This is a genomic window from Streptomyces hebeiensis (assembly GCF_052983195.1).
On the sequence record NZ_CM129812.1, the window covers coordinates 6,029,642 to 6,087,312 of the forward strand.

The window sequence follows — 57,671 nt, forward strand, 5'->3', positions numbered from 1 at the left end:
GGAGAGAACGAGAGCGGCGGCGGCGGCCGCGCTTGCCTTGCGAAGCTTCATTGCGTGAACTTCCCTCGGGTGAGACGTGAACGGAGAAACAGGTGCCGCCGGCCCCGGACGCACCAGGAACTGGAGTTGTTCGCAGCCGCGGGGGCCGCGTAGCCGTGGAACCGGGGGGTCGTGTAGCCGTCGGAACCGTAAAGCCGTGAAAAGCCGGGCCGACCCGGGCCGCGGGCCCGGTGCGGTGGAGTGCGGGTGACGCGGGATCGGTGGCGTGGGATCAGTGGCGCGGACCTGGTGCGGGCCCTGCGCGGTCGGTGACGCGAGAGCCCGCCGGGGCCGGTGACCCCACCGGGGTCAGTGATGCAGGATCTTCGACAGGAAGTCCTTGGCGCGGTCGCTGCGGGGATTGCTGAAGAACTCGTCGGGCCCGGCCTCTTCGACGATCCGGCCGTCCGCCATGAAGACGACCCGGTTCGCCGCGGAGCGTGCGAAGCCCATCTCGTGCGTGACGACGACCATGGTCATGCCGTCCCGCGCCAACTGCTGCATGACTTCCAGGACTTCGTTGATCATCTCCGGGTCGAGCGCCGAGGTCGGCTCGTCGAAGAGCATGACCTTCGGGCCCATGGCCAGCGCCCGGGCGATGGCGACGCGCTGCTGCTGGCCGCCGGAGAGCTGAGCCGGGTACTTGTCGGCCTGCGTGCCGACGCCCACCCGGTCCAGCAGCGCCCGCGCCTTCTCCTCGGCCGCCGCCTTCTCCGTCTTGCGGACCTTGAGCTGGCCCAGCATGACGTTCTCCAGCACCGTCTTGTGCGCGAAGAGATTGAACGACTGGAAGACCATCCCGACGTCCGAGCGGAGCCGGGCCAGTTCCCTGCCCTCCTCCGGCAGCGGCTTGCCGTCGATCGTGATCGAACCCGAGTCGATCGTCTCCAGGCGGTTGATGGTGCGGCACAGTGTGGACTTGCCGGACCCGGAGGGTCCGATGACGACCACGACCTCGCCACGGGCGATGGTCAGGTCGATGTCCTGGAGCACATGCAGCGCGCCGAAGTGCTTGTTGACGTTGCTCAGTACGACCAGGTCGCCAGTCGCCGGCCCGGCGTCCTCGGTGCCCTTGGTCACTGACACTCCGCTCATCGGCTTTTTGCTCCGTCCTCCTCGATTGGAAGGACCCTAGTCACGCGCTGCGATCAGCGTCATTACATCTGAGCGGAAATTGAGCATAACGATCCGGCCGCAACCGGACACTCCCCGTGAAGAGGGACGGTGGGGGGAGTACCGGGTGGGTAACGGAAACCCGGGTGTAATGAGAAGACTCTTGACTGGCACGGCGCCATGGGCGTGGATGCCTTTGGTACGTACCGCCGTCCCGCCGTGCCGGATCGCGACCCCGACCAGTCGGGACCGGCCGGACGCGACCGATCGACGCAACGGTTGGACGTGACCGACGGACGCGGCCGACGGACACGACGTGACGGACATGACCGACGGACACGACCGATAGAGGGGGCCCGTGAGACTGCTGCTCGTAGAGGACGACGACCATGTCGCCGCCGCCCTGTCCGCCGTGCTGGCCAAACACGGCGTCGAGGTCGTCCACGCCCGCAGCGGCGAGGAGGCGCTCCACGCGCTGCTGCCGGCCGTCAACAAGGGGAAGGAGCCGTTCTCGGTGGTCCTCCTCGACCTCGGGCTGCCGGACCAGGACGGCTACCAGGTCTGCGGCAAGATCCGGAGAATCACCTCGACTCCGGTGATCATGGTGACCGCGCGCGCCGACGTCCGCTCCCGGATCCACGGCCTCAACCTGGGTGCCGACGACTATGTGGTCAAGCCGTACGACACCGGCGAACTGCTCGCCCGCATCCACGCGGTCAGCCGGCGCGCCACCGGCGACGAGCAGTCACCGGCCGCCGAACCGGCCCAGCGGCTCGGGCGCCTCACCCTGGAACTGCCCACCCGCCGCGTCAGCGTGGACGGTACGGCGGTCCAGCTGACCCGCAAGGAGTTCGACCTGCTGGCGCTGCTGGCCCAGCGGCCCGGGGTCGTCTTCGGCCGGGAGCAGATCATCAGCGAGGTCTGGCGCACCAGTTGGGAAGGGACGGGCCGCACGCTCGAGGTCCATGTCGCGTCCCTGCGGGGCAAGCTCGGACTGCCCGCCCTGATCGAGACGGTCCGGGGGGTCGGCTACAAGCTGGTCGTCCCGGCCGCGCACCAGGGGCCGTAACGCCCGGTGACCTCTCGACTCCTTCCGCTGCTGATCGTCCTGATGGCGGGCGTCCTGGTGGCGCTCGGCTTCCCGCTCGCCGCCCTCCAGGCGTCCGCCGAGCAGCAGCGCGTCGTCGTGGACCGCATCGACGACGCGGCGCGGGTCGCGGCCCTCGCCCAGTTCGTCACCGACGGCCGGGCCGGCGGGACGGAGCGGCGGCGCGCGCTGGAGGACGAGCTCAAGCGCTACCACGACGTGTACGGGATCAAGGCGGGCGTCTTCGACCGGGACGGGAAAGCCATGGCCCGCGCACCCGAGGACTGGGGCGTGCCCCTGGTCGGGGCGGGCCGCCAGGCCTTCGACGAGGCGCTGCTCGGGCGCCGCAGCGACGACCCCGAGCAGGTCTGGCCCTGGCAGGACGGCCGGCTCATCGTGGACTCCCCGGTGGTACGGGACGGAGACGTCGTCGCGGTCGTGGTGACGGACTCGCCCACCGAGCAGATGCGCCTGCGCATCCTCAAGGGCTGGCTGGTGATCGTGGCGGGCGAGGCGGCGGCCATGCTGCTCGCCGTGGGCGCCGCGATCCGGCTCACCGGCTGGGTGCTGCGTCCGGTGCGGGTGCTGGACGCGGCGACGCACGACATCGCCACCGGGCGGATGAAGTCCCGGGTCGCGGTGGCGGGCGGCCCGCCCGAACTGCGCCGGCTGGCCAGCTCGTTCAACGAGATGGCCGACAACGTGGAGGACGTGCTCGAACAGCAGCGTGCCTTCGTCGCCGACGCCTCCCACCAGCTGCGCAACCCGCTGGCCGCGCTGCTCCTGCGGATCGAGCTGCTCGCCCTCGAACTGCCCGAGGGCAACGCGGAGATCGCGTCCGTACGGACCGAGGGCAGGCGCCTCGCGCAGGTCCTGGACGATCTGCTGGACCTCGCGCTGGCCGAGCACACGGCACCCGACCTGCGGCTCACCGACATCGGGGAGCTCGCCGCCGAACGGGTCGCCGCGTGGCGTGCCGTGGCCGAGGAGAAGGGCGTACGGCTGACCGAACGCCGGGCGGCGGTCACCGCCTGGGCGGACCCGACAGCCCTCTCCAGCGCGCTCGACGCCGTCATCGACAACGCGCTCAAGTTCACTCCCGAGGGGGAGGAGGTCACGGTCTCGGTCAGCAGCGGCGGCGACACCTCCACCATCGTCGTGGAGGACGGCGGGCCGGGCCTCGACGACGAGGAACTCGACCGGATCGGCGACCGGTTCTGGCGCAGCAACCGGCACCAGAACGTCAAGGGCTCCGGGCTCGGGCTGTCCATCACCCGGGCCCTGCTGGCGGCCGGCGGCGGCTCCCTCACGTACGCGCACAGCGAGCCGCACGGGCTGCGTGCCACGCTCAGCGTGCCGAGGACGTCGCCGACGGCATGAGGCCCGTCCGGTCCGGGCGGCCGGTGTCGGGCCGGGCTGGGCCGGGCTGGGCCGGATCCTACGGTTTGACCGACCGGTAGTAGTGCTTGGCGCCCTCGTGCAGCGGCAGCGGATCGGTGTAGATCGCCGTCCGCAGGTCCACCAGCTGCGCGGGATGCACCTGCTTGCCGATGCCGTCCCGGCTGTCGATCACCCGGCGGGTGAAGCCCTCGGTCAGCGCCGCGTCCGTCTCGTCGGTGGTGATCAGCAGGTTCGCCACGGCGAACGTGGGTACGGCCGTGCCCTCCTGCGCGGCCGGGTAGGCGTCGGCGGGCATCTCGGCCGAGCGGTAGTACCGCAACGCCGTCTCGTCCGAGGAGTGCAGCGCGGTGATCAGTGCGGCGTCCAGGGGCACCAGCCGGACGGCGAAGCGCTCGGACAGCTGGCGGATCGCCTCCGTGGGCAGCCCGCCGGACCAGAAGAACGCGTCGAGTTCATCCCGTTCGAGCAGGTCCGGAACGGTGTCGATGCCCGCGGGGACCGGAGTGATCCCGGTCTGCGGATCGATCCCGGCGGCCGTCAGGATCCGGTCCGCTATCAGCCGCACGCCCGACCTCTCCTGGCCCACGCCCACCCTCTTGCCCTTCAGGTCGGCGGTGGACCGGATGCCCGAGGTCTTCGGCGTGATCAGCTGGACGTAGTCGTCGTACAGCCGCGCGCAGCCACGCAGCCGGTCCGCGCCCGGCCGGCCGTCCTGGATGTACTTGGCGACGGCGTCGGCGGTGGCGACGGTGAAGTCGGCGTCGCCGGTGGCCACCCGCGTGATGTTCTCCTGCGAGCCCTCGCTGGTCCTCAGGCGTATCGACACGTTCGGCATGCCACGCGCGAGGTCCTCCTTGAGCAGCACGCCGTAGCGCTGGTAGACGCCGTTCTTCACGCCCGTGCTGAAGATGATCGAACCGCTCGGTGACGACGGCCGCATGGACATCAGCCACCACACCAGCACCCCGAGCACCAGGAGCAGGGCGGCGGAGCCTTGCAGCGCGCGACGACGGCTGATGCGGTACGGAAGGGGGACCATGCCCGCGATCCTGCCAGTTCGCCCCGGCGACAGCCAGGCCCGGCAAGGGTCCGGTGCGGGTCCGGTGCGGCCGGGCCCGCGCACGGCGGGGGCCGGAGCCCCCGGACGCCCCGGCCGCAGCCGCGCGGTCGGCGCTGCACGCGGAGCGGGAGTTGTCGAGGTCACGCCGGCGGCACCGACAGGCCCGGGGCAGGGCGCACATCTTCGCTCTGTCCTTGGAGAAGTCCCTGGGGTAGCGCTTCGGGGCACCAGGTCCGGGGCACCGGGGGAGACGGGCCGAGCGGCGGGCGGTACCGAACGGCAGGTGGTGCAGACATCAACTTCAGGTGTACGAGGGGTGGTTGGTTCAAGAGTGAGTCAACATTGCGTCTGGCTCGGGTAATGGCCGAATTTACCTGGATAGTCTCCGGCCGTGATTTCGACCAGATATGCGAATACACGTGCCAACGCCAGTGGCGCTCCGCGCCGTAACCTGCTGCGAGCGGCGGTCGCGGGGGCCGCCGCCACGGCAGGAGTGGCCCTCACCGTCCCGTCCGCCCCCACCGCGCGAGCGGCCGGCGTCCGCGCCCAGGAGCGTCCGCGCCCGGCCACCCCCGACGAGGCTCTCAGAGAACTCGCCGCGGGCAACCGGCGCTGGCGCACCTACCGCGAACAGCATCCCCACGAGACCCGCACCGTCCGCGAGGCCCTGGTGTCGGGGCAGCACCCCTTCGCCCTCATCCTCGGCTGCATCGACTCCCGGGTCCCCCCGGAGCTGGTCTTCGACCAGGGCCTCGGCGACCTGATGACCGTCCGGTCGGCCGGCGAGGTCCTGGACGAGGCCGTCCTCGGCTCCATCGCCTACGGCGTCCTGGAGCTGAACATCCCGCTGGTGATGGTGCTGGGACACCAGTCGTGCGGCGCGGTCGCGGCTGCCGTCCACGCGGAGGAGACCGGCGAGCGGCTCCCGGACCACATCCAGTACCTGGCCGACCAGATACGCCCGGCGATCGATCACTCCAAGGAAGGCGACGCGCGCGTGGACGCCACGGTCGGTGCCCATGTCGACCGTGTCCGCGGCCGGCTGGCCGGCGAACCCGACCTGGCCGCCAAGGTGGCCGAGGGCAAGCTGGCCATAGTCGGCGCTCGTTACGAGCTGACCACGCACCTCGTGCACGGGGTCGGCTGACCCTGGAGACCACGACCGACCGCACTCGGCGACGCACACCGCCGGCGTACGGATGACGCACCGGCCGACCGGCCCCGCCGCCGGTCGGCCGGCGCACGTCGCGGGACACGTCCGACCATCTCCCGGCACCCCCTTACCCTTGAGGGATGACCAGCAGCAGTGACCGGACCGGAGCAGTGGACGACGTGGGCGTAACTCGAAGCTACGAGATCCGCACCTACGGGTGCCAGATGAACGTCCACGACTCCGAACGGCTGTCGGGCCTGCTGGAGGACGCTGGATACGTCCGGGCCCCGGAGGGCTCCGACGGGGACGCCGACGTCGTCGTCTTCAACACCTGCGCGGTACGGGAGAACGCCGACAACAAGCTGTACGGCAACCTGGGCCGGCTCGCCCCGGTCAAGGCCCGCCGGCCGGGCATGCAGATCGCGGTCGGCGGCTGCCTGGCCCAGAAGGACCGCTCGACCATCGTCGACCGGGCCCCCTGGGTCGACGTCGTATTCGGCACGCACAACATCGGCAAGCTCCCGGTCCTCCTCGAACGCGCCCGCGTCCAGGAGGAGGCCCAGGTCGAGATCGCCGAATCGCTGGAGGCGTTCCCCTCCACGCTGCCGACGCGCCGCGAGTCCGCCTACGCCGCCTGGGTCTCGATCTCGGTCGGCTGCAACAACACCTGCACCTTCTGCATCGTCCCCGCGCTGCGGGGCAAGGAGAAGGACCGCCGCCCCGGCGACATCCTGGCCGAGATCGAGGCCCTGGTCGCCGAGGGCGTCTCCGAGATCACCCTGCTCGGCCAGAACGTGAACGCGTACGGCTCCGACATCGGCGACCGCGAGGCGTTCTCCAAGCTGCTGCGGGCCTGCGGGGCCGTCGAGGGCCTGGAGCGCGTCCGCTTCACCTCGCCGCACCCGCGCGACTTCACCGACGACGTGATCGCGGCCATGGCCGAGACGCCGAACGTGATGCCCCAGCTGCACATGCCGCTCCAGTCCGGTTCGGACCCCGTTCTGAAGGCGATGCGCCGCTCGTACCGGCAGGACCGATACCTCGGCATCATCGAGAAGGTGCGCGCCGCCATCCCGCACGCGGCCATCTCCACCGACATCATCGTGGGCTTCCCGGGCGAGACCGAGGAGGACTTCGAGCAGACCCTGAAGGTGGTGCGCGAGGCGCGCTTCGCGCAGGCCTTCACCTTCCAGTACTCCAAGCGCCCCGGGACGCCCGCCGCCGAGATGCCCGGGCAGATCCCCAAGGAGGTCGTGCAGGACCGATACCTGCGGCTGACCGCCCTCCAGGAGGAGATCTCCTGGGAGGAGAACAAGAAGCAGGTCGGCCGCACCCTGGAGGTGATGGTCGCCGAGGGCGAGGGCCGCAAGGACGGTGCCACCCACCGCCTCTCGGGCCGCGCCCCCGACAACCGGCTCGTCCACTTCGCCAAGCCGGAGCAGGAGGTGCGGCCGGGCGACGTGGTGACCGTCGAGATCACCTACGCCGCCCCGCACCACCTGCTCGCCGAGGGCCCGGCCCGCGGCGTCCGCAGGACCCGTGCGGGGGACGCCTGGGAGCGGCGGAACGCGGCCGGGGCGGCGAAGCCCGCGGGCGTGATGCTCGGCCTGCCCACGGTCGGCGTGCCCGCGCCGCTGCCGGCGGTGACGGCCGGCTGCGCCGTCGACTGAGCGAACGCCGCCGGGAGACGGAGAAGGGGCCGGGGCCCACCGGCCTTCGGCGTGCTCGTCCGGTGCCGCGCGAGGGGCACTACGCTGCTGGGCATGCTTGTCGCCGCTGCCGTGTGTCCCTGTCCTCCGCTGCTGGTGCCCGCGGTGGCCGCCGGTGCCGCACCGGAGCTCGACGCCGCCCGCACGGCCTGCGACGGCGCGCTGGGGGTGCTCGCCGCGGCGCGCCCCGACCGGCTGATCGTGGTCGGCCCGGCCGAGCAGGAGAGCCTCGGCCCGGATCCGTACCCCGAGGGGACACGCGGGTCCTTCCGCGGCTTCGGAGTACCGGTCGACGTTGTTCTGGGCGGCCCGGACGGCCCGGACGGCCCGAACGGCGCCACGGGGGAGGCGCGGCCCGCCGGGCGCCCGCTGCCCGACTCGCTGGCCGTCGCGGCATGGCTGCTGGAGCGCGTCCACTGGTCCGCCGCCCCGGTGAGCGGGCTCGGCGTGGGTACCTCGCTCGGCGCCGAGGACTGCGTACGGGCCGGGGCCCGGCTGGTGGCCGGGCCCGAGCGGGTGGCCCTGCTGGTGATGGGGGACGCGAGCGCGTGCCGCTCGGTGAAGGCGCCCGGATACCTGGACGAGCGCGCGGCTCCGTTCGACGCGACGGTGGCCCGCGCACTGGGCGCGGCCGACGTGGCGGCCCTGAAGGCGCTGGATGTGCGGCGGGCCGCCGAACTCAAGGCGGCCGGCCGGGCGCCCTGGCAGGTGCTGGCGGGTGCCGCCGAGGGCGCGGGCCTGGACGGGCAGCTCCTCCATGAGGACGCGCCCTACGGCGTCGGCTACCTCGTGGCCGCCTGGACCTGACCCCGTACCCCGTCCCGCGCACCGCGCCGATCCGGGGCGGGGCTCAGGAAGAGGCCGGCGGCGGGGGAGTGCCGTCGTCCTTGTGGGTCAGCTTGCCCAAGGCGTCCTTGGCCTTGCCCGTGCCGCTGCCGATCTTGTCGCTGTACTTGCCCTTGGTCTTCTCGTCGACCGTCCTGGCGGCCTTGTCCAGCCCCTGCTCGATCTTGCCCCCGTGCTGCTGCGCGAAGTCCGAGACCTTCTCCTTGGCCGGACCGATCTTGGCTTTCAACGAATCCAGGAACCCCATGGGCCACCTTCCCTCGGACGGAACAACAGCCTGTGCGCAGGCGCTGTTCTTGGTCTCGCCGTCCACCGCGCCCCCGGGGACAGCCGCTGCTTTGTGCCCAAACAGCGAAAAAACACCCATGTCTTCTCCATAGCGTACTCGTGGGGGCGGCGTTCCGCGCTGCCGAGCGCCGCGCGCACCCGACGGTCCGCACCGGTGGACCGGGGGCCGGCGCGCGGGGGGCGAACCCGTCGGTAGGGTCGTCACGTAACTCGTTCGGGGAGGCGGTCCGCGTTTGCGAGACTGGGGCCGTGAGAAGCGCAGCTACCCCACCGCGAGTCATTGCCGTCGTCGGGCCCACCGCGGCCGGCAAGTCCGATCTGGGCGTGCACCTCGCCCGGGAACTGGACGGTGAGGTCGTCAACGCCGACTCCATGCAGCTCTACCGGGGGATGGACATCGGCACCGCGAAGTTGACGGCCGAGGAGCGCGCCGGGGTCCCCCACCACCTGCTGGACATCTGGGAGGTCACCGAGGCCGCCAGCGTGGCCGAGTACCAGAGGCTCGCCAGGGCGGAGATCGACCGCCTCCTGGCCGCCGGGCGCACGCCCGTTCTGGTGGGCGGCTCCGGCCTGTACGTACGGGGCGCCATCGACGCCCTCGACTTCCCCGGGACGGACCCCGAGGTGCGGGCCCGGCTGGAGGCCGAGCTCACTCTGCGCGGGTCCGGCGCGCTGCACGCCCGGCTCTCGGCGGCCGACCCGCGGGCGGGCCGCGCGATCCTGCCCAGCAACGGGCGCCGGATCGTCCGTGCCCTGGAAGTGATCGAGATCACCGGTAAGCCGTTCACCGCCCATCTGCCCGGCCACGACTCGGTTTACGACACCGTCCAGATCGGCGTGGACGTCGCACGCCCCGAACTGGACGCCCGGATCGCGCGGCGCGTGGACCGCATGTGGGAGGAGGGGCTGGTGGCCGAGGTGCGCGGCCTGGAGGTGAAGGGCCTGCGCGAGGGCCGGACCGCCTCCCGCGCCCTGGGGTACCAGCAGGTCCTGGCGGCGCTCGCGGGGGAGTGCACCGACGACGAGGCCCGCGCCGAGACCGTGCGCGCCACGAAACGCTTCGCCCGCAGGCAGGACTCGTGGTTCCGCCGCGACGCGCGCGTGCACTGGCTGCCCGGCGGTGTCGAGCAGCGGGCGGAACTTCCGCACCGGGCGCTCTCGTTGGTCGAACGAGCGGTCACAGCCTGATCACGTGATGGCATCGGGACGCTCCGTCCGTCAATCCGGTCCTCACGGGCGTGCCATCATCGAGCATCGGCCGACCGTCGGGCGCGGGCCGGTCCAGTGGAGTCCAAATGGGGAGGGCGCGTGGCGATGGAGGCCGGCCCTCGCGACAGAGAACCGACAGCGGCCCCGGACGCCCGGGCAGAGCTGTCGGAAGATCTCCAGGCGGACACCCCCGGGCTGAGCCCCGACGGGCCGGAGGAGCAGACCGCGATTCCGGAGGTGGAGGTCGAGCTGCGTCCGCCGCGCCGGCTGCGGATCTGGCAGCTGGCCCCGATCGTGATCCTGGCCGCCGTGGGCTCCCTGATGTTCGCGTTCCCCCTGGCCTTCGGCACGGCAGAGGTCGGCGCGGTCGTGGCGATGTTGGGTCTGCTCCTCAGCTCCTGCGCGGCCGGCTGGGGCATGATGGCCGCCCGTCGGGTCGGCCACACCTGGCCGGGCCTGGTCGGCCGGGCCTCCGGCGAGCGCCAGGACTGGCGGGTCGTCGCGCTGTACGCGGTCGTGGCCGTCGCCGTCGTGGGCCTGGCGATCTGGCGGGTCGCCCGGCTGCGCTGACGCGCGCGACCGGCCGGTGCGGCGGGACGCCGGCGGGGCGGTGCTGACGCAGGCGCGTAACGGCCCGGCGACGAGTCCCGGCGGGAGCCGACGGAGACCGCCGACGGGCGTTGTCGGCGGCTGCTCGTACGATGGATCCCGTGAGCACCGACCGGACCATGCGGAACACCCCGAACGCCCCGATCGCCTTTCTCAAGGGCCACGGGACGGAGAACGACTTCGTGATCGTCCCCGACCCGGACAACGGCCTCGACCTGCCCGCGCGCGCCGTCGCCGCCCTGTGCGACCGCCGGGCCGGCATCGGCGGCGACGGGCTGCTGCGCGTCGTACGGTCGGCGGCGCACCCCGAGGCCCGGGCCATGGCCGGCGAGGCCGAGTGGTTCATGGACTACCGCAACAGCGACGGATCGGTCGCCGAGATGTGCGGCAACGGGGTCCGCGTCTTCGCCCGCTACCTCCAGCGCGCCGGTCACGTGGAGTCCGGTGACCTGGCCGTGGCCACCCGGGCCGGAGTGAAGCGGGTGCACCTCGCCAAGGGCACCGGCCCCGAGGGCGCGGCCACGGAGGACGGTGACATCACGGTCCACATGGGCCGCGCCGCACTCCCCGACGACGAGGTGACGGTCACCGTCGACGGCCGGGACAGGCCCGCACGGCACGTCAGCATGGGCAACCCGCACGCGGTCACCTTCGTCGACGACCTCGCGCAGGCGGGCGACCTGCTCTCCGCGCCGCCGGTCGCCCCCGCGTCCGTCTACCCGGACGGGGTGAACGTGGAGTTCGTCGTCGACCGGGGACCGCGCCACGTCGCGATGCGCGTCCACGAGCGTGGCTCCGGAGAGACCCGGTCCTGCGGTACGGGCGCCTGCGCCGTGGCCGTCGCCACGGCCCGCCGTGACGGGCAGGACCCCGCCCGCACCGGCCTGCCCGTCACGTACACGGTGGACCTCCCCGGTGGGCGGCTGCTGATCACCGAGCGGCCCGACGGCGGAATCGAGATGACGGGCCCCGCCGTGATCGTCGCGGAGGGGCACATCGACCCGGCCTGGCTCGTCGCGGCCCGGTGACAAGTGCCGTGTCGGCCGGATTGCCCGGTGGCGAGGCGTCCTGGCACGGCCATCCGGGCGGCGCTGGTGCCGCCCCGCTCGCCCACCGGCGGTGACCACGCGGCCCGGCGGACGCCGCGGGCACGCGGATCCCGCGCGGCGCGCGCCGTGGCCGATCGCTCGAATGGGTGATCCGTTTCACGCCGGACGATACCGGGGCCGCTCGCCGCGACCGGGTGGATAGCATCAAGCACCGGCCCGGAGGGCGCTCCCGCTCGTCCGCCGCCGGTCGAAGATGCCGGAGGTGCCCATGAGCGCAGAGGCCACCAACCCAGGTGCCCACAGCCGCAGACGCGGAATTCCCAGGATCGACCTGCGCAGGCTCGGCCGGGCGGCGTTACTGGGACCCGCCTCCCGGCACCGGCTGCCCGACGCCATGGCGCACGTCGCGGACGCCCACCGCGCGCACCATCCCGACGCGGACCTCGCCGTGCTGCGCAAGGCGTATGTGCTCGCGGAGAGTTCGCACCGCGGCCAGTTCCGCAAGAGCGGCGAGCCGTACATCACCCACCCGCTGGCCGTCACCCTGATCCTCGCCGAACTCGGCGCCGAGACGACCACGTTGACCGCCTCGCTCCTCCACGACACCGTCGAGGACACGGACGTGACTCTCGATCAGGTGGGGGCCGAGTTCGGCGCGGAGGTCCGCTACCTGGTCGACGGCGTGACCAAGCTGGAGAAGGTCGACTACGGCGCCGCCGCCGAGCCGGAGACGTTCCGGAAGATGCTCGTCGCCACCGGCAACGACGTACGGGTGATGTCGATCAAACTGGCTGACCGGCTGCACAACATGCGCACGCTCGGCGTGATGCGGCCGGAGAAGCAGGCCCGCATCGCCAAGGTCACCAGGGACGTCCTCATCCCGCTCGCCGAACGGCTGGGCGTCCAGGCGCTCAAGACCGAGCTGGAGGACCTGGTCTTCGCGATCCTGCACCCCGACGACTACGCGTACACCCGTGCCCTGATCGCCGACAACGCCACCGCGGGGGACGCGCTGGCCGCCATCTCCGAGGACGTCAGACGCGTGCTGCGGGAGGCGGGCATCGCGGCCGAAGTCCTGGTACGGCCCCGGCACTTCGTCTCCGTCCACCGCTCCCGGCTCAAACGCGGCGAGCTGCGCGGCACGGATTTCGGCAGGCTGCTCGTCCTCGTGGGCGAGGACGCCGACTGCTACGCAGTCCTGGGCGAGCTGCACACCTGCTTCACGCCGGTGATCTCCGAGTTCAAGGACTTCATCGCGGCGCCCAAGTTCAACCTGTACCAGTCGCTGCACACGGCGGTGGCCGGTCCGGACGGCGCGGTCGCCGAGGTCCTCATCCGGACGCACCGGATGCACAAGGTCGCCGAGGCCGGGGTCGTCGCGCTCGGCAATCCGTACGCCCACAGCGTGGGACCGCCCTACGGCACGCAGCCGGAACCGGCCGCCGGGGAAGGGCGGGACGGAGCCGCCGAACCGCAGGACGGCGAGCGGGCCGACCCGACCCGGCCCGGCTGGCTCTCCCGGCTCCTGGAATGGCAGCGGTCCGCCCCCGACCCCGACACGTTCTGGACGACGCTCCGTGCCGACCTCGCCCAGGACCGGGAGATCACCGTCTTCCGCGCCGAGGGCGGCATGCTCGGCCTGCCGGCCGGGGCGACCTGCGTGGACGCGGCCTACGCGCAGTACGGGCAAGCCGCGCACGCCTGCCTCGGGGCCCGGGTCAACGGCCGCCTGGCGACGCTGAGCACGGTCCTGAGCGACGGGGACACCGTGCAACTCCTGCTGGCTCACGACGGGGCGACGGGCCCCTCGCCCGAGTGGTTGGAACACGCCCGTACCCCCGCCGCCCGGATCGCGATCGAGGGCTGGCTGGCGGCCCACCCGGACCCCGCGGGGCCGCCGGACGACGCGCCCCGCGCGCCTCTGGCGGCCCCCGCGGAGCGAGCCGAGGCCAGTGACGTCGTGGTGGATCCGCCCGGAGCCACCGTGCGGCTGGCGGGCTGCTGTACGCCCGAGGCACCCGATCCGGTCACCGGGTTCGCCGTGCGCGGCGGTGTCGTCACGGTCCACCGCGAGGCGTGTCCCGCCGTGGCCAGGATGCGCGCGCTCGGCCGGGTCCCGGTCGGGGTCGGCTGGAGCCGGGTGCCCGGGTGCCGGGTCACCCTGCGCGCGGAGTCCTTCGGCCGCCCCCGGCTGCTGGCCGAGCTGACGGACGCCATCGCCACGGCGGGCGCCGCGATCGTCTCGGCCACCGTGGAACCGCCGAGCGAGCAGCGCGTGCGGCACACGTACACGCTGGAACTACCCGGGGCGGACGGGCTGCCCGGCCTGATGCGCGCCATGCGCGAGGTACCGGGCGTGTACGACGTCAGCCGCGCCTAGAGGTCGCGCGACCTCTTAGGCCCTGTCCGGCCGGGATCGCTCAGCGGCCCCGGGCACCGTCCCGGCACCGGCCGCGCGGGGCCGTGACGGGTGTCGCGTACGAGGGCCGTGCGTCAACCCGGCGACGCGCGGCATCCGGCGGGCTCCCACGCGCTGACCTGCCCCTTTCGGGTGGGCGCGGAGCGCGCCGTCGCTTCGCGCCGCCCGGGCGCTGATAGCCGTGGTCCATGCGCCTCACTTCCCGCCGACTGCGTGCCGCCCTGCTCGCCGCCGCCTCGGCCACGCTCGTCGCCGCCACCCTGCCCGCGCCCCAGCCGCTCGGGATCGGCGACCCGCTCTTCCCCCACCTGGGCAACCCCGGTTACGACGTCCTCTCCTACGACCTCGACTTCACCTATGGAGGCGACAACAGCAAGCCGCTGGACGCCGTCACCACGATCGACGCGCGGGCGACCCAGCGGCTGGACCGGATCAACCTCGACTTCACGCACGGCAAGGTCGCCTCGGTCGCCGTGGACGGGCGTCCCGCGCGGTTCGCGACGGCCGACGAGGACCTGGTCGTCACTCCGGCCGTCCCGGTCGCGGAGGGCGCCCGGACGCGGATCACCGTCCACCACACCAGCGACCCCGGCGGTACCGGCGGCGGCTGGCTGCGCACCGCCGACGGGCTGGCGATGGCCAACCAGGCGGACGCCGGCCACCGTGTCTTCCCGGGCAACGACCACCCGGCGGACAAGGCGTACTTCACCTTCCGCGTCACGGCACCGGCCCGGCTGACGGTCGTCGCCAACGGGACGCGGGTGGCGAAGTCCCGCGCCGGGGACCTCGCGCGGTGGACGTACCGCACCCGCCATCCCATGGCCACGGAGCTGGCCCAGGTCTCCATCGGCGACTCGGCCGTGGTGCACCGCGAGGGGCCCGGCGGACTGCCGCTGCGGGACGTCGTGCCCGCCGCCGACCGCACGAAGCTGGAGCCCTGGCTGAAGAAGACGCCCGACCAGATCCGCTGGATGGAACGGCACGTGGGCCCGTACCCCCTGGAGACCTACGGTGTGCTGATCGCCGGTGCCGAGACGGGTTTCGAGCTGGAGACGCAGACGCTCTCGCTGTTCGAGCGACGGCTGTTCACCCGCACGGAGTTCCCGGAGTGGTACGTGGACTCCGTGATGGTCCACGAGCTGGCCCACCAGTGGTTCGGCGACAGCGTCACGCCGCACCGGTGGTCCGACCTCTGGCTCAACGAGGGGCACGCCACCTGGTACGAGGCCCTCTACGCGCAGGACCACGCCAAGAAGTCGTTGGAGACGCGGATGCGCGAGGCCTACCGGCGCTCCGACGAGTGGCGCGCGGCGGGCGGGCCACCGGCGGCGCCGGAGCCACCGGCACCCGGTGAACAGATCAGCCTGTTCCGGCCGGTGGTCTACGACGGCAGCGCGCTGGTGCTGTACGCGCTGCGGCAGGAGATCGGGAAGGACGCCTTCGAACGACTGGAGCGGTCGTGGGTGCGCGACCACCGGGACGCCACGGCGAGCACGGCGGACTTCGTCGCGCTGGCGTCGAGGACGGCGGGGCGTGATCTGTCCGCCTTCTTCCAGGCGTGGCTGTACGCGAAGAAGACCCCTCCGATGCCCGGTCACGCGAACTGGAGCAGCGGCACGGCGGCCGGCACGGCGAAGCCGCCGAAGGCACCGCGGCCCGCCGGGCAGGCGAAGCCCTCCCCGCAGGTCAAGCCCGCCAAGCCCGCCACCAGGCCCGTTCCGGAGGTGAAGCCCGTCAAGCCTGTCAAGCCGGCGAAGGGCGGCAAGGCCGGCAGCCCGCCGCGTACGCACCGGTCGGTCGGCGGTCTGTAAGGGTCCCTAAACCGGAGTGACGGCCGCGCCGAACCGTGCCACCATCGACGGGTCGGCGCGGCCCCGGGAATCTTTCCCGCTCAGCACGCGTTGTGACAGTCGTGACGGGACTCCCGGCGAGCACCCGTGACGCAAGCCCACCGGAGTCTTCGACGTAAGGATCCAATGACCTCCTCTTCTTCCTTTTCCCAGGCCGCACAGAATCTCGCGGATCCCCGCACGGCGGATCCCCGCACCGAGAGCCTCCGGGCCGATGCCCTGATGGAAGAGGACGTCGCCTGGAGCCACGAGATCGACGGAGAGCGGGACGGGGACCAGTTCGACCGCTCCGACCGCGCCGCCCTGCGACGGGTGGCGGGCCTGTCCACCGAGCTTGAGGACGTCACCGAGGTCGAGTACCGGCAGCTGCGCCTGGAGCGCGTCGTGCTGGTCGGCGTATGGACCTCGGGCACCGTGTACGACGCGGAGAACTCGCTGGCCGAGCTGGCCGCCCTGGCCGAGACGGCGGGCGCGCTCGTGCTCGACGGGGTGATCCAGCGCCGCGACAAGCCCGATCCCGCCACGTACATCGGCTCCGGCAAGGCCGCGGAGCTGCGCGACATCGTCCTGGACAGCGGCGCCGACACCGTCGTCTGCGACGGTGAGCTCAGCCCCGGCCAGCTGATCCACCTGGAGGACGTCGTCAAGGTCAAGGTCGTCGACCGTACGGCGCTGATCCTGGACATCTTCGCCCAGCACGCCAAGTCCCGGGAGGGCAAGGCGCAGGTCGCGCTCGCACAGATGCAGTACATGCTGCCGAGGCTGCGCGGCTGGGGTCAGTCGCTGTCCCGGCAGATGGGTGGCGGCGGCGGTGGCGGCATGGCCACCCGGGGCCCCGGTGAGACCAAGATCGAGACGGACCGGCGGCGGATCCGCGAGAAGATGGCGAAGATGCGCCGGGAGATCGCGGAGATGAAGACCGGCCGCGAGATCAAGCGCCAGGAGCGGCGACGGCGCAAGGTGCCGTCGGTCGCGATCGCCGGCTACACCAACGCGGGCAAGTCGTCGCTGCTCAACCGCCTCACGGGCGCGGGCGTCCTGGTGGAGAACGCGCTGTTCGCCACCCTCGACCCGACCGTACGCCGGGCCGAGACCCCGGGCGGCAGGCTGTACACCCTGGCCGACACGGTCGGATTCGTCCGGCACCTGCCCCACCACCTGGTCGAGGCGTTCCGCTCCACGATGGAGGAGGTCGGCGACTCCGACCTGATCCTGCACGTGGTGGACGGCTCGCACCCCGCGCCCGACGAGCAGCTCGCCGCCGTGCGCGAGGTGATCCGCGAGGTGGGCGGGGACGTGCGCGAGATCGTGGTGATCAACAAGGCCGACGCGGCGGACCCCCTGGTCCTCCAGCGCCTGCTGCGCGCCGAGCGGGACGCGGTCGCCGTCTCGGCCCGCACGGGCGCCGGCATCGCGGAACTGCTGGAGCTGATCGATGCCGAGCTGCCCCGTCCCGAGGTCGAGGTCGAGGTCCTCGTGCCGTACACGCAGGGCGCGCTGGTCTCGCGGACACACGCCGAGGGCGAGGTGATCTCCGAGGAGCACACCCCGGAGGGCACGGTGCTGAAGGCCCGCGTCCACGAGGAGCTGGCGGCGGCGCTCGCCCCGTACGTACCGGTGGCCCGCTGACGCGGTGACGAACAGGAGGCCCGCCACCCTCGCGACGAGGGTGGCGGGCCTCCTGCCGTACCGCCTCCCGCCCCACCGCGTGTCCGGCGGAGCACCGCCGGACACGCGGTGGGCCAGGCGACTGACCAGTCCTACATGTCTACTTGTTCGCGAACTTCTTGCTGACGCCGTCGTAGACGCCCTCGGCCACCTCGCCGAGCCGCGGGCCCGCCAGCCAGCCGGCCTTCACCGGGCCGATGGAGGTGTTGGACACGAGGGCGGGCTCACCGTTCTGTCCGGTGGCCACCCAGCCGCCTCCGGACGAACCGCCGGTCATGGTGCAGCCCACCCGGTACATCGACGGGTCGTCGGCCTTCACCGAGAGCCGGCCGGGCTTGTCCTGGCACTGGTACATCTTCTGCCCGTCGAACGGCGGAGCCGCCGGGTAACCGGTCGCCGTCATGCTCGCGATCCTCGGGGTCTCCGGGGCGTTGAACTCCACCGGCAGTGCCCCGCCGACCGTCTCCTCAAGCGACGTGCCGTCACCGCCCTTCTCCGGGGTGACGTGGATGACCGCGAAGTCGTACGGGGCGCCCTGTCCGCCGGTCGAGGCCCCCTGGCTGATCCACTGCTGCGAGGTCTGCCCCCAGTCGGCCCACCACACGCCGTGCGGGGCGACCTGCTCCTTGGCGGCGGTCTCCAGCCCGGCCGTCGACAGGCCCTCGTTGTTGTAGGAGGGGACGAAGGCGAGGTTCCGGTACCAGCCGCCCTTCTTGCCCGCGTGCACACAGTGACCGGCCGTCCAGACCAGGTTGGACTTGCCGGGGTGGGCGGGGTCCTGGACCACGGTCGCCGAGCAGACCATCGAGCCCTCGGGCCCGTCGAAGAACAACTTGCCCGACGTGGGAGCGTTGTCGCCGTACGGGGTGTTCACCGCCCGCGCCTCGACCGGGGCCGGGGTCGGGTCGCTGACACCCGCGTCGTCCCAGTTCTGCTCGTCGTCGACGGGCTTCTCCGGCGGCTCCTCGGCGTCGCGCATGCGGTCCTGGTCCCACAGGCCCTCGATGACCGGGTTGACGAAGTCCTTCGCCTCACGCAGCCACTTGTCCCGGTCCCAGTTCTTCCACTCACCGCCCCGCCACTTGTCCAGGTCGAACCCGCGCTCCTTGAGCTTGTCCTTGAGCTCGTCGGGAATGACGATCTTCCCGTCCGACCCCGCGCCGCCGGAGCCGCCGATGTCCGCCGACTCGCTCGCCCGCGCGTCGGCGTCACCGTCGTCGGGACCGCAGGCGGTGGCCGTCAGCGCGAGGGCCGTGGCTATGGAGGCCGCCGCGAGGACGGGGGAAAGTCTGCGCCGCGCGCTCCTTCCCCGGCGGGCGGCGAGAGTGGGGCGAATGGGTCGCATGGCGTGATCCCCCTGGGATGTGGCAGCGGTGCGCCGTTCGACGTCCGGCGCGGAGCCGGGACGACGGGCTGTGGAATCGGAACAAAGGTGATGGAGTCGGGGTAATGGACGTCAACAGCGGCAACCCGGTCGCGGTGCGGGACCGGAGTGCGGCCCCCCACTATGCCCGGTGCCGAAGGGGACGGTGTGCGGCAGGGGCACGGTTCCGGCCCGCCCAGGGCCTTTCGTTCGGACCAGGCCGGACGACGCCCGCGACGATCTTGCCACTGCCCGTGATCCCGGGCCACTCGCGTCGTTGCTCTGTAGGAGGGCGTGCGCGGGGGGACCGGACCGGCGTCCACTGTCGAACGATCGGCGCCCCTGGACCGTACTGACATGGGACCGAACCGTGACAACGGGAGGACGACAAGCCGTGGCCGTGACCGAGAAAGCACCGGCGGCGCCGACCGTCGCGCACGAAGGCATCCTCCGGCGCCAGTCCCTGCGCGAGTCCGCCGCCCGTACGTACGCGCGCTCACTGCCGATCGTGCCCGTCCGTGCCCGGGGGCTGACGATCGAAGGGGCGGACGGACGGCGCTATCTGGACTGTCTGTCGGGCGCGGGCACGCTGGCCCTCGGCCACAACCACCCCGTGGTCCTGGAAGCGATCAGGAAGGTCCTCGACTCCGGGGCCCCGCTGCACGTGCTCGACCTCGCCACGCCCGTCAAGGACGCCTTCACCACGGAGCTGTTCGCGACGCTGCCGCCGCGGTTCGCGCGGACGGCCCGGGCGCAGTTCTGCGGCCCCGCCGGGACGGACGCGGTCGAGGCCGCCCTGAAGCTGGTCCGTACCGCCACCGGCCGCGGTGGTCTCCTCGCCTTCACCGGGGCTTACCACGGCATGACGGAAGGGGCCCTCGCCGTCTCCGGCGGCGCCCCGGACGTACGGGTGACCCGGCTGCCGTACCCGTACGACTACCGCTGCCCGTTCGGCACCGGCGGGGCGCGCGGCGCCGAACTGGCCGCGCGCTGGACGGAGAACCTGCTGGACGACGCCAAGGGCGGCGCGCCCGCCCCCGCCGGGATGATCGTCGAACCGGTCCAGGGCGAGGGCGGGGTGATTCCCGCCCCGGACGACTGGCTGCGTGCCATGCGCCGGATCACGGCCGACCGGTCCGTCCCGCTCATCGCCGACGAGGTACAGACAGGAGTGGGGCGGACGGGTACGTTCTGGGCCGTGGAGCACAGCGGGATCACACCGGACGTGATGGTGCTCTCCAAGGCGATCGGCGGTTCGCTGCCGCTCGCCGTGATCGTCTACCACGAGGACCTCGACTGCTGGCGCCCCGGCGCCCACGCGGGCACCTTCCGGGGGAACCAGCTCGCGATGGCGGCCGGTGCGGCGACCCTCGCGTACGTCCGGGAGAACGGGCTCGCCGAGCGCGCGGCGGTGCTCGGCGCGCGCATGCTCGGGCAGTTGGAGGGACTGGCCGCGAACCACCCGTGCGTCGGCGACGTGCGCGGACGTGGTCTCATGATCGGTGTGGAACTTGTCGCCCAGGCCGCCGGCGATCCGCCGCCGCCCGCACCGGAACTCGCCGCCGCCGTCCGGCGCGAGTGCCTGAGCCGCGGCCTGATCGTCGAACTGGGCGGGCGCCACGCGTCCGTCGTGCGACTGCTCCCGCCGCTGACCATCACCGACGAACAGGCCGTCGCGGTCCTCGACCGGTTCGCCGACGCCCTGGCCGCCGCCGAGCGCGCCGCGCTCCGGCACGGAGAAACCAGCCCGCCGTGCGGGAAGGAAACCGACCGGCCGTACCGATGACGGACGGCCCCGTCGCAACCGCCCCGGACGCTCTCCCAAGGAAGCCCTCGTGAATCCCACTCCTTCACCCGATGTTCCCGAGGCCGACGGCCGTCCCACCGCGAACGCGCCGACGCGCGACGCCGGAAGCGGCCGACGGGACGCGTCGGGTAACGGCCACGCACCGCAGGCGGCGGTACCGCTGACCGTGCCGCGCCAGGCGACGGGCGGCCACCAGCCCTCACCGGCCGCGGCAGGCGCCCCTGTTCCGGCGGCCAGCGCGGCCTCGGCCGGCGGTACGGTCCCGGTCGACGGCCCGGCCCCGGGCGGCGGTACGGTCCCGGGCCTCTCGCGGGCCGACGCCGGGTCTCCGGCGGATCCGCCGAGTGGCGTCGATCCCGTCGACACCGCCGGCCCCGGCCAGGCCGACACGGCCGGGTCGGGCGACAGCGCCGAGCGGGCCGAGGCGACCGGCGTCGAGCGGGCCGACAGCGCCGAACGCGTCGTTTCCGGTGAGCGTGCCGAGCGCGTCGGACATGACGAACTCGTCGGACGGCCGAGCCACTTCGGCGACCCGGGCCGGCTCGGCCACCCCGACCACCTCGACCACCCGGATCCGGAGAAGGCCGCCGACGCGGCCGCCACCGAGAACCTGCTGCGCTGCTGGGTCCGGGAGACCGACCTGCACCGTCCGGAGGGCGACCTGCTGCGGATCCCGCTCGCCGCCAGCGGCACCGCCCTCCTCGTGCCCGTCCGGTACTGGTCGGCCACCGGCTGGCACCGCTTCGGCATGCCGTTCCTGGAGAGCGCCCCGCAGGACGCGCCGGCCGCCGACGCCGTCACGGTCGCGGCCCTCCTCGGCCGTGAGTCGGGCCACTGCCAGGGCGCCGATCTGGTCGGCCGCGTCGCCGGCTCCGTCGCCCACACGGCCGCCTTCATCACCGACCGGCGGGCGCGTCCCGAAGCCGCCGCAGGCGCCGACCCGTTCCTCACCGCCGAGCAGTCGCTGCTGCTCGGCCACCCGCTGCACCCCACGCCCAAGAGCAGGGAGGGCCTGTCCGAGGCCGAGGCCCGGCGGTACTCACCGGAGGTGCGCGGTTCCTTCCCGCTGCACTGGATGGCAGTCGACCGGTCCGTCCTCGCGAGCGACTCGGCCTGGACCGAGCAGGGCCGTGTCGTCCCGGCCGAACGGCTCACGGCCCGCCTCCTGGGCGACGTGTCACTGCCCGACGGCACCGTCGCGCTGCCCCTGCACCCCTGGCAGGCGCGTGACGTGCTCCACCGTCCCGCCGTCGCCGCGCTCCTCGACGCCGGCCTGCTGCACGACCTCGGGCCGCACGGCGCCCCCTGGCACCCCACCTCCTCGATCCGTACCGTCCACCGGCCCGGCGCCCCCGCCATGCTCAAGCTCTCGCTCGGCGTACGGATCACCAACTCCCGCCGGGAGAACCTGCGCAAGGAACTGCACCGGGGCGTGGAGGTCCAGCGCCTGCTGCGCAGCGGTCTCACCAGGGAGTGGCAGGCCGCGCACCCCGGCTTCGACATCGTCCGCGACCCGGCCTGGCTCGCCGTCGACACGCCGGCGGGCGAACCCGTCGCCGGGCTGGACGTGATGGTGCGCCACAACCCCTTCCGGGCGGACGACGACGCCGTCTGCATCGCCGGGCTCACCGCGCCGCGCCCGTACCCCGGACGTATCGGCATGTACTCACGGCTGGCCGCGATCGTCTCGGACCTGGCCGCCCGCACCGGCCGGGCCACGGGCGCCGTGTCGGCCGAGTGGTTCCTGCGCTACCTCGACCAGGTCGTACGCCCCGTGCTCTGGCTGGACGGCGCGGCCGGCATCGCGCTGGAGGCGCACCAGCAGAACACGCTGGTGCTGCTGGACTCCGACGGCTGGCCGGCCGGCGGCCGGTACCGCGACAACCAGGGGTACTACTTCCGTGAGTCCCACCGGGCCGCGCTGGACCGGCGGCTGCCCGGGATCGGTTCGGTCAGTGACACCTTCGTCTCCGACGAGGTCACCGACGAGCGCTTCGCCTACTACCTCGGGATCAACAACGTGCTCGGTCTGATCGGGGCGTTCGGGTCGCAGGGGCTGGCCGACGAGCGGCTGCTGATCGCGGCCTTCCGCCGGTTCCTCGCCGGGGCGACCGGGCTCGGCTCGCCGCTGCCGGAACAGCTCCTGGCGACCCCCACCCTGCGCTGCAAGGGCAACCTGCTCACGCGACTGCACGGTCTGGACGAGCTGGTCGGCCCCGTCGACACCCAGTCGGTGTACGTGACCATCGCCAACCCCCTCCACGCCTGAACTCCCGGGCCCCGCACCGGCGGACCGGCCCGGGGCTGGCGGGGCCGAGCGGGGCCAGGATCCGGATTTCAACGCAGCTTCGGGGGAGGACGAACCGATGACCGTGTCCGCAGCGATGGGCAAGGAACCGGCCGACGCGAGGGCGCCCGGGGACGTGAGGAGCGGCGAGGAGGCGCCGGGTGAGCGACCGGCGGCCGGGCGGCCGGCCGGTGATCTGCTCGACGCCCTTCCCGGCTGGGGCGCGGCCACCACCCCCGTGGGCGTGTTCCGGCTCGTCCCCGTCGTGCTGGCACGCGATCTGGCACGGATCGGCCGCTGGATGAACGACCCGGCGGTGGCCGCCTTCTGGAACCTCGCCGGGCCGGACGACGTCACCGCCGGCCATCTGCGCCCCCAGCTCGACGGCGACGGGCGCAGCGTCCCCTGCCTGGGGGTGCTGGACGGCACCCCGATGAGTTACTGGGAGATCTACCGGGCGGACCTGGACCCGCTCGCGCGCCACTATCCCGCCCGGCCCCACGACACCGGGATACACCTCTTGGTCGGAGGCGTCGCCAACAGGGGCCGCGGCGTGGGCACCACGCTCCTGCGGGCGGTGGCCGACCTGATCCTCGACCACCGCCCCCGGTGCGGGCGCGTCGTCGCGGAGCCCGACCTGCGCAACACACCGTCCGTGTCCGCGTTCCTCGGCGCCGGGTTCCGCTTCGGCGCCGAGATCGACCTGCCCGACAAACGGGCCGCTCTGATGGTCCGCGACCGCGCGTACCGCGAACTCCTCTGAGCGGCCCGTTCAGCCCGTCCCTGCCCACCGCGACCGTCGATTCCCTCGTGCTCACCCCGCGTCCACCACGCCACCGCGACTCCGCTTCCACCGCGACACCGCGTCAACCCCGCCAGTCGAATCAACCCAACCGCTCGATCGTCATCGGTTCCCTCCCCGAGGAGTCCCTCGTGCCGAAGCACGTTCCGAAGTCCGCCCCCGCGCCCGACTCCACCGCCGGGTCCATAGCCGGGTCCGTCACCGAATCCATAGCCGGTGCCAGTGCCGGTGCCGGGGCCACAACCGAACCCGGGTCACCCGCGCCGGGCGTGCCGGACGCGCCGGGCGTGCCGGACGCGCCGGGCGTATCGCGCGTGCCGGACGATCCCACCGTTCTGTTCTCCCCGCCCGAGTTGAACCCCCTCGCCTGGCGTCGGGCCGGCAGCCGCCTCCTCGCCAAGCTGCTCGCGGAGTTCGCGTACGAGGAGATCGTCCGGCCCGTCCCGGGCCCCGCCGACGACGCCGACCGCCCGGGCACCGCCCCGGGGACCGCCGCGTACTCCCGCTACACCCTCCTGCTCGACGCGGGCGAGACGCTCACCTTCCTGGCCGCCCGCGGCTCGTACGACAGCTGGCGGGTCGACCCCGACTCGCTCCTCTGCGACGGCCGTCCCCTCACCGACCCGCTGCGCTTCCTCGTCCTGTCCCGCCGGCAACTGGGTCTGGACGGCGAGACCCTGGGGCACCTCGTACGGGAGCTCACCACGACGCTCGCCGCCGACGCCCGGCTCGACCACACCGCCCTCCCGGCCGCGCGCCTCGCCGACCTCGGCTACGCCGAACTGGAAGGCCACCAGACCGGGCACCCGTGGATCGTCCTCAACAAGGGCCGGGTCGGCTTCTCCGCCACCGACACCGCCCGCTGGGCACCCGAGGGCCGCACGCCCGCCAGGCTGCCCTGGATCGCGGTCAGCACCTCGCTCGCCGCCTACCGGGGTGTCGAGGCGCTGGCCACCCCCGATCGGCTGTACGAGGGGGAACTCGACGCCGGGACGCGCGAGCGCTTCGACGCGGTCCTGCGCGACCGGGGGCTCGACCCCGCCGCGTACCTCTACCTCCCCGTCCACCCATGGCAGTGGGACGACGTGCTGGTGCACCTGTACGCGCCGGCCCTGGCCGAAGGGGCGATCGTCCCGCTCCCCACCGACGGCGACCTCCGCCTGCCGCAGCAGTCCATCCGTACCTTCCTGAACGTGAGCCGGCCCGAGCGGCACACGGTCAAGCTGCCCCTGTCGATTCTCAACACCCTGGTCTGGCGCGGTCTGCCCACCGAGCGCACGCTGGCGGCGCCCGCCGTCACCGCGTGGGTCCACTCCCTGCGGGACGCCGATCCGTTCCTGCGCGAGCGGTGCCGGGTGATCCTGCTGGGCGAGGTCGCCTCCGTCACCGTCGAGCACCCGCTGTACGACCACCTCCCCGAAGTCCCGTACCAGTACAAGGAACTGCTCGGAGCCATCTGGCGCGAGCCCCTCCAGGCCCGGCTGGCCCCCGGCGAGCGAGCCCGGACGCTCGCGTCGCTCATCCATACGGATCCGCGGGGGCGCGCGTTCACCGCGGAACTGGTCGAGCGCTCCGGGCTGGCCGCCGCCGACTGGCTCCAGCGGCTCTTCGCGGCGATGCTGCCGCCCCTGCTGCACTTCCTCTACCGATACGGGACGGTCTTCTCCCCGCACGGCGAGAACGCCATCGTCGTCTTCGACGAGCGGGACGTGCCCGTGCGGCTGGCGGTGAAGGACTTCGTCGACGACGTCAACGTCAGCGCCCGGCCGCTGCCGGAGCACGAGTCGATGCCCGCGGACGTGAAGGACGTCCTCCTCACGGAGGAGCCCGGCTTCCTCACCCAGTTCATCCATTCCGGGCTCTTCGTGGGGGTGTTCCGCTATCTGGCCCCGCTGTGCGAGGAGCAACTGGGCGTTCCCGAGGCGGAGTTCTGGGCCCTCGTGCGGGCCGAGATACTGCGCTACCAGGCCGGTTTCCCGGAGCTGAAGGAGCGCTTCGAGCTGTTCGACCTGCTCACGCCCCGGATCGAGCGGCTCTGTCTGAACCGGAACCGGCTCCACCTGGACGGTTACCGGGACCGGTCGGAGCGGCCGCACGCCGCCGTGCACGGCACGGTCCCCAACCCGCTGGCCGCCGTGGCGCACGGTGCCCCGGCCGCGCGGTTGCCCTCGAACGAGTGACGCCCGTTGTCGGTGGCGCCCCGTAGTCTGGTCGGGCTATGACGAAGCCATCACTCCCCGAGCTCCTCCATGCCGCCGTCACCTCGGTCGGCGGCATGGAAAGGCCAGGCCAGGTCGCCATGGCCGAGGCCGTCGCCGAGGCCATCGACGCCCCGTCCCACCTGCTCGTCCAGGCCGGGACCGGCACCGGAAAGTCCCTGGGCTACCTGGTGCCGGCCCTGGCGCACGGAGAGCGGGTCGTGGTGGCCACCGCGACCCTGGCGCTGCAGCGCCAGCTCGTGGAGCGGGACCTGCCGCGCACGGTCGACGCACTGCACCCGCTGCTGCGCCGGCGCCCGGAGTTCGCCATGCTCAAGGGCCGGTCGAACTACCTCTGTCTGCACCGCCTGCACGAAGGCATGCCGCAGGACGAGGACGAAGGGCTCTTCGACCAGTTCGAGGCGGCCGCGCCCAGCAGCAAACTGGGCCAGGACCTGCTGCGGATGCGGGACTGGGCGGACGACACGGAGACCGGTGACCGCGACGACCTCACGCCCGGCGTGTCCGACCGCGCCTGGTCCCAGGTCTCCGTCACCTCCCGGGAGTGCCTCGGCGCGTCGAAGTGCGCCTACGGAGCCGAGTGCTTCGCGGAGATGGCCCGGGAGCGCGCCAAGCTCGCCGATGTCGTCGTCACCAATCACGCGCTGCTGGCGATCGACGCGATCGAGGGGGCCCCGGTCCTCCCGCAGCACGAGGTGCTGATCGTGGACGAGGCGCACGAGCTGGTCTCCCGGGTCACCGGCGTGGCCACGGGCGAGCTCACGCCCGGCCAGGTCCAGCGAGCCGTCCGGCGGGCGGCGAAGCTGGTCGACGAGAAGGTGGCGGACGCGCTCCAGACGGCGGCCGAGGGCTTCGAGCGCGTCATGGAGCTGGCTCTGCCCGGGCGGCTGGAGGAGATCCCCGAGGACCTGGGCTACGCCCTGACGGCGCTGCGGGACGCCTCCCGTACGGTCATCTCGGCGCTGGGCTCGACACGCGACGCGTCCGTGCAGGACGAGGACGTCGTACGGAAGCAGGCCCTCGGCTCCGTCGAGTCCGTCCACGGCGTCGCGGAGCGGATCGTGGCCGGTTCCGAGTACGACGTGGTCTGGTTCGAGCGGCACGACCGCTTCGGCGCGTCCCTGCGGGTCGCCCCGCTGTCCGTCTCGGGGCTGCTGCGGGAGAAGCTCTTCGCGGACCGCTCGGTCGTGCTCACCTCCGCCACCCTCAAGCTGGGTGGCGACTTCAACGGAGTGGGCGCCTCGCTCGGGCTGGCGCCGGAGGGCACGGAGGGCGACGACCTGCCCCAGTGGAAGGGCATCGACGTCGGTTCCCCCTTCGACTACCGCAAGCAGGGCATCCTGTACGTGGCCCGCCATCTGAACACCCCGGGCCGGGAGGGCTCGCGCGGCGACATGATGGACGAGCTGGCGGAGCTGGTGGAGGCGGCCGGTGGCCGCACGCTCGGCCTCTTCTCCTCGATGCGGGCCGCCCAGGCCGCGGCGGAGGAGCTGCGCGGCCGGCTGGACCTGCCGGTCCTGCTCCAGGGCGAGGACACCCTCGGCGAGCTGATCAAGACCTTCGCCGCCGATCCGAAGACCTGTCTGTTCGGCACGCTCTCGCTGTGGCAGGGCGTCGATGTGCCGGGGCCCAGCTCCCAGCTGGTGGTGATGGACCGCATCCCGTTCCCCCGCCCGGACGACCCCTTGATGAGCGCGCGGCAGAAGGCGGTGGAGGAGGCCGGCGGCAATGGCTTCATGTCGGTGGCCGCGACGCACGCGGCGCTGCTGATGGCCCAGGGGGCGGGCCGCCTGGTGCGGGCGAGCGGCGACCGGGGGGTCGTGGCCGTCCTGGACCCGAGGCTCGCCACCGCGCGCTACGGCAGCTTCCTGCGGGCGTCGCTGCCCGAGTTCTGGTACACGACGGACCGCAACCAGGTCCGCCGGTCCCTGGCCGCGATCGACGAGGCCGCCCGTGCGGCCGGTACGTAGTCCGACCTGCGCCTATGCCTGGCCGATGCCTGCGCCTATGCCCGTGCCCGGTCCGGCCGCATGCCGTGTCGATCCGGCCGCGTGCCGTGTCGGGCCGGGGGCGTGGAGCACGGTCCGAACGCGTCCGCATACGCCGGGACACGACGTCCAACGGGATGCGGGCGACACGACAGGGCCGCGAACACGACGTTGCGGTACCCGCCGTCATCCGGTGAGTACCGCAACGGTTCGACTTCGCCAGGGAAACCGGCCCACGGGCCGGAGACCGTCGGCGTCCGCGTGCTCTCAGCGCGGTCAGACGCGGCGGAGGACCGCCACCACCTTGCCGAGGATCGTCGCCTCGTCACCGGGGATCGGCTGGTACGCCGCGTTGTGGGGGAGGAGCCATACGTGCCCGTCCTCGCGCCGGAAGCGCTTGACGGTCGCCTCGCCGTCCAGCATCGCGGCCACGATGTCCCCGTTCTCCGCGACGGGCTGGCGGCGGACCGTCACCCAGTCACCGTCGCAGATCGCGGCCTCGATCATCGAGTCGCCGACGACCTTCAGGACGAACAGCTCGCCGTCGCCCACCAGCTGGCGGGGGAGCGGGAAGACGTCCTCGACGGACTCCTCCGCGAGGATCGGCCCGCCGGCGGCGATCCGGCCGACCAGCGGCACGTACGAGGCGGCGGGCTTGCCGGTCGTGTCCGTCGCCTGCGTGCTCGGCTGGTCGGAGCCCCGGACCTCGTACGCCCGCGGCCGGTGCGGGTCACGGCGGAGGAAGCCCTTGCGCTCCAGGGCCATCAGCTGATGGGCGACCGACGACGTGCTGGACAGCCCCACGGCCTGGCCGATCTCCCGCATCGACGGCGGGTAGCCGCGGCGCTGGACGGAGTCGCGGATGACCTCGATGACCCTCCGCTGCCGGTCCGTGAGCCCGGAGCTGTCGGCCCTGATGCCTGGAGGCCGGCCGGGCAGCGAACGGCCGGGCTTGGGCCCCTCCGGGGTCGTGGCGGCGTCATTCATGGTGTGTACCGGCTCGAGTCGGCTCGGGGAGCGGTCCTGCGCGGTGATGGTGGCACTGTCTGCGGTGGTGGTCACGTCGGCCCCTCTCGATGTGTTCTCCCTAGCTCGACAACGGTAGTAGCTTTCGAAAGGTTGCGCCAAACACACGTTCGAGTGAAAAATCGCAGAGTAACCGCCGTAAGGGACCTCCCGGGTGTATAGGCCGTATCGGGCCTCGAGGTGAGGGCCTCGTGGCGGGGCGGCGCGGAGCCGTACGGTGCCGCGCGTGGGCCGCTCCCGGCCGGCCCTCCCGGTGGCCGCGCGGTCGGCCGTCGGCGGCCCCCGGGCGTCCGCCCGGAGCGCCCCTCCCGTACGCTCGACGCCGGTCCGCGCGCCCGGGAAACGCCCGGGGAGATGCCGCCCGCCCGCCCGACACGCATACGGGCACGGTGCGGCAAACCCCCAGATCTAGTGGTTGGATTGTCGCCGCCGCCCAGAAGTTGTGGTCCCCCGTCGTTGAACGCGGTGGCGATCGCCTATGCTGGGGATCGCTTCGAGGGGCTCTTCGCGGGTCTCGACGGGGCTGTTTCGTCGCGCTGTGAAGGAGGGATCGGGAGCCATGCACTGTCCCTTCTGCAGGCACCCCGACAGTCGTGTGGTCGACAGTCGCACCACCGACGACGGGACGTCGATCCGCCGCCGTCGCCAGTGCCCCGACTGCTCCCGTCGCTTCACGACGGTCGAGACGGCGTCACTGATGGTGATCAAGCGCAGCGGCGTGACCGAGCCCTTCAGCCGCACCAAGGTCATCTCCGGTGTCCGCAAGGCATGCCAGGGGCGGCCCGTCACCGAGGACGCCCTCGCCCAGCTCGGCCAGCGGGTCGAGGAGGCGGTGCGCGCCACCGGGAGTGCCGAGCTGACCACCCACGACGTGGGGCTGGCCATACTCGGTCCGCTGCGGGAACTCGACCTCGTCGCGTACCTGCGTTTCGCGTCCGTGTACCGGGCGTTCGACTCGCTCGAAGATTTCGAGGCCGCCATCGCGGAACTCCGCGAGCGGCCTCCCTCGGAAGAAGGCGGCGCCGCCGGCGACCGGGAGGTCCCCGCGTCCGTCACCGCCGCGGACTGACCGGCCGGGCCGGCCCCGGCCGCTTCGCGGCGATCAAGACCTGTCACGGGTGTGCTCACGCGCCCCGGGCATCACACACATCCCCCGTGTCATGGGAAGAAGACGGCACGGCAGGGCGTTTTTGTACGTATATGGGAGGCGGCATGACAGAGACGGCGAGTGGTCCGGCGCGGAGTTCCCGAGCCAAGGGGGCGAAGGCTGCCAAGGGACTGCGTGTCGAGCGGATCCACACCACACCCGGCGTGCACCCGTACGACGAGGTGTCGTGGGAGAGCCGTGACGTCGTCATGACCAACTGGCGCGACGGCTCGGTCAACTTCGAGCAGCGTGGCGTCGAGTTCCCCGACTTCTGGTCGATGAACGCGGTCAACATCGTCACCAGCAAGTACTTCCGCGGGGCCGTCGGCACCCCGCAGCGCGAGACCGGCCTCAAGCAGCTCATCGACCGGATCGTGAAGACGTACCGGAAGGCCGGCGAGGACTACCACTACTTCGCCTCCCCCGCCGAGGCCGAGATCTTCGAGCACGAGCTGGCCTACGCCCTGCTGCACCAGATCTTCAGCTTCAACTCGCCGGTGTGGTTCAACGTCGGCACGCCGCAGCCGCAGCAGGTCTCGGCCTGCTTCATCCTGTCCGTCGAGGACTCCATGGACTCGATCCTCGACTGGTACAAGGAAGAGGGGATGATCTTCAAGGGGGGCTCCGGCGCCGGCCTGAACCTCTCCCGCATCCGTTCCTCCAAGGAACTCCTCTCATCCGGCGGCAACGCCTCGGGTCCGGTCTCCTTCATGCGCGGCGCGGACGCGTCCGCGGGAACGATCAAGTCCGGCGGCGCCACCCGCCGGGCGGCCAAAATGGTCATCCTGGACGTCGACCACCCCGACATCGAGGACTTCATCGAGACCAAGGTCAAGGAGGAGGAGAAGATCCGCGCCCTGCGCGACGCGGGCTTCGACATGGACCTGGGCGGCGACGACATCACGTCCGTCCAGTACCAGAACGCCAACAACTCGGTCCGCGTGAACGACGAGTTCATGCGGGCCGTCGAGAACGGCGGCACGTTCGGCCTGCGCGCCCGGATGACCGGCGAGGTCATCGAAGAGGTCGAGGCCAAGGCGCTCTTCCGCAAGATGGCCGAGGCCGCGTGGGCCTGCGCCGACCCCGGCATCCAGTACGACGACACGATCAACCACTGGCACACCTGCCCCGAGTCGGGCCGGATCAACGGCTCGAACCCGTGCAGCGAGTACATGCACCTGGACAACACCTCGTGCAACCTGGCCTCGTTGAACCTGATGAAGTTCCTGAAGGACGACGGGCAGGGCAACCAGGCCTTCGAGGCCGAGCGCTTCGCCAAGGTGGTGGAGCTGGTCATCACCGCGATGGACATCTCCATCTGCTTCGCGGACTTCCCCACGCAGAAGATCGGCGAGAACACCCGCGCCTACCGCCAGCTCGGCATCGGCTACGCCAACCTCGGCGCCCTGCTGATGGCCACGGGCCACGCGTACGACTCCGACGGCGGCCGCAGCCTCGCCGGCGCCATCACCTCCCTGATGACGGGCACCTCCTACCGCCGCTCCGCCGAGCTGGCCGCGGTCGTCGGCGCGTACGACGGCTACGCCCGCAACGCCACGCCGCACAAGCGCGTCATGAAGCAGCACGCCGACGCCAACGCCGCCGCAGTCCGCGTGGACGACCTGGACACCCCCGTCTGGGCCGCCGCCACGGAGGCATGGCAGGACGTGCTCCGCCTCGGCGAGAAGAACGGATTCCGCAACGCGCAGGCGTCGGTCATCGCGCCCACCGGCACGATCGGCCTCGCGATGTCCTGTGACACCACCGGCCTGGAGCCCGACCTCGCCCTGGTCAAGTTCAAGAAGCTGGTCGGCGGCGGCTCGATGCAGATCGTCAACGGCACGGTCCCGCAGGCGCTGCGCCGCCTCGGCTACCAGTCCGAGCAGGTCGAGGCGATCGTCGCCCACATCGCCGAGCACGGCAATGTGATCGACGCCCCCGGCCTGAAGGCCGAGCACTACGAGGTCTTCGACTGCGCGATGGGCGAGCGCTCCATCTCCGCCATGGGTCACGTCCGCATGATGGCGGCCATCCAGCCCTGGATCAGCGGTGCGCTGTCCAAGACGGTGAACCTCCCCGAGAGCGCCACCGTCGAGGACGTCGAGGAGGTCTACTTCGAGGCGTGGAAGATGGGCGTCAAGGCGCTCGCCATCTACCGCGACAACTGCAAGGTCGGCCAGCCCCTCTCCGCCAAGAAGAAGGAGGAGGAGAAGGTCGCCGAGAAGGCCGAGGAAGTACTGCGCGAGGCCGTCGAGAAGGTCATCGAGTACCGGCCCGTCCGCAAGCGCCTCCCCAAGGGCCGTCCCGGGCTGACCACCTCCTTCACGGTGGGTGGCGCCGAGGGCTACATGACCGCCAACTCCTACCCGGACGACGGCCTCGGCGAGGTGTTCCTCAAGATGTCCAAGCAGGGCTCCACCCTGGCGGGCATGATGGACGCCTTCTCCATCGCCGTCTCCGTCGGCCTCCAGTACGGCGTGCCGCTGGAGACCTACGTCTCCAAGTTCACCAACATGCGCTTCGAGCCGGCCGGTATGACGGACGACCCGGACGTGCGGATGGCCCAGTCCATCGTCGACTACATCTTCCGCCGTCTCGCGCTGGACTTCCTGCCCTTCGAGACCCGCTCCGCCCTGGGGATCCACTCCGCGGAGGAGCGCCAGCGCCACCTGGACACCGGCTCGTACGAACCGGTCGAGGAGGACCTGGAGGACCCGGCCGACGAGGCGCCGGCCCGGCCCGCCAACCTGCGCCCCGAGGCGTCCGCCCCAGCGGCCGCGGCCACGGTCCCGGCACCCAAGGAGGCCCACACCTCGGCCGAACTGGTCGAGATGCAGCTCGGTATCAGCGCCGACGCCCCGCTCTGCTTCTCCTGCGGTACGAAGATGCAGCGCGCCGGCTCCTGCTACATCTGCGAGGGCTGCGGCTCCACGAGCGGCTGCAGCTGACCGTCCGCCCGCCGCCGGTACGCCCGGTGGGGCCCGGTGGTGAGGGACGCTGTCCGAGGGGCGGTGAGCCGGTGGGCTCGCCGCCCCTCGGGGCGTGCCGCCCGAAGGGCCCGGGTGGTACGGGGGGCCGGGCGGCCCCGGTCAGGCGAGGTCGCCCATCACGGAACCGAAGGACTGCGGGTCGGTGTCGAAACCGCGCACGACCGTGCGGAACCGCCAGGCTCCCGAGGCGTCGCGGGTGAACTCGGCGAAGGTCGCGGCCGTGGCACCGGCGACGGCGGAGAAGTCGTGCTCCGCCAGCTCCGTGTAGCCCTCCAGCACGCGGACCGCCGGACCGGTTATGTCGGCGAACGTCCGCCGCCCGTCGCGCTGCTGGATGACCACGCCCACCACCACGCGGGTGTACCTGGGCGCGAGCCGCTCCAGCTCCAGCGTCATCTCCTCGTCGGAGCCGAAGCCCTGCCCCGTCCGGCTCTGCCGGTCGAGGGTGATCGTCCCGTCCGGCGAACGACTGTCGAAGTGCACCAGGTAGTCCGGAGCGGCGCCCGCGCCCTCCGACGTGTAGGTCGCGGCGACCAGATCCAGGTCGTGCGGGGCCGCGCCCAGCGGACTGGGATCCCACTTGAGCGTGACCTCGACCTTGGCCACTCCTCTGTTGAGGTTGCTCACGACTTTTCCCTCCTCGGAACCGGGGCCGGATCCCCGAGCCTCGTACGCAAGGCTAGACGGCTCCACCGACAACGCGCTTGCCGGCCGGGGCGGTTGGCCGGAGACGGCCGGACACCCGTCTGGTCGGGGGCGGCGATCCGGACGTACGAGCGTGACGGACGCCGGCCGCACGCGCGTGACGCACGTCGGCGTACGAGCGTGACGGACGCCACCTCGCGCCCCGTACGATGGCGCGGTGCTGGTCAAGTGGATTCGCTGCACCGTGATCGACCGACGAGGGTTCGAGCGCGGGCAGCGGAAATGGGCGGGGTTGCTCGGTGAACCGGGGTTCCGGGGGCAGAGCGGGGGCTGGAGCAGGACCCGGCCGGATGTCGCGCACATCTTCTCCTTCTGGGAGAGCCGAGCGTTCTACGACTCCTTCATGGCGCGCTCGCACGACCGCCTCGCCGCGGCGCAGTCCGGCACGCACAAGGACACGCAGGCCAGGCTGTTCGACTACCGCTTCGACGTGAAGACGGGCTTCGAGCCGCGGTTCACCGACGCGGACGTGGTCCGGGTCGCGCACTGCAAGGTGCACGAGGACCGGGTGGAGCACTTCGCCCTGATGCAGGAGAAGGTCTGGAACCCCGCGATGGCGGGATCGCCGGGGATGGTGCGCGGACTGTTCGGAGAGGCGCCCGGCAACGAGTTCATCGTGCTGTCGATGTGGCAGTCGGCCGCCGAGCACGGGAAGTACCGGGTCGAACGGGTGGAGCGGCTGACGCTGCGCGCGCAGACGGCCGCGGACGTGGCGGCCCTGGCGGGTGACATCGTCGATCTTGAGCCGTCCTGGACGGTCTGACGCGTGTCATCCGGCTGTCCCGGTGCCGGGGGACGGGGCCGTAGGCTCTGAGGCATGGCACGACCGCGACGCATCGTTCTCGTCCGGCACGGCGAGTCGGAGGGCAACGCAGACGACTCGGTGTACGAACGCGAGCCCGACCACGCCCTGCGACTGACCGGGAAGGGCTGCCGGCAGGCGGAGCACACCGGTACGCGGCTGCGGGAGCTGTTCGGACGGGAGCGCGTGAGCGTGTACGTGTCCCCCTACCGCCGCGCCCACGAGACGCTGCGGGCGTTCGCCCTCGATCCGGAGCTCGTACGGGTGCGGGAGGAGCCGCGGCTCCGGGAACAGGACTGGGGGAACTGGCAGGACCGGGAGGACGTACGGCTCCAGAAGGCGTACCGCGACGCCTACGGGCACTTCTTCTACCGCTTCGCCCAAGGGGAGTCGGGCGCCGACGTGTACGACCGGGTCAGCGCCTTCCTGGAGTCCCTCCACCGGAGCTTCGGGGAGCCCGGCGCGCCCGAGAACGTCCTCCTGGTGACGCACGGCCTGACCATGCGGCTGTTCTGCATGCGGTGGTTCCACTGGACGGTGGCGGAGTTCGAGTCGCTGTCCAACCCCGGCAACGGGGAGACCCGGGTCCTGGAGCTCGGCCCGGACGACAGGTACACCTTGGACAGGCCGTTCGAGCGCTGGCGCGTTCCCGAACCGTACGGTCCCACTGGATAGGGTGACATCGCGATGACCGTTGACCACACACCTGACCGGAGCCCGCGGGAAGACCTCCCCACATCCGACCCCACCGATACGGCGGGAGTGCCCGGCCGGCGCCTGGGCCGGGCCCTGGCCAGTCTGCGGGGGCTTTCCGTCGGAGACGCCCTGGGCTCCCAGTTCTTCGTCCCGTCGAACCTTCCGTACCTCAAGCGGCGGGAGCTCCCGCCCGGGCCCTGGCAGTGGACCGACGACACCGAGATGGCCGCCTCGGTCGTGGCGGTCCTGGCCGCGCACGGCCGGATCGACCAGGACGCGCTGGCGCGGTCCTTCGCCGAGCGCCACGACTTCGACCGCGGTTACGGGCCCGCCGTGAACCGGATGCTCCGGCTGGTCCGGGAGGGCGGTGACTGGCGGGAACTGGCCGCCGGACTCTTCAACGGGCAGGGCTCCTGGGGCAACGGGGCCGCGATGCGGATCGCCCCGCTCGGCGCCTGGTACGCCGGCGAACCGGAGCAGGCCGCGCACCAGGCCGAGATCTCCGCGTACACCACGCACCAGCACCCCGAGGCCGTGGCGGGCGCCATGGCCGTGGCGGCGGCCGCGGCGCTCGTGGCGGCCGGACCGGACACGCCGGGGCCGACGGACCCGGGCGGCGGCGCCGAGGCACTGCTGGACGCGGTGGTGGCACTGCTGCCGCGCACCGCCGTCGGCGCGGGACTGCGCCGGGCGCGGGACATGCTGGACTACGACGACGCGGCCACCGTGGCGGCCGTCCTCGGCTGCGGGCGGCGCACCGCGGCGCACGACACCGTTCCCTTCGCACTCTGGTCCGCGGCGCGTGCGCTGGGCGACTTCGAGCGTGCTTTCTGGACGACGGCCCAGGTGGGCGGTGACGTGGACACCACCTGCGCCATCGTCGGGGGAGTGCTCGCGGCGGCGGACGCGGGGGCGCCTCCGGCGCTCTGGCGGGAACGAACGGAAGAGCCGCCGGACTGGGTGCCCACCGTGCCGTCCCACTGACACGGCCGCCGGCACGCCTACCGGCGCGTCGCGGGATTTCCGCCGGCCCGCCGCGCCGCGAGACGGCGCGGCGGGATGTCACGGTCCTGCCACACTCCCCGGCGGGCGAACTGATGTCCGGATCCCCATGGTTAGTCTTTCGGCCCACGCCCTGATGATCTTGACGGGCATGCGTCACCGAGATGTCCGGACCCGGCGTGCCGCGTCGCCGCCGTACGGGACCGGGCCGGGGAGGGGACCCATGACAGGCAGACCGACCGAGCCCGCGCCGGGACAGGAGCCGGAACCGGCGCAGGAGACGAAACCGGACCCGGGCCCGGACCCGAGGCCGGAGCCCTCACCCGGACCGTCCCCCGGAGGGACGCCTCCGGCCCGCCCGAACCCCACCGCGGCGCCCGACTGGCGGCAGTGGCAGCCCGCGCCGCCCGGACCCCCCGCCTGGGCCGTCGCGGTCCGCGCCGCCGCCCCGGCCCGGATCCGCCCCGCCACGCTCTGGTCGGTCCTGGCGACCGCCCTGCTCGGTGCCCTGATGCTGACCGACGGCGCGGGGCTGAACCTGCTGATCGTGGCGGCCCCGGCCGCCCTCGCCGCCTGCTTCGCGGCCCGAGCGGCCGCCCGTCGCCCGCGCCCCTGGACCTTGGTGTGGGCCGTGGGCGGACCGGCCCTCCTCACAGTGCCCGCCCTGCGGGACGGCGGACTGCCCACCTTCCTCGCGGTCGTCTCCGCCCTCGCGCTCGGAGCGCTGGCCCTGCACGGCAGCCGCACCTGGGCGGGGCTCGTGTTCGCCCCGCTGGGCCTGATCGGGGCGGTCGGCCCGGGCGTCGCCTGGGGCTGGCACGGTCTGCGCGCCCGCATGGCAGGATCGCGGGGCCGCTGGATGCCCGTTCTGCGTACGATCGCCGTCGCCGCGGTCCTGCTGACCGTCTTCGGCGCGCTCTTCTCGGCGGCCGACGCCGCGTTCGCCGATCTGCTCGGCGCCCTGACCCCCGTTGTCCCGGTCGTGGAGGGGCCCTGGCGCTTCCTGATGTTCGCGGTCGGGCTCGGCGGCGCACTCGCCGCCGCGCGCACGGCGGCGGCCCCCCTGCGCTGGGACCGTCTCGCCCTGGCGCCGGGACGGGCGCGCGGGAGAGTCGAGTGGGCGCTGCCGCTGATCGTCCTCAACCTCCTCTTCGCCGCCTTCATCGCCGTGCAGCTCGCCGTGCTCCTGGGCGGGTACGACGAGGTCCTGGCCCGGACCGGTCTCAGCCGCGCCGAGTACGCGCGCCAGGGTTTCTGGCAGTTGCTGTGGGTCACGTTCCTCGTTCTCGTCGTCATCGCTCTCGCCGGGCGCTGGGCGCCGCGCGGCGGCCCCCGCGACCGCACCCTGGTCCGTACCGTGCTGGGCGTCCTGTGCGCGCTGGCGCTCGTCGTGGTCGCCTCCGCCCTGCGCCGCATGGATCTGTACGTCGACGCCTACGGGCTGACCCGGCTGCGGATCTCGGTGGCGGCGGTGGAGCTCTGGCTCGGCGTGGTGATCATCCTGGTGCTGGTCGCCGGGGCCGTCGGCGGACGGTGGCTGCCGCGTGCCGTCGCGGCGAGCGCCGCCGCCTCCGTTCTCGCGTACGGGCTGCTCTCGCCGGACGCGCTCGTCGCGGAGCGCAACGTCCGCCTCTACGAACAGCAGCGGAAGATCGACGTCGGTTACTTCCAGCAGCTGTCCGCCGACGCGGTGCCCGCGCTGGACCGGCTGCCCGAGCCGCTGCGCTCGTGCGCCCTGCTCGGCATCGAGCGGAACCTGGGCGGCGAGGACGAGCCGTGGTACGCGACGAGCTGGTCCGAACACCGGGCACGGGAGATACTCGCGCTGCGCGAACCCGACGCCACGGCGTCCTGCGCCGACCGGGGCAGGAGCATGCCGTACGAGGGCGAACCCGGCCCGGCCGACTGACCGGCACCCCGTCGGCGGGCCTCGGTCGGCCGACGGGGTGCGTGCCCGGACCGAGGGCGGTCCGAAACCGGGCTTCGCGCGCGTAAGACGCCGATATCCCGTCACCGAACCACGTTCCCGAGCCGCGTGCGGTACCCGGTCTGTCGCGCCGGGTTCGGGCGGCGTAACCTTGCTGGTGCCATGCCGTACGAACCACCCACGCACACTGTTGAGCGCTCGCTCCGCGCCACAACGGATGCCAGAATCATCGCCGGCGTCGACGAAGTCGGACGGGGGGCGTGGGCGGGGCCGGTCACGGTGTGCGCGGCCGTCACCGGACTGCGCAGACCTCCGGTCGGTCTCACCGACTCCAAACTGCTCACCATGAAGCGCCGCACGGAGCTGGCCGGTGAGCTGGCGGGATGGGTCACCTCCCACGCCTTCGGGCACGCCTCCCCGGAGGAGATCGACGACTTCGGGATGACCGCGGCGCTCAGGCTGGCCGCCGTACGTGCCCTCGAGGCGCTGCCGGTACGGCCCGACGCGGTGATCCTGGACGGCAAGCACGACTATCTCGGAGGTCCCTGGCGGGTGCGTACGGTCATCAAGGGCGACCAGTCCTGTGTCTCGGTGGCGGCCGCCTCGGTGCTCGCCAAGGTGCGCAGGGACGCGATGATGGCCGAACTGGGCGCGGGAGCCGCCGCCTACGCCCCCTTCGCCTTCGAGGCCAACGCCGGCTATCCCTCGCCGGTGCACAAGGCGGCCTTGAGGGAATGGGGTCCTACGGCGCACCACCGGCTGTCGTGGGCGTACATGGACGCGCTGCCCCAGTGGCGGCACCTGAGGAAGGTCCGGATCTCCGACGCGGCCGCCGAGCTGGAAAGCGGGGGCCAACTCGGCTTCGATTTCTGACCCTTCGAGCGCGGCGGTCCCCCGTACGGGGGCGCCGGTGAAACGTACGGCCTGCGTGCCTTCCCGGTGCGGCAGGCACGTGGGTGTGAATACGCCCACGAACCGAACCCAACCGATGCTTTTCGCACCGGTGTTTGATAGACAACCAGCCATGCCTCTCATCCCTCAGGAGCCTCAGATTCACGAGAGAGCCCAGGGTTCCAGCGCCACGCCGGCCAGCGGCCGTACGGCGCCGACCCCTCGACCTGTCCCCGGTCCGCGACCCGTCCCCGGGCCGCGCTCCGCGGCCGCACCGCGCCCCGGCCGTCCGGGGCCCGGTCCCGCGAGGCCCGCGCCGCCGGCGCAGCGCTCGCACAACTCCGCCGGGAAGCCCCAGGCTCCCGGATCCGCCGCTCACTCCTCCTCGGCGTCCTCCGCCTCCTCGGCGCCCGGGTCGTCCGGTCCGCAGATCCAGCTGATCCCCACCTCCGCCGACGCTGCTCTCGGCGCGGCCGAGGAGGCCGTCGACCTGCTGCTCGACTCCGGTCGCGCGCCGGGCGACATCCTCGTTCTCACCACCGGGGAACAGCACCCGTGGGCCACGCACGAGCTGTCGTTCGGCGAGGCCTCCTACTGGGCCCAGCACGACGCCGGGGACGACGTGTTCTTCGCCGGCGCGGCCGCGGTCGCCCGTGCGCGGCCGCGTCCCGTCGTGGTGGTCGCGGTCAACGGCGGCGCCGACACCCTTTCCCAGGTACTGCGCCTGGCCCGGGAACGAGCGGGCGCGCTGCTCGTCGTGTGTGGCGGTGACGCCCAGCGTGTGCGGGACGTGCTCGGCGCGGGCGGCTGAGGCGACGCCCGGCCGTGTCCCGGCCGCCCCTTCCGGGTGGCCGGGGCCGCCGCGCGTTCGCCGGGCGACCGGTCGTCGCCGGACTCGGTGCGCGGCTCCGTCGTCCGGGCGCTCAGCGGGCGGCCGTGCGGCGCAGCATCTCCACGGCGGTGCCACCGCCGCCCGGTGGAGCGGGGCCGGGTTCGGCCACCGACTCCGCCAGCGCGGCGGGCGGGGAGGCGGAGTGAGGGCGACGGCCCCCACGGCCCTCGCCCAGCACCTGCCAGCCGCCCCCGGTGAGGACGAGGTACGCGCCGCAGCGCAGACCGTGCAGGGTGCAGGCGTCCCGCAGCCCCCACATCCAGGCGCCGTCCTGGGGCGTCCACCGTTCGTCGCCGTCGCGGCAGAAGAGCAGGACGGCGGTGCGTATCGGCGTGCGACGGCGCAGATCGTGCGGGATGACCCGGCGCAGGTGGGCCAGCAGCGCGTTGCGATAGTCCCAACCGTCCACTTGGGCGGCGCGCGGCACGAACGAGGCGCTGGCCGCGAGCCGTTCCTCGTGATCGAGGACGGCCACGACGGCGGTACCCACGAGGGGCTCGTGCCGGCTGTGCAGGCCACTGACGACCTCACGCGGGTTGCGCAGCAGGGGAATTCCCGCGGCTGCCCATTCGGCGGGTTCCAGCATCCTGGTGGGGTGGCTGACGGAACGTGCCCCCGCGCTGATCGACGTGGACGCGGACGGAGCGGATCCGAAGGTCAATGGTCCTCCCTTCGCATACGCGCCCACCGGGTGGGCAGAGGCGGTAGTGGGCGCGCCGCGGCCCGGCGCCAACGGGCGCTGCCGGACCGTACGGGGACGCTTCCAATTCTCGCTGTCGCACGGGCGTGCGGCAACGAGCAATTGGCGCGGGCGCCTGGAATGCCCGCCGATGCCGTGTATATCCCCGCACGTCGTGTCCCTGCCGTCCACTCCTGTCACCCCTGAACGGCGAGGACCAGCGGAAACACCCCCTGCGCGCCGGCCCTGCGCAGCAGCCGGGCGGCCACCGCCAGGGTCCACCCGCTGTCGGCGAGGTCGTCGACGAGCAGGACGGGGCCACCGGCCGACGCGACCGCGTCCGCCAGCTCCGCCGGCACGGTCAGTGTTTCGTGCAGGGCCCGCACCCGCTGGGCGCTGTTCGTACGGGACGGCCGGGTGCCCTCCGCCCCCGGGGCGTACGTGACCGTGCCCAGCAGGGGCATCCGGCCGACCTCGGCGATCCTCCCGCCGAGCGAGGCCACCAGCCGAGGCCTGCCGCGTGAGGCCATCGTGACCACACCGGCCGGCCGGAGCGGTGCGTCGGGCGCCCCCGACGCCCAGCCGCCGGGGCCCTTCGCCCAGTCCGCGAGCACTCGCACCACGGCATCGGCGACATCGTCGGGCACCGGACCCGCATCGGCCGGGGGCACCTGCTCCGTCAGCAGCGGGCGGAGCCGGTTCCCCCAGCCGATGTCGGACAGGCGCCCCAGCGCCCGGCCCGCGAAGGACCGTTCCCCCTCCGGGATGCGCCCCTTGAGACCGACACCGACCGAGGCGAGCCCGGTCGGCCACATCGTGCGCGGCGCCACCTCCACACCGGGCCTGCCCAGCTCCCCGCGCGCCGCGTCCAGAGCGGCGTCGGTCACCTTCGTCTCGAACCGCGGCCCCGCGCAGTTGTCACACCGTCCGCACGGGGCGGCCTCCTCGTCGTCCAGTTGCCGGCGCAGGAACTCCATCCGGCAGCCGGTGGCCCCGGCGTAGTCGCGCATCGACTGCTGTTCGGCCTCCCGCTGCCGCGCCACCCAGGCGTACCGCTCCGCGTCGTACACCCACGGCGCCCCCGTGGCCGTCCAGCCGCCCTTCACGCGGCGCACCGCGCCGTCCACGTCGAGCACCTTGAGCATGGTCTCCAGGCGGGTGCGCCGCAGCTCGACCAGCGGTTCCAGGGCGGGCAAGGACAGCGGCCGGTCGCTGTTCCCCAGCACGTCGAGGGTGCGGCGGACCAGCTCCTCGGGCGGGAACGCCACCGAGGCGAAGTACCGCCAGATGGCCTCGTCCTCCGTGCCGGGCAGCAACAGCACCTCCGCGTGCTCCACCCCGCGCCCGGCGCGGCCCACCTGCTGGTAATAGGCGATGGGGGAGGAGGGCGACCCGAGATGGACCACGAAACCGAGGTCGGGCTTGTCGAATCCCATGCCGAGCGCGGAGGTGGCCACCAGGGCCTTGACCCTGTTGGCCAGCAGATCGTCCTCGGCCTGCTGGCGGTCCGCGTTCTCCGTACGGCCCGTGTACGGGGCGACGGTGTGCCCGCACTGGCGCAGGTACGCGGTGACCTCCTCCGCCGCCGCGACCGTCAGGGTGTAGATGATGCCGGAGCCGGGCAGCTCGCCGAGGTGATCGGCCAGCCAGGCCAGCCGGTGTGCCGCGTCGGGCAGCCGGAGCACATGGAGACTGAGGCTCTCCCGGTCCAGCGGCCCGCGCAGCACCAGCGCGTCCGTGCCCGCGCCCGTCCCGAGCTGCTCGGCGACGTCCGCCGTCACCCGCGCGTTCGCCGTCGCCGTGGTGGCGAGGACCGGGACGCCCGCCGGCAGCTCCGCGAGCATGGTGCGCAGCCGCCGGTAGTCGGGCCGGAAGTCATGGCCCCAGTCCGAGATGCAGTGCGCCTCGTCGACCACCAGCAATCCGGTCGCCGCCGCGAGCCGGGGCAGGACCTGGTCGCGGAAGTCCGGGTTGTTCAGCCGCTCCGGGCTGACCAGCAGGACGTCGACCTCGCCCGCCGCGATCTCGTCCTGGACCGTTCCCCACTCCTCCGCGTTGGACGAGTTGATGGTCCGCGCGCGGATCCCGGCCCGCGCCGCGGCCTCCACCTGATTGCGCATCAGCGCGAGCAGCGGGGAGACGATCACGGTCGGGCCCGCGCCGCGCTGCCGCAGCAGCGAGGTCGCCACGAAATACACCGCCGACTTGCCCCAGCCGGTCCGCTGGACGACCAGTGCCCTGCGCTTGTCCGCGACGAGTGCCTCGATGGCCCGCCACTGGTCCTCGCGCAGGCGGGCGGTGCCGGTGGTGTCACCGACGAGTCGGGCGAGGACGGAGTCGGCCGAGGCGCGGAGGTCCGAGCGGTCTGAGTTGGTCATGCCCCCATGCAACCCGATGGCTCCGACACCGCGCCAACGCGACCCCGAGCCTGTGGACAACAGTTATCCACAGGGGTCGCGGGAGCGCGTCCGATGCGGGACGGTCGTGCCATGAACCAGCACCGTGAATCCCACGAACCGACCGGATCCGCCGACGGGCAGCAGATCACGCTGCGCAGCCCGGCGGAACTCGCCGACGCGCTGCCGTACCTGCTCGGCTTCCACCCCACCGACTCCATCGTCATGGTCGCGCTGCACGGCGAGCGGGGCCGCTTCGGCGGGCGGCTCAGGCTCGGCATCCCGCGGGCGCCGCAGGAATGGGCGCCGGTGGCCGAGCAGCTCGCCGAGTGCCTGATCGAGGGGAGCGAGCGGCGTGGCTCCCGGCCCGACGGCATCGTGGCCTTCCTCTGCCAGGACCCCGCGGGAGGAGAGACGGGCCGGCGGGTGATGGAGCGCCTGCGTCCCCTGGCGCAGCGGCTGCGCACCGCCTGCGGAAGCCTCGACGTCCCCGTCTACGAGGTGCTGTGCATCTCGGAGGGCCGCTTCTGGTCCTACTGCTGTCCGGACGTCCGCTGCTGCCCGCCCGAAGGGACGGGCCTCGCCCTGCCGGGCACATCGGTGATGGCCGCGGCCGCCGCCTACGCCGGGGTGCGGGTGCGCGGCTCGCTGCGGGAGATGGAGGCACGGCTGGCGCCGTGGCCCGCCGCGGAGGCGGAGGACCAGGCGCGGGCCCTGGACGACGCGGGGGCGGCGCTCGTGCCCAGGATCCTGGCCGGAGCCGGCCGGAAACAGGTCGCGGAGGAAACCCTGAAGCTGGCGGAATCGCTGATGGAGCGGTTGGCGCAGGCACCGGTGCCCGCCACGGGCCGCACCGACCAGGACGCCGAGGACGACCGGCTCATCGGCCATGACGAGGCCGCGGCCGTCATCGTCGGCCTTCAGGACCGGGAGACCCGGGACCGCGCGGCCGAGTGGATGGAAGGCCCCGAGGCGGCACCCGCGTTACGTCTCTGGCGCACGTTGGCCCGCCGCTGCGCCGGCCCGTACGGCGAGTACGCCACGGCGCCGCTGACCCTCGCGGCGTGGGTCTCCTGGTCCACCGGCGACGAGCCGGCCGCCCGGGTCGCTCTCGCGCTCGCCCTGCGGACCGACCCCCGGTACGTCTTCGCCCAACTGCTCCACCAGGCGTGCAACGAAGGGCTCGATCCGGAAGCGCTGCGCCGTTGCCTGCGCTCGGAGCGGCAGGAGCGTGCCCGCCACGGACAGCGCGCGGCGCTCCCGAAGTCCGGACGGCCGGGGCCGCGCCCGGCCCACCCGGGCTCCGTACGCAAGGCCCTCCCGGCCGCGGGGTCACGTCCCGGCGCGACGACGGCCCCGGAGCGGGCGCGGGGGCGGACCGGCAGGCGCGGCACCAGGAGCGGCAGGTGAGCGCCCAGCGCCCGGCTGTCCGCCGACGGGACGGCGCCCGGACCTGAGCCATGCCGCGAGGGGGCGCGGGGACGGCGAAGAAGTGCTCGGTGCCTTGCACGGAAGGAGTGTTTATCGTCAGGCAGACGACTATGATCGCCGCATGTCGCCCTACGACCCATCGGCCTTCCCGCCCTTCGCCGTCACCGTCGATCTGGTCGTGCTCACCGTGCGCCGCCACGCGCTGTGCGCGCTCGTCGTCCGGCGCGGGGAGCCGCCGTTCCAGGGGCGGTGGGCGTTGCCCGGCGGGTTCGTCCGCGGTGACGAGGACCTGGCAGCGGCGGCGGCGCGGGAACTGACCGAGGAGACGGGCCTGTGCGCTCACGACGAGGCATCCTCGGCACCGGGGAGCGCCGCCCATCTCGAACAGCTCGCCACCTACGGTGACCCGGAGCGCGATCCGAGGATGCGGGTCGTCAGCGTGGCCCATCTGGCGCTCTCGCCCGACCTGCCCGCGCCACGCGCGGGGGGCGACGCGAACAGCGCCCGCTGGGCCCCGGTCGAGGACCTGCTCAGTGCGGAGGGCGGGTACGCGAGGGAGGGCGAGCAGACGGCGCAGCTCGCGTTCGACCACGCGCGGATCCTCGCGGACGGGGTGGAGCGGGCCCGCTCGAAGATCGAGTACTCCTCCCTCGCCACGGCGTTCTGCCCGCCCGAGTTCACCGTCGGCGAGTTGCGGCGCGTGTACGAGGCCGTGTGGGGTGTGGCGCTCGATCCGCGTAACTTCCACCGCAAGGTCACGGGCACACCGGGGTTCCTGGTCCCGTCGGGCGGGACCACGACCCGGCAGGGCGGCCGGCCCGCGCAGTTGTTCCGGGCGGGCGGGGCGACCGTCCTCAACCCGCCCATGCTGCGTCCCGAGGTCTGACACCGGCACCCGTTCCCGGCCGCCGCTGCCGCCGGGAACGGCCCGGTGCGGGGACACTCCACACCCGGGACACCGCTATTGCGCTGAAAGTCTGACATATAGCGTTATCTTGCTGCGGTGTCCACTCAGCGTCCGAGTGGTCCCATCTCCCGCGAGAGAAGCGATGCTCCAGGCGATCGGACTGACCAGCGAATCCCGTCGAGACCTCCCGCCCGCCGTCGACAATCTGAGCTTCGAGGCGCCACCGGGCTCCCTGACGGCCCTTCTCGGCGCCCCCGGCGCGGGCAAGACGACCGCGCTGCGGCTCATGCTCGACCTCGAACCGGGGCGTGGGACGACCCTGTTCCGCGGTCGTCCGCTCCACCGTCTCGGCCGTCCCTGCCGCGAGATCGGAGTACTCCTCGGCGACGTGCCGGGCCATCCGGCGCGAACGGCCCGTGGTCAGCTGCGGATGTTGGCCGCGGCTGTCGGTGTCCCCGCGGCGCGTGCCGACGAACTCCTCGACATCATGGGCCTCGGTGCGCTGCGGGGTGAACGCCTGGGCACCCTTTCCCTCGGCATGGACCGCCGACTCGGGCTCGCCTGTGCCCTGTTGGGCGATCCGCACACACTGCTGCTCGACGCTCCCTCGGCGGGTCTCTCACCGCGCGAGAGCGGCTGGCTGTTCGGGCTGTTGCGGGCGCATGCCGGTCGGGGCGGCACGGTTCTGTACACGACCGCCGACCCCAAGGAGGCCGCCCGCACCGCCGATCACGTGGTCACCCTGGACGCGGGGCGTCTCGTCGCCGCCCAGGACGTCGCCTCCTTCGCGCGCACCAGACTGCGCCCGCGCGTCGCGGTCAGGACGCCGCACGCGGCCCGCCTCGCGGACGCTCTCAGCCGCGAGGCCCGGGCCCGTAGGCGCTCCGTCGAGGTCGTCACGGAGGCGGGCAGCCGGATCACCGTCTACGGCAGCAGCTGCCCGGAGATCGGCGAGACCGCGTTCCGGCACGGCGTGCTGGTCCACCAGCTCGCCGACGAGATCGGGGACACCGGCGTCCCCGCGCCGGGTCCCCTCCCCGCGCCGGGTTCCGTCCTCGCGCCGGCCCTCGTCCCCGCGCCGGCCCCCGGTACGGACGACCGGGCGGTGCGCGTGCCGCGCCCCGACCCCGGCCGTGCGGACGGTTCCCCGTACGGGCACCCGCGCGGTGGCACGCCCGGCGACGCCCGGCGCGAAAGGGGTGACCGCCGACCGAGGTCCACGGACGGCCGTGACGACCGCACCGGCGGCGGTCGGTGCACGCCGCGAGGGCTCGGCCGCCCGGTCCGCGGTCCGCTCCGGCCGGTGCGGTACGAGCTCCGTCGGATGTTCGGTACTCCCGCCGCCCTTCTCACCGTTGCCGCCGTCCTCGTCTTGTCCGTCCTGATCGCCGTCCCGCTCGCCCGCGCCGGCCGCACGTCGCTTCCGGACCTGTTCGCCGCCTGGCCGGCGCTCCTGCCGCTGCCGCCCGCCGCCTTGGGGGCCGGACTGCTCGGCGCGCTCTCGTTCGGCGAGGAGTTCCGCTATCCCGCCCTGGCCGAAGCGCGCGGCTGCGTGCCGCGCCGACTGGGCCTGCTGCTCGCCAAACTCGCCGTCACGGCGGGCGCGGCCTTGCTCCTCGCGCTCGTCACGGCGGCGGCCGACCTCGGCGCGCTGCGGCTGGTGTACGGCGCGGACGCCATCCCCGTTCCTGGCAACTGGCCCGAACTCGCCGTGGATTGGGCGGTGCTGGCCGTCGGCTGCGGCTGGGTGGGGCTGTTGGGCGCGGGGGTGTTCCGGATCACGACGGCCGGCGTGGCCTCGGTCGTCGTCGTACCGACGGTGGTCGTTCCCCTCCTCCGGACGGTGCTCGACGGTCCGTCCGTGCGTACCGCCGCCGGGTTCACGCGCAGGTTGCATGAGAGCGGCTGGGCGGCCTGGCTGGACTGGTCGCACCAGGTCGACCGGTGGCTGCCGGTCCTGTCCGGGCTCCTCGCCCAACCGTTCGCCCTGGCGCTGGCGTTGTCGCTGACGGCCCTGCTGTGCGCGTATCTGTTCATCGGCCTTTCCCGCAGAGTCCGTTGGTGACTAAAAATCAGCCATATCGTGCCTTCCTGCCCATAACTCCCCTGAAAAAGCCCGCTTCTTTCCGATAAGGCGTCAATTGAAGGGCGGGCGCCGATCACCCTTTCGTGTGCTTTTCACCAAAGACCTCAAGGGTGGTGGGAGCAACGCCGACAAAGGATGCGTGAGTACCCTTGCGCACACCATGATGACCGCCGCCCGCTCCGTCGACACCGGCCTCGCCGACTCGGGTGAACTCGACCGCTACCCCTACGCGGAGACATCCGTCGGCGACCGCGTGGCCACCCCCGTCTGGGAGGGTGCCGGCACTGATCTGGGCCGGGTGGGGCGGCGGGCGACGACCAGCCGAGGCCGCGGCCTGCACGGCCAACTCGTCCAGCAGCTCGGCCAGATGATCGTCTCCGGCGATCTGGGCGCCGACCGGCCGCTCGTGCCGGAGGAGATCGGCCAGCGCTTCGAGGTCTCCCGCACGGTGGTGCGGGAGTCGCTGCGCGTCCTCGAGGCCAAGGGCCTCGTCAGCGCCCGCCCCAATGTCGGCACCCGGGTCCGGCCGGTGAGCGACTGGAACCTGCTGGACCCCGACATCATCGAGTGGCGCGCGTTCGGGCCGCAGCGGGACGACCAGCGGCGGGAGCTGAGCGAGCTGCGCTGGACGATCGAGCCGCTCGCCGCACGCCTGGCGGCCGGGCACGGCCGGACGGACGCCCAGCAGCGCCTCTCCGACATGGTGGGGATCATGAGGCACGCCCACACCCAGGGTGATGCCATCACCTTCGCCCGTGCGGACGCCGAGTTCCACTCCCTGCTGATCCAGCTCGCCGGGAACCGGATGCTGGAGCACCTTTCGGGGATCGTCTCCGCCGCGCTCCAGGTCTCCGGCGGCCCGGTCACCGGATGTGACCGTCCCACCGATGCCTCGCTCGCCCACCACGCGCGGATCGTCGACGCCCTCGCCGGGGGTGACGCGTCTGCCGCCGAATCGGCCATGCGTCAACTGCTCACCGTCCAGCCCGAGGTGGAGCGCGTCGTTCCGGCGCCCCGCGAGCACTGATCACGGGCCCGGTCAGGGGCGTACGGGGCGTACGCATCGTGTGTCGCCGGACCCGGGGGGTCCGGCGACGCGATTGTGGGGCCTTAAACGCACCCCTGGATGGTTTGTCGCATATGGGGTGTGACTCGGGCCACGTGGATTGGGCGTAACACTCCTCGAACCAGCGCGATGACCTAAGAGGTGACAGCCGAGGAGGGAATACGGCCGCCGCGTATGGCGCTGTACTCACCCCCGAGGTCCAAGCCCGCGCCGTCGGCCCATCCCCAGTCGACGGTCGTCGGCTCCGACCCGAACCTGGGCGGGGCCGGAAGCCGTTCCCATCGTTCCGAGAGGTTGTTCGTGTCGGCCAGCACATCCCGTACGCTCCCGCCGGAGATCGCCGAGTCCGAGTCTGTGATGGCGCTCATCGAGCGGGGAAAGGCTGATGGGCAGATCGCCGGCGATGACGTGCGTCGCGCCTTCGAGGCCGACCAGATTCCGCCAACCCAGTGGAAAAATGTTCTGCGCAGCCTCAACCAGATTCTGGAGGAAGAGGGTGTGACGCTGATGGTCAGTGCCGCGGAGTCGCCGAAGCGCACCCGCAAGAGCGTCGCAGCGAAGAGCCCGGTCAAGCGCACCGCCACCAAGACCGTCGCCGCCAAGACGGCCGCGGCGAAGACCGTCGCCGCCACGGCGGCCCCCGCCGCGGGGACCGTGGACGCCGCGGCCGGAGAGCCGGCCGCGCCCGCCAAGAAGGCCGCGGCCAAGAAGTCCGCCGCCAAGAAGGCCACGGTCAAGAAGGCCGCGGCCAAGAAGACGACCGCGAAGAAGACCGTCGCCAAGAAGGACGTCGACGACCTCATCGACGGCGAGGAGCCGACCGACGAGGTGCCCGTCGTCAAGGGCGAGGACGAGGAGCCCGAGGGCGAGAACAAGGGCTTCGTCCTCTCCGACGACGACGAGGACGACGCGCCGGCCCAGCAGGTGGCCGTCGCCGGTGCCACCGCCGACCCGGTCAAGGACTACCTGAAGCAGATCGGCAAGGTCCCGCTGCTCAACGCCGAGCAGGAGGTCGAGCTGGCCAAGCGCATCGAGGCCGGCCTGTTCGCCGAGGACAAGCTGTCGAACTCCGACAAGCTCGCACCCAAACTCAAGCGCGAGCTGGAGATCATCGCCGAGGACGGCCGCCGCGCCAAGAACCACCTGCTGGAGGCCAACCTCCGGCTGGTGGTCTCGCTGGCCAAGCGCTACACCGGCCGCGGCATGCTCTTCCTGGACCTGATCCAGGAGGGCAACCTGGGCCTGATCCGCGCGGTCGAGAAGTTCGACTACACCAAGGGCTACAAGTTCTCCACGTACGCCACCTGGTGGATCCGGCAGGCGATCACCCGCGCCATGGCGGACCAGGCGCGCACCATCCGTATCCCGGTGCACATGGTCGAGGTCATCAACAAGCTCGCCCGCGTGCAGCGCCAGATGCTCCAGGACCTGGGCCGCGAGCCCACCCCGGAGGAGCTGGCCAAGGAACTCGACATGACCCCCGAGAAGGTCATCGAGGTCCAGAAGTACGGCCGGGAGCCGATCTCGCTGCACACGCCGCTGGGCGAGGACGGCGACAGCGAGTTCGGAGACCTCATCGAGGACTCCGAGGCGGTCGTGCCCGCCGACGCCGTGAGCTTCACACTCCTCCAGGAGCAGCTCCACTCCGTGCTCGACACGCTCTCCGAGCGTGAGGCGGGTGTGGTCTCCATGCGCTTCGGCCTCACCGACGGTCAGCCCAAGACGCTGGACGAGATCGGCAAGGTCTACGGCGTGACGCGTGAGCGCATCCGTCAGATCGAGTCGAAGACCATGTCGAAGCTGCGCCACCCGTCGCGTTCGCAGGTGCTCCGGGACTACCTGGACTGACCCGACCCGGCCGGCCACTCCGCGCCGCACCACAGGTTCGCCCGTGGTGCGGCGGCGCGCCCTGAGGGTGGTCCCGGGGGGCGCGCGGAAGCGCATGTGAGGGCCCGGATGCCACCGAGCATCCGGGCCCGCGCTGTGCGCGGGGGTGCGAGCCCCGACTGAGTGGGTGACTCTGGGTATATCAAGGTAAACCGGAGAGTCAGGAGCCCGAATGCGCCGTTCCCTTGCCCGAAAGCTGACCGGCGGGCTGGCCGTGGTCGCCACCGGGGTCGCGCTCCCGCTCGTCGCGCCCACGCCCGCCACGGCCGATCGGGTGATTGTCGGCGGCCAGCCGGTGCGGACCGCCGACAGTCCTTGGGCCGTGGCCCTCTCCAGTGTCGGCCGGTTCGGCACCAAGCGGGCGGGCCAGTTCTGCGGAGGAGTGGTGGTGGCGCCGACGAAGGTCCTGACGGCGGCCCATTGCATGAGCTCCGACGTTCTCGGCGCCGCTCCGGAGGAGGTCGGCGACCTCAGGGTCATCGCGGGCCGCGAGCGGCTGCGGGGCGGCGGCGGGCGGGAGGTCGCGGTGCGCTCCGTGCGCACGGACCCCGCCTACGACCGGGACACCAACAGGTCGGACCTCGCCGTCGTGACACTGGCCCGTGCGCTGCCGAGGGGGTATGTGATCCGGTCGGCGGAGCCTGGGAACCCGGTCACCGAGCCTGGGACCGAGGCCCACGTCTACGGCTGGGGCGACACCACCGGTAGCGGTACGTACGCCGACGCGCTGCGTGCGGCGCGCGTGACCGTCCTGGACGACGCCGAGTGCCGGAAGGCCTACCCGGGCGGCTCAGGGGGCCGCTACGAGCCCTCCACGATGCTCTGCGCGGGCGATCCCGCGGGCAGGCATGACGCGTGCCAGGGAGACAGCGGCGGGCCGCTGGTGGCCCAGGGACGGCTCATCGGCCTCGTCTCCTGGGGCAGCGGCTGCGGGCGCCCCGAGAGCCCAGGGGTGTACACGCGGATCACGGTCGACGTACCGCTGGTGGCCGAGGCCGTCGGGGCCCATGGAGGCTGACCGGGCGGGGAGAGGCGCGCCGGACGCCGACGAGAACGGGCGGCTCGAGACCGGCCCCTGGCTCGTCGTGGGATGCGAGGTGTCAGCGTTCCTCTTCACCGCCGCCGGCCGGTACGGCCGTCAGTCGGTCGGTCTCATCCTGTATTTCCGCGGCGATCTTCTTGAGTTCCGGCTCGAACTTGCGCCCGTGGTGGGCACAGAAGAGCAGCTCACCACCGCTGGACAGAAGGACGCGCAGATATGCCTGGGCGCCGCAGCGGTCGCAGCGGTCAGCCGCCGTCAGCGGGCTCGCGGGGGTCAGAACAGTAGTCACGTCGCCTCTTCTCTAGCTCGACGAGCTGTCGTACCAGGGTCAACATCCAACCAGGCCGAAAACGTTCCCGCTCGCGGCTTCTCCTTGAAAATTCTTTCTGGTGATGGCTGGATACTGACGGTTGGCGGCGAATGGGCCGTATTGCTTGGTGGAGCTTCGCGCTACGGGTTTCGCTTGCTTGGGGTTCGCTCGGGGTCGCTTGTCGGGGGTGCCCTCCCCGGCTGGCTTGCCGGTTGTTGAGGAGGACGTGCCCGGAGCCTAAATGGTTCATGCCTGGAAGGGAACGTGATGTGTGCTTCACTCCCTTGCGGGATCGAACACGTATACGACCTTGGACTAGCATAAGAATCGGCGAGGGTGGCGTGACAACGGCTCTACCTGGCCTCTGTACGCTCTGACCGGTGACAGAAGCCGGGCCTTTACCCCACCGGGCCCCCATCCAAATTCAGCGAGGAGCGAACCGCGTGACCGCCGATACGTCCGTGCCGTCCACTGCGCTGCTGACCGCAGACCGTGACGGCTCCAACTACACCGCGCGGCACCTGCTCGTCCTTGAGGGGCTCGAAGCGGTCCGCAAGCGCCCCGGAATGTACATCGGCTCGACGGACAGCCGCGGCCTGATGCACTGCCTCTGGGAGATCATCGACAACTCGGTCGACGAGGCCCTCGGCGGCTACTGCGACCACATCGAGGTGATCCTGCACGACGACGGCTCGGTCGAGGTCAAGGACAACGGCCGGGGCATCCCGGTCGACGTCGAGCCCAAGACCGGCCTGTCCGGCGTCGAGGTCGTGATGACCAAGCTGCACGCGGGAGGCAAGTTCGGCGGCGGTTCGTACGCCGCCTCGGGCGGGCTCCACGGCGTGGGCGCCTCGGTCGTCAACGCCCTGTCCGCCCGGCTGGACGTCGAGGTGGACCGCAACAGCGCCACGCACGCGATCAGCTTCCGCCGGGGGGTTCCCGGCATCTTCACCGAGCAGGGGCCCGACGCCCCGTTCGACCCCTCGAACGGCCTGGTCAAGGGCAAGCGGGTGCCCAAGACCCGCACCGGCACGCGCGTGCGGTACTGGGCCGACCGGCAGATCTTCCTCAAGGACGCCCGGCTCTCGCTGGAGACGCTGCACCAGCGCGCCCGCCAGACCGCCTTCCTCGTCCCCGGTCTGACCATCGTCGTCAGGGACGAGCGGTCGGGCGGCAACGGCGAGGACAGCGGCGCCTCCGTGGAGACCTTCCGCTTCGACGGCGGAATCAGCGAGTTCTGCGAGTACCTCGCCCAGGACAAGGCCGTGTGCGACGTGCTCCGGCTGACCGGTCAGGGGACGTTCAAGGAGACCGTTCCGGTCCTGGACGACCGCGGGCACATGACCCCCACCGAGGTCACCCGTGAGCTGGGCGTCGACATCGCGCTGCGCTGGGGCACCGGCTACGACTCCACGATCAGGTCGTTCGTCAACATCATTGCCACCCCCAAGGGGGGCACGCATGTGACCGGGTTCGAACGTTCGGTGACCAGGACGGTCAACGAGGCGCTGCGTTCGGCCAAGCTCCTGCGTGTCGCGGAGGACGATGTCGTCAAGGACGACGCCTTGGAGGGCCTCACCGCCGTGGTGACGGTCCGGCTCGCGGAGCCGCAGTTCGAGGGCCAGACCAAGGAGATCCTCGGCACGTCGGCCGCCAACCGGATCGTCGCCAATGTCGTCGCCAAGGAGCTCAAGGACTTCCTGACGTCGACGAAGCGCGACGCCAAGGCGCAGGCGCGGGCCGTGCTGGACAAGGTCGTGGCCGCCGCTCGCACGCGTATCGCTGCCCGTCAGCACAAGGAGGCGCAGCGCAGGAAGACCGCGCTCGAGTCCTCCTCGCTGCCCGCCAAGCTCGCCGACTGCCGCAGCGACGACGTCGAGCGCAGCGAGCTGTTCATCGTGGAGGGTGATTCCGCGCTCGGCACGGCCAAGCTCGCCCGGAACAGTGAGTTCCAGGCCCTGCTGCCCATCCGCGGCAAGATCCTCAACGTGCAGAAGTCGTCCGTCTCCGACATGCTCAAGAACGCCGAGTGCGGGGCGATCATCCAGGTCATAGGAGCGGGGTCAGGGCGGACCTTCGACATCGACGCCGCCCGCTACGGCAAGATCGTGCTCCTGGTGGACGCCGATGTCGACGGAGCCCACATCCGGTGCCTGCTGCTCACGCTCTTCCAGCGCTACATGCGGCCGATGGTGGAGGCGGGCCGGGTCTTCGCCGCCGTACCGCCGCTGCACCGCATCGAGCTGGTGCAGCCCAAGAAGGGCCAGAACAAGTACGTGTACACGTACTCGGACAACGAGCTGCGCCAGACGCTGCTGGAGTTCCAGCGCAAGAACATCCGGTTCAAGGACTCGATCCAGCGCTACAAGGGCCTCGGTGAGATGGACGCCGACCAGCTGGCCGAGACCACGATGGACCCGCGTCACCGCACCTTGCGGCGGATCAACATCGGGGACCTGGAGTCGGCCGAGCAGATCTTCGACCTGCTGATGGGCAACGAGGTGGCGCCCCGCAAGGAGTTCATCACCAGCTCCGCGGCGACCCTGGACCGCTCGCGCATCGACACCTGAGCCGCCACGGTCGGCTCCGGGCCCCTTCGCGGCCCGCGTCGGCTCGTCTCTCGGCCGGCGTCGGGCGGCGTCGGGCCGTCTCCCGGTAGGCCGGCTGTCGAGGGCGTCGCGGCAGGGCGGGCCGGGCAGGCGCCCGCCGTCCAGCGGCGACTGCCGGAACGGGTGACGGCGTCGCCCGCGCCATCCGTCCCGGCCGCGCCGCCCGACGGGCTGACCGGACGGGAGGCCGAGGTGCTCACCCTGGTCGGCCATTGCTCGCCGACCGGTCAGGCGCTCGCCGCCCACGTGTAGCGGTGCTCGGGGCGCCCCGTCTCTCCGTACCGGAGGCTGAGCCGTACCCGTCCGGTCTGCTCCAGCAGTTTCAGATAGCGCTGTGCGGTCTGCCGGCTCATGCCCGCGTGCTCCGCGATCTCCTGGGCCGAGAGGGGGCCCTCGGCGCTCAGCAGCACCTGGCGGACCAGCTCGGCCGTGGTGGGGGAGTGGCCCTTGGGCAGGGCGGGCGCGGTCGCGACGGACAGGGCGCCGAACATCCGGTCGACTTCCGACTGTTCCGCCTCGCCGCCGCCCTCCACGGTCCTGCGGAGTCCGGCGTACGCCTCCAGCTTGGCCCGCAGTCCGGCGAAGGTGAACGGTTTCACCAGGTACTGGAGCGCGCCATGGCGCATCGCCGCCTGGACGGTGGCCACGTCACGGGCCGCCGTCACCATGATCACGTCGGTCTGGTGGCCGTGTCGGCGCAGTTCCTGGACCACCGAGAGTCCGTTCCGGTCCGGCAGATAGTGGTCGAGCAGGACGAGATCGACGGAGTGCTCCGCCATCCGGGCGAGCGCCTCGGCGGCGGAGTGGGCCTCGGCCACCACGCGGAAGCCCGCCATCTTGGTCACATAGGCCGCGTTGATCCCCGCGACCCGGACATCGTCGTCCACGACCAGTACGTCGATCACCGTTTCTCCCTCGCGGTGGCCCGCTCGTGCGGTGTCGGTGCCGGCTTCGGTGACGGTCCTGATGACGGTGGCGCGACAGCCGGGGCCAGGCCCGTCGTGGACATGTCGCGCGCCATGCCGTGATCCGCCCGGTCCGCGAGGTCCGCCCGGTCCGCTGCGGCCGCCTGGTCCGCCCCTGTCAGTGCCTCCGGGAGGACGACCGTGAACTCCGCTCCGCCGTCCGCCGCCGCGTCGACCCGCGCGCTGCCGCCCTGCCGCTCGGCGAGCCTGCGCACCATCGCCAGCCCGAGTCCGCGCTTGCCGTGGGCCGGCAGCTCCTTGGTCGACCAGCCCTCGGCGAACACGAGATCGCGCTCGGTCTCCGCGATGCCGGGGCCGCTGTCGGAGACCACGACGACGACCGTACGGCCCTCGGCGCGCAGTTCCACCTCGATCCCCGGATTCTCGGAACCGGCCGCGGCGTCCAGCGCGTTGTCGACCAGATTGCCCACGACCGTCACCAGCCCCTGTGGGTCCACCAGCCGGTCGGGCAGCAGCGAGTCCGGGGAGAGCCGCAGCGGAACGCCCCGCTCCGCGGCGACCGTGGCCTTGCCGACCAGCAGCGCGGCGGGCAGCGGGTCGTGGACGCGCTCGGTGATCTGCTCGGCGGTGGTCCGGTGCACACCGACGACCTCGGTCACGAACTCCACCGCCTCCTCGTGCATCTCCAGTTCCAGCAGTCCCAGCAGGGTATGCATATGGTTCGCGTGCTCGTGGTCCTGGGCCCGCAGAGCGTCGATGAGGCCACGGGTGGCGTCCAGTTCCCGGCCGAGCCGCTCCAGCTCCGTACGGTCGCGCAGGGTGACCACGGCCCCGCCGTCGTCGGTGGGCATCCGGTTGACGACCAGCACCCGACTGCCCCGTACGGTCAGCAGGTCCTCGCCCACCACCCGGCCGCCGAGCACCTCGGTGGCGCGTCCCGGGCCGAGCACCGTGTCGAGGGGCCGCCCGGTGGCGTCGGGGCCGAGCCGCAGCAGTCGCTGCGCCTCGTCGTTCATCAGCCGGATCCGGCCGGTGCCGTCCAGCGCGACCACGCCCTCCCGCAGACTGTGCAGCATGGCCTCGCGCTCGGCGAGCAAGGCGGAGATGTCGGAGAACGCCAGGTCATGGGTCCGTCGCTGGAGGCGCCTGGAGATCAGATACGCGGCGAGCGCACCGGCGGCCAGCGCCCCGCCCGCGTACGCGAGCAGTTCGGGGATCGAGGCGAGAAGCCGGTCGCGGACGCTGTCGTACGCGATACCGACCGAGACGGCACCGACGATCCGGTCCGAGGAGTCGCGCAGGGGGACCTTGCCCCGGGCCGAGCGGCCCAGCGTGCCGCTGTCCAGTTCCATGAGGTGGCGGCCGGCGAGCGCCGCGCTCGGGTCGGTGGAGACGACCTTGCCGATCTGCGCGTGGTCGGGGTGGGACCAGCGCACGCCGTGCCGGTCCATGATCACCACATACTCGGCGCCGGTGGACCGCCTGATGCGTTCCGCCTCGGCCTGCACGGGCCCCTCGACCGTGGGCCGGGTGTCCTTGAGGTCCTCGGCGACCCGTGCCGACGCGGTCGTCTCGGCGATCACGAGCGCCCGGCGCATCGCCTGTTCGTCGAGCTCCTCGCTGAAGGGCGCGAGGAACAGCCCGGTGGCCAGCACGGTGACGCCCGCGGCGATGGCGATCTGCATCAGCAGCACCTGCGAGAAGACCCGGCGCGGCCAGCCGAGCCTCCGTCGTCTCCCTGTGCTGTTCGGTCCGGCGCTCATACGTACGAACGGTAAAGGGCCCGGCGTTTTTCCGGAATGTCCTCCTGTCCGCAAGTCGCTTGCGTAGTTCGCGGTTCGCTCGCAGTTACGGTCGGCTGGAGCGCCCATATCCTGGAGCAGGCGGCCGACTCCAAGATCATCCGCCCGGCGGCCCGGTACGCGGGACCGCCCCCGCCGCAGCCGGTGCCGGCGGGCTGAGCGGGAGGGAACCGACCCGCCGGCGGCACGGAGGCGCACCAGTGAGCAGGCAGCGGATCCCGGTGGTCGTTCTCGCGGGCTTCCTCGGATCGGGCAAGACGACCCTGCTCAACCATCTGCTGCGGCACCGCGCCGGCAACCGGATCGCCGTGGTCGTCAACGACTTCGGCGCCATCGAGATCGACGCCATGACGGTCGCGGGACAGGTCGGATCGACGGTCTCGCTCGGCGACGGCTGTCTGTGCTGCGCCGTCGACGCGAGCGAACTCGACGGCTACCTGGAGCTGCTGACCAAGCCCTCCGCGCGGATCGACATCATCGTGATCG

General features: G+C 72.3%; 44 protein-coding genes and 1 pseudogene (2 of these 45 running past the window's edge). 33 read left to right on the forward strand and 12 right to left on the reverse strand.

The window, feature by feature from the left end:
- A protein-coding gene (locus tag ACU6P3_RS25880) for a glutamate ABC transporter substrate-binding protein (protein WP_447194322.1) crosses the window boundary here: on the reverse strand, positions 1–51 show its beginning. It extends 777 nt beyond the left edge of the window; only the first 51 of its 828 coding nucleotides appear in the window; the start codon lies at positions 49–51; its stop codon lies off the left edge, out of view.
- 297 nt (positions 52–348) lie between these two features.
- Positions 349–1,134, reverse strand: a complete 786-nt coding sequence (locus ACU6P3_RS25885) for an amino acid ABC transporter ATP-binding protein (RefSeq protein WP_352086550.1) — start codon at positions 1,132–1,134, stop codon at positions 349–351.
- 376 nt (positions 1,135–1,510) lie between these two features.
- On the opposite strand from ACU6P3_RS25885, the gene ACU6P3_RS25890 reads away from it, so the two are divergent.
- Both ACU6P3_RS25890 and ACU6P3_RS25895 read left to right on the forward strand, forming a co-directional pair.
- On the forward strand, positions 1,511–2,221 hold the full coding sequence (locus ACU6P3_RS25890) for a response regulator transcription factor (protein WP_447194323.1): 711 nt from the start codon (positions 1,511–1,513) through the stop codon (positions 2,219–2,221).
- 6 nt (positions 2,222–2,227) lie between these two features.
- Entirely contained in the window at positions 2,228–3,619 is a 1,392-nt protein-coding gene (locus ACU6P3_RS25895) for a sensor histidine kinase (RefSeq protein WP_447194324.1), read from the forward strand.
- 58 nt (positions 3,620–3,677) lie between these two features.
- Here the strand turns inward: ACU6P3_RS25895 and ACU6P3_RS25900 are convergent, their stop codons facing one another.
- Positions 3,678–4,679: a TAXI family TRAP transporter solute-binding subunit gene (locus tag ACU6P3_RS25900; RefSeq protein ID WP_447194325.1), complete on the reverse strand. Its 1,002-nt coding sequence runs from the start codon at positions 4,677–4,679 to the stop codon at positions 3,678–3,680.
- Positions 4,680–5,091: 412 nt separating this feature from the next.
- Between ACU6P3_RS25900 and ACU6P3_RS25905 the strand changes: the two genes are divergently transcribed.
- From ACU6P3_RS25905 to ACU6P3_RS25915, 3 genes are all read left to right on the forward strand, one after another.
- Positions 5,092–5,847, forward strand: a complete 756-nt coding sequence (locus ACU6P3_RS25905; RefSeq protein WP_447194326.1) for a carbonic anhydrase — start codon at positions 5,092–5,094, stop codon at positions 5,845–5,847.
- A gap of 146 nt (positions 5,848–5,993) precedes the next feature.
- Entirely contained in the window at positions 5,994–7,523 is a 1,530-nt protein-coding gene (gene miaB / locus ACU6P3_RS25910) for a tRNA (N6-isopentenyl adenosine(37)-C2)-methylthiotransferase MiaB (RefSeq protein ID WP_447194327.1), read from the forward strand.
- A gap of 93 nt (positions 7,524–7,616) precedes the next feature.
- Positions 7,617–8,369 carry a class III extradiol dioxygenase subunit B-like domain-containing protein gene (locus ACU6P3_RS25915; RefSeq protein WP_447194328.1) on the forward strand — a complete coding sequence of 251 codons (753 nt, stop codon included), beginning with the start codon at positions 7,617–7,619 and terminating at the stop codon, positions 8,367–8,369.
- 43 nt (positions 8,370–8,412) lie between these two features.
- Here ACU6P3_RS25915 and ACU6P3_RS25920 read toward each other — a convergent pair whose 3' ends face one another.
- Positions 8,413–8,655, reverse strand: a complete 243-nt coding sequence (locus tag ACU6P3_RS25920) for an antitoxin (RefSeq protein WP_030745401.1) — start codon at positions 8,653–8,655, stop codon at positions 8,413–8,415.
- Between the two features lie 290 nt (positions 8,656–8,945).
- On the opposite strand from ACU6P3_RS25920, the gene miaA reads away from it, so the two are divergent.
- The 6 genes from miaA to hflX all read left to right on the forward strand — a co-directional run bounded on the left by miaA (position 8,946) and on the right by hflX (position 17,461).
- Complete coding sequence (gene miaA / locus ACU6P3_RS25925) at positions 8,946–9,884, forward strand: tRNA (adenosine(37)-N6)-dimethylallyltransferase MiaA (protein WP_447194329.1); 939 nt, start codon at positions 8,946–8,948, stop codon at positions 9,882–9,884.
- A 126-nt stretch (positions 9,885–10,010) separates the two neighbouring features.
- The gene (locus tag ACU6P3_RS25930) at positions 10,011–10,475 is read left to right on the forward strand and encodes a hypothetical protein (protein WP_447198073.1); all 465 of its coding nucleotides are present in this window, start codon (positions 10,011–10,013) and stop codon (positions 10,473–10,475) included.
- Positions 10,476–10,606: 131 nt separating this feature from the next.
- Positions 10,607–11,542, forward strand: a complete 936-nt coding sequence (dapF, locus tag ACU6P3_RS25935) for a diaminopimelate epimerase (RefSeq protein ID WP_447194330.1) — start codon at positions 10,607–10,609, stop codon at positions 11,540–11,542.
- Between the two features lie 289 nt (positions 11,543–11,831).
- Positions 11,832–13,943 carry a RelA/SpoT family protein gene (locus ACU6P3_RS25940; RefSeq protein WP_447194331.1) on the forward strand — a complete coding sequence of 704 codons (2,112 nt, stop codon included), beginning with the start codon at positions 11,832–11,834 and terminating at the stop codon, positions 13,941–13,943.
- Positions 13,944–14,170: 227 nt separating this feature from the next.
- Positions 14,171–15,793 carry a M1 family metallopeptidase gene (locus ACU6P3_RS25945; protein WP_447194332.1) on the forward strand — a complete coding sequence of 541 codons (1,623 nt, stop codon included), beginning with the start codon at positions 14,171–14,173 and terminating at the stop codon, positions 15,791–15,793.
- A gap of 165 nt (positions 15,794–15,958) precedes the next feature.
- Positions 15,959–17,461, forward strand: coding sequence for a GTPase HflX (gene hflX, locus ACU6P3_RS25950; protein ID WP_344270871.1), 1,503 nt, complete (start codon positions 15,959–15,961; stop codon positions 17,459–17,461).
- Positions 17,462–17,600: 139 nt separating this feature from the next.
- Here hflX and ACU6P3_RS25955 read toward each other — a convergent pair whose 3' ends face one another.
- The gene (locus ACU6P3_RS25955) at positions 17,601–18,845 is read right to left on the reverse strand and encodes a trypsin-like serine peptidase (protein WP_447194333.1); all 1,245 of its coding nucleotides are present in this window, start codon (positions 18,843–18,845) and stop codon (positions 17,601–17,603) included.
- Between the two features lie 412 nt (positions 18,846–19,257).
- Between ACU6P3_RS25955 and ACU6P3_RS25960 the strand changes: the two genes are divergently transcribed.
- The 5 genes from ACU6P3_RS25960 to ACU6P3_RS25980 all read left to right on the forward strand — a co-directional run bounded on the left by ACU6P3_RS25960 (position 19,258) and on the right by ACU6P3_RS25980 (position 27,948).
- The gene (locus ACU6P3_RS25960; protein WP_447194334.1) at positions 19,258–20,649 is read left to right on the forward strand and encodes a diaminobutyrate--2-oxoglutarate transaminase family protein; all 1,392 of its coding nucleotides are present in this window, start codon (positions 19,258–19,260) and stop codon (positions 20,647–20,649) included.
- Between the two features lie 49 nt (positions 20,650–20,698).
- Positions 20,699–22,939: an IucA/IucC family protein gene (locus ACU6P3_RS25965; protein WP_447194335.1), complete on the forward strand. Its 2,241-nt coding sequence runs from the start codon at positions 20,699–20,701 to the stop codon at positions 22,937–22,939.
- A gap of 115 nt (positions 22,940–23,054) precedes the next feature.
- A complete protein-coding gene (locus tag ACU6P3_RS25970) occupies positions 23,055–23,720 on the forward strand; it encodes a GNAT family N-acetyltransferase (protein WP_447198074.1) in 666 nt (221 codons plus the stop codon).
- 308 nt (positions 23,721–24,028) lie between these two features.
- Complete coding sequence (locus tag ACU6P3_RS25975) at positions 24,029–25,939, forward strand: IucA/IucC family protein (RefSeq protein ID WP_447198075.1); 1,911 nt, start codon at positions 24,029–24,031, stop codon at positions 25,937–25,939.
- Positions 25,940–25,977: 38 nt separating this feature from the next.
- Positions 25,978–27,948, forward strand: a complete 1,971-nt coding sequence (locus ACU6P3_RS25980; RefSeq protein ID WP_447194336.1) for an ATP-dependent DNA helicase — start codon at positions 25,978–25,980, stop codon at positions 27,946–27,948.
- A gap of 294 nt (positions 27,949–28,242) precedes the next feature.
- On the opposite strand, the gene lexA is transcribed toward ACU6P3_RS25980, so the two are convergent.
- Positions 28,243–29,028 (reverse strand): transcriptional repressor LexA, encoded by a 786-nt coding sequence (lexA, locus tag ACU6P3_RS25985; protein WP_030745363.1) that lies wholly within the window; start codon positions 29,026–29,028, stop codon positions 28,243–28,245.
- Between the two features lie 523 nt (positions 29,029–29,551).
- Here lexA and nrdR point away from each other — a divergent pair.
- Entirely contained in the window at positions 29,552–30,061 is a 510-nt protein-coding gene (nrdR, locus tag ACU6P3_RS25990; protein ID WP_030745360.1) for a transcriptional regulator NrdR, read from the forward strand.
- A gap of 143 nt (positions 30,062–30,204) precedes the next feature.
- A complete protein-coding gene (locus tag ACU6P3_RS25995; protein WP_447194337.1) occupies positions 30,205–33,087 on the forward strand; it encodes a vitamin B12-dependent ribonucleotide reductase in 2,883 nt (960 codons plus the stop codon).
- A gap of 141 nt (positions 33,088–33,228) precedes the next feature.
- Here ACU6P3_RS25995 and ACU6P3_RS26000 read toward each other — a convergent pair whose 3' ends face one another.
- Positions 33,229–33,756: a TerD family protein gene (locus ACU6P3_RS26000; RefSeq protein ID WP_447194338.1), complete on the reverse strand. Its 528-nt coding sequence runs from the start codon at positions 33,754–33,756 to the stop codon at positions 33,229–33,231.
- Between the two features lie 235 nt (positions 33,757–33,991).
- Between ACU6P3_RS26000 and ACU6P3_RS26005 the strand changes: the two genes are divergently transcribed.
- From ACU6P3_RS26005 to ACU6P3_RS26030, 6 genes are all read left to right on the forward strand, one after another.
- Entirely contained in the window at positions 33,992–34,597 is a 606-nt protein-coding gene (locus ACU6P3_RS26005; RefSeq protein ID WP_447194339.1) for a YdbC family protein, read from the forward strand.
- 54 nt (positions 34,598–34,651) lie between these two features.
- Positions 34,652–35,311, forward strand: a complete 660-nt coding sequence (locus ACU6P3_RS26010) for a histidine phosphatase family protein (RefSeq protein ID WP_447194340.1) — start codon at positions 34,652–34,654, stop codon at positions 35,309–35,311.
- A gap of 12 nt (positions 35,312–35,323) precedes the next feature.
- Positions 35,324–36,316: an ADP-ribosylglycohydrolase family protein gene (locus ACU6P3_RS26015; protein ID WP_447194341.1), complete on the forward strand. Its 993-nt coding sequence runs from the start codon at positions 35,324–35,326 to the stop codon at positions 36,314–36,316.
- 241 nt (positions 36,317–36,557) lie between these two features.
- Positions 36,558–38,243, forward strand: a complete 1,686-nt coding sequence (locus ACU6P3_RS26020) for a DUF4153 domain-containing protein (protein WP_447194342.1) — start codon at positions 36,558–36,560, stop codon at positions 38,241–38,243.
- A gap of 180 nt (positions 38,244–38,423) precedes the next feature.
- Entirely contained in the window at positions 38,424–39,134 is a 711-nt protein-coding gene (gene rnhB / locus ACU6P3_RS26025; RefSeq protein ID WP_447194343.1) for a ribonuclease HII, read from the forward strand.
- Between the two features lie 151 nt (positions 39,135–39,285).
- On the forward strand, positions 39,286–39,963 hold the full coding sequence (locus ACU6P3_RS26030) for a hypothetical protein (RefSeq protein WP_447194344.1): 678 nt from the start codon (positions 39,286–39,288) through the stop codon (positions 39,961–39,963).
- A 112-nt stretch (positions 39,964–40,075) separates the two neighbouring features.
- Here the strand turns inward: ACU6P3_RS26030 and ACU6P3_RS26035 are convergent, their stop codons facing one another.
- Both ACU6P3_RS26035 and ACU6P3_RS26040 read right to left on the reverse strand, forming a co-directional pair.
- Positions 40,076–40,705, reverse strand: coding sequence for a hypothetical protein (locus ACU6P3_RS26035; RefSeq protein WP_447194345.1), 630 nt, complete (start codon positions 40,703–40,705; stop codon positions 40,076–40,078).
- A gap of 215 nt (positions 40,706–40,920) precedes the next feature.
- Complete coding sequence (locus ACU6P3_RS26040; protein WP_447194346.1) at positions 40,921–43,101, reverse strand: RecQ family ATP-dependent DNA helicase; 2,181 nt, start codon at positions 43,099–43,101, stop codon at positions 40,921–40,923.
- A 111-nt stretch (positions 43,102–43,212) separates the two neighbouring features.
- On the opposite strand from ACU6P3_RS26040, the gene ACU6P3_RS26045 reads away from it, so the two are divergent.
- The 6 genes from ACU6P3_RS26045 (at position 43,213) to ACU6P3_RS26070 (ending at position 51,514) form a co-directional block, all read left to right on the forward strand.
- Positions 43,213–44,529 carry a DUF4192 domain-containing protein gene (locus tag ACU6P3_RS26045; RefSeq protein WP_447194347.1) on the forward strand — a complete coding sequence of 439 codons (1,317 nt, stop codon included), beginning with the start codon at positions 43,213–43,215 and terminating at the stop codon, positions 44,527–44,529.
- Between the two features lie 142 nt (positions 44,530–44,671).
- Positions 44,672–45,436 (forward strand): NUDIX hydrolase, encoded by a 765-nt coding sequence (locus ACU6P3_RS26050; RefSeq protein WP_447194348.1) that lies wholly within the window; start codon positions 44,672–44,674, stop codon positions 45,434–45,436.
- Positions 45,437–45,599: 163 nt separating this feature from the next.
- Positions 45,600–47,522: an ABC transporter ATP-binding protein gene (locus ACU6P3_RS26055; RefSeq protein WP_447194349.1), complete on the forward strand. Its 1,923-nt coding sequence runs from the start codon at positions 45,600–45,602 to the stop codon at positions 47,520–47,522.
- A gap of 160 nt (positions 47,523–47,682) precedes the next feature.
- The gene (locus ACU6P3_RS26060; protein WP_447194350.1) at positions 47,683–48,570 is read left to right on the forward strand and encodes a FadR/GntR family transcriptional regulator; all 888 of its coding nucleotides are present in this window, start codon (positions 47,683–47,685) and stop codon (positions 48,568–48,570) included.
- A 339-nt stretch (positions 48,571–48,909) separates the two neighbouring features.
- A complete protein-coding gene (locus tag ACU6P3_RS26065) occupies positions 48,910–50,457 on the forward strand; it encodes an RNA polymerase sigma factor (RefSeq protein WP_447194351.1) in 1,548 nt (515 codons plus the stop codon).
- A 211-nt stretch (positions 50,458–50,668) separates the two neighbouring features.
- A complete protein-coding gene (locus tag ACU6P3_RS26070) occupies positions 50,669–51,514 on the forward strand; it encodes a serine protease (protein WP_447194352.1) in 846 nt (281 codons plus the stop codon).
- A gap of 82 nt (positions 51,515–51,596) precedes the next feature.
- Here ACU6P3_RS26070 and ACU6P3_RS26075 read toward each other — a convergent pair whose 3' ends face one another.
- The gene (locus ACU6P3_RS26075; protein ID WP_114662714.1) at positions 51,597–51,827 is read right to left on the reverse strand and encodes a DUF7455 domain-containing protein; all 231 of its coding nucleotides are present in this window, start codon (positions 51,825–51,827) and stop codon (positions 51,597–51,599) included.
- Positions 51,828–52,291: 464 nt separating this feature from the next.
- Here ACU6P3_RS26075 and ACU6P3_RS26080 point away from each other — a divergent pair, with 464 nt between their 5' ends.
- Positions 52,292–54,418, forward strand: coding sequence for a DNA gyrase/topoisomerase IV subunit B (locus ACU6P3_RS26080; protein WP_030745309.1), 2,127 nt, complete (start codon positions 52,292–52,294; stop codon positions 54,416–54,418).
- Positions 54,419–54,684: 266 nt separating this feature from the next.
- Here ACU6P3_RS26080 and ACU6P3_RS26085 read toward each other — a convergent pair whose 3' ends face one another.
- Both ACU6P3_RS26085 and ACU6P3_RS26090 read right to left on the reverse strand, forming a co-directional pair.
- A complete protein-coding gene (locus ACU6P3_RS26085; RefSeq protein ID WP_447194353.1) occupies positions 54,685–55,362 on the reverse strand; it encodes a DUF7342 family protein in 678 nt (225 codons plus the stop codon).
- Positions 55,359–57,146, reverse strand: a complete 1,788-nt coding sequence (locus tag ACU6P3_RS26090) for a sensor histidine kinase (protein ID WP_447194354.1) — start codon at positions 57,144–57,146, stop codon at positions 55,359–55,361. The genes ACU6P3_RS26085 and ACU6P3_RS26090 overlap by 4 nt, the downstream gene beginning before the upstream one ends.
- Before the next feature lie 81 nt (positions 57,147–57,227).
- Here ACU6P3_RS26090 and ACU6P3_RS26095 point away from each other — a divergent pair.
- Positions 57,228–57,344 (forward strand): annotated as a pseudogene (locus ACU6P3_RS26095) (citrate/2-methylcitrate synthase); the annotation flags it as partial.
- Between the two features lie 41 nt (positions 57,345–57,385).
- On the forward strand, positions 57,386–57,671 hold the start of the coding sequence (locus tag ACU6P3_RS26100) for a CobW family GTP-binding protein (protein ID WP_447194355.1). Its footprint extends 821 nt past the window's final position; the window shows 286 of its 1,107 coding nt (coding positions 1–286); its start codon is at positions 57,386–57,388; its stop codon lies beyond the right edge, outside the window.

What these genes read in the sequence shown, in the direction of transcription:
- ACU6P3_RS26020 (WP_447194342.1), top strand. Translation starts at nt 36,558, where the DNA reads ATGACAGGCAGACCGACCGAGCCCGCGCCGGGACAGGAGCCGGAACCG.
- ACU6P3_RS25945 (WP_447194332.1), top strand. Translation starts at nt 14,171, where the DNA reads ATGCGCCTCACTTCCCGCCGACTGCGTGCCGCCCTGCTCGCCGCCGCC.
- ACU6P3_RS25970 (WP_447198074.1), top strand. Translation starts at nt 23,055, where the DNA reads ATGGGCAAGGAACCGGCCGACGCGAGGGCGCCCGGGGACGTGAGGAGC.
- dapF (WP_447194330.1), top strand. Translation starts at nt 10,607, where the DNA reads ATGGATCCCGTGAGCACCGACCGGACCATGCGGAACACCCCGAACGCC.
- miaB (WP_447194327.1), top strand. Translation starts at nt 5,994, where the DNA reads ATGACCAGCAGCAGTGACCGGACCGGAGCAGTGGACGACGTGGGCGTA.
- ACU6P3_RS25900 (WP_447194325.1), bottom strand. Translation starts at nt 4,679, where the DNA reads ATGGTCCCCCTTCCGTACCGCATCAGCCGTCGTCGCGCGCTGCAAGGC.
- ACU6P3_RS26090 (WP_447194354.1), bottom strand. Translation starts at nt 57,146, where the DNA reads ATGAGCGCCGGACCGAACAGCACAGGGAGACGACGGAGGCTCGGCTGG.
- ACU6P3_RS25915 (WP_447194328.1), top strand. Translation starts at nt 7,617, where the DNA reads ATGCTTGTCGCCGCTGCCGTGTGTCCCTGTCCTCCGCTGCTGGTGCCC.
- ACU6P3_RS25940 (WP_447194331.1), top strand. Translation starts at nt 11,832, where the DNA reads ATGAGCGCAGAGGCCACCAACCCAGGTGCCCACAGCCGCAGACGCGGA.
- ACU6P3_RS26030 (WP_447194344.1), top strand. Translation starts at nt 39,286, where the DNA reads ATGCCTCTCATCCCTCAGGAGCCTCAGATTCACGAGAGAGCCCAGGGT.
- ACU6P3_RS25955 (WP_447194333.1), bottom strand. Translation starts at nt 18,845, where the DNA reads ATGCGACCCATTCGCCCCACTCTCGCCGCCCGCCGGGGAAGGAGCGCG.
- ACU6P3_RS26055 (WP_447194349.1), top strand. Translation starts at nt 45,600, where the DNA reads ATGCTCCAGGCGATCGGACTGACCAGCGAATCCCGTCGAGACCTCCCG.
- hflX (WP_344270871.1), top strand. Translation starts at nt 15,959, where the DNA reads ATGACCTCCTCTTCTTCCTTTTCCCAGGCCGCACAGAATCTCGCGGAT.
- nrdR (WP_030745360.1), top strand. Translation starts at nt 29,552, where the DNA reads ATGCACTGTCCCTTCTGCAGGCACCCCGACAGTCGTGTGGTCGACAGT.
- ACU6P3_RS26040 (WP_447194346.1), bottom strand. Translation starts at nt 43,101, where the DNA reads ATGACCAACTCAGACCGCTCGGACCTCCGCGCCTCGGCCGACTCCGTC.
- ACU6P3_RS26070 (WP_447194352.1), top strand. Translation starts at nt 50,669, where the DNA reads ATGCGCCGTTCCCTTGCCCGAAAGCTGACCGGCGGGCTGGCCGTGGTC.
- ACU6P3_RS26015 (WP_447194341.1), top strand. Translation starts at nt 35,324, where the DNA reads ATGACCGTTGACCACACACCTGACCGGAGCCCGCGGGAAGACCTCCCC.
- ACU6P3_RS25930 (WP_447198073.1), top strand. Translation starts at nt 10,011, where the DNA reads ATGGAGGCCGGCCCTCGCGACAGAGAACCGACAGCGGCCCCGGACGCC.
- ACU6P3_RS25980 (WP_447194336.1), top strand. Translation starts at nt 25,978, where the DNA reads ATGACGAAGCCATCACTCCCCGAGCTCCTCCATGCCGCCGTCACCTCG.
- ACU6P3_RS26050 (WP_447194348.1), top strand. Translation starts at nt 44,672, where the DNA reads ATGTCGCCCTACGACCCATCGGCCTTCCCGCCCTTCGCCGTCACCGTC.
- ACU6P3_RS26010 (WP_447194340.1), top strand. Translation starts at nt 34,652, where the DNA reads ATGGCACGACCGCGACGCATCGTTCTCGTCCGGCACGGCGAGTCGGAG.
- ACU6P3_RS26045 (WP_447194347.1), top strand. Translation starts at nt 43,213, where the DNA reads ATGAACCAGCACCGTGAATCCCACGAACCGACCGGATCCGCCGACGGG.
- ACU6P3_RS25920 (WP_030745401.1), bottom strand. Translation starts at nt 8,655, where the DNA reads ATGGGGTTCCTGGATTCGTTGAAAGCCAAGATCGGTCCGGCCAAGGAG.
- ACU6P3_RS25995 (WP_447194337.1), top strand. Translation starts at nt 30,205, where the DNA reads ATGACAGAGACGGCGAGTGGTCCGGCGCGGAGTTCCCGAGCCAAGGGG.
- ACU6P3_RS25885 (WP_352086550.1), bottom strand. Translation starts at nt 1,134, where the DNA reads ATGAGCGGAGTGTCAGTGACCAAGGGCACCGAGGACGCCGGGCCGGCG.
- rnhB (WP_447194343.1), top strand. Translation starts at nt 38,424, where the DNA reads ATGCCGTACGAACCACCCACGCACACTGTTGAGCGCTCGCTCCGCGCC.